A 57,026-nucleotide genomic window follows, 5' to 3' on the forward strand; every position below is an offset into this window, starting at 1 on the left:
GGGTTTGGCAGTGCTTAGGCCGATAAGGGTTGAAGAAAGTGTGCAAATCCATAAGGTGCTTGAAAAGTTCCAGCGCGGCTGCAAGCATCCTATCATCATCTTGAAAAACGGCAAGGAACGGGGATCCCTCGATGAGAACGAAATTTTGCATGCCTATTTTTCTGATAAACTGACAAATGTGAAAATCGGCGACCTATTATATTCATATTAACTGTGGTATCCTTTCTTCAAACAAAGGCGGCAAGTTCCAGCCTGTTTAAGAAGGGATTTTTTATGAAGAAGGTTATTGTCAACATGTCGACAAGAGAGAAAAGATATGCGGTCACTGATAATGGAAAATTGGTCAAGCTTGAAATGATGACGCCGAATCAGCAAAGTCTCGTCGGGAATATCTATCTAGGGAAAGTGACAAAGGTGCTGCCAGGCATGGATGCCGTATTCATCGATTTTGGCCAGGAAAAAAACGGCTTCCTGCATCGCGACCAGCTGCCATCCTATCAGCGTTCCAAACCGGATCCTTCTGCAACGATCGGCAAGTTTGTCCGTCAGGGGGAAAAGCTGCTCGTGCAGGTGACCCGCGACGAAACCGGCACAAAGGGAGCGAAATTGACCGGATTAATTGAACTTTCGACGGAATACATCGTTTACATACACGGAATCGATTATGTAGGGGTTTCCAGGAAATTCGCGGATCCCCATTCACAGCGAAAATGGCGCACAGCCGCCTTCGAAAGCAAGCGGGCTGATGAAGGACTGATTATCCGGACATCGATGGAAACGCAGGATCTCGCGATGTTTCAAAAGCAGTTAAGTGCCTTGCGTGAACAATATGCTGAAATTCATAATAAGGCGGCCGCCTTAAAATCAACTGGACTGCTCTATGCCGAAGATACGTTTCTCGACAGTATCCAGCGAGAGATAAACGCAGAAGAAGCCGGAGAAGTAATCATCGACAATTTCGCGGGTTTTAAAGAGCTGGAAGAACGGTTATCCCTGCAGTCAGGCGCATGGAAAGCCGTTTACTATAAAGAAAAGCAAAATATCTTTTCCGGGGAAAAAGTCGAGCCGCAGCTGGAGCGGGCATTAAAAAAAATTGTCTGGCTTGACAATGGCGGCTATCTTATCATTGAAGAGACCGAAGCCCTCACCGTGATCGATGTGAATACTGGGAAATATACCGGAAAAGCTGAAAAAGAACAGACGATTTTCGAGACCAACCTTCAGGCTGCAAGCGCTGCTGCCAGTCAGATAAGGCTGCGAAATATCGGCGGGATGATCCTCATTGATTTTATTAATATGGAAGATACGGATCACAGACGAAAGATTATTGAAATATTGAAAGACGAAAGCCGCCGGGATGAAATGCGCAGCACAATCGTCGGTTTTACCGAACTGGGGATTCTTCAATTAACAAGGAAAAAAACCTCGCCGTCCTTGAGTGAAAAGGTTACAGAGGTATGTCCATGCTGCCGCGGTACTGGTAAAATAGAAAGTGCGGAAACGATTGCTTTCCGGCTGGAGCGCGAATTGATGGAACATAGGCATCAGGACGAGGAAGCAGTCTGGGTGGAGATAAGCGAAAAAGCAGCAAAAGCGCTGCTTGGTGATAGAGAAGCCTACCGACCCACCCTTGAAGCTAATCTCGGAATGAAATTATACATTACAAACCTGGAGGGCCTTCACAACAGCTATGTCATTAAAAGATTCGGAAGCATAGCGGGAATCGAAATAGCGGTGAAGACGGCAGAGCGGTAAACTGGATAACGGGTTTCAGGATAAACATATTGACAGTATTTCTTGTTTTATGATAGTATTTTACTGTTATGTTTGTAGCACCCGTGCTACAACCGCACAGATCAGGCCTTAAAGCTTTGCCGACGCGCAGACGCCTGTGATTGGCGAGTCTGAGTTAATTAAGGAGGTGCAGAGTATGTACGCAATTATCGAAACTGGCGGTAAGCAAGTGAAAGTAGCAGCAGGTGATGTGGTTTACGTGGAGAAGTTAGACGTAGAAGCAGGCGAAACTGTTACATTTGACAAGGTTTTATTCGTTGGCGGTGAAGACGCGAAAGTAGGTTCTCCATTAGTGGCAGACGTTACTGTAACTGGTAAAGTCGAAAAACACGGACGCCAAAAGAAAATCATCGTATTCAAATACAAAGCGAAGAAAAATAACCGTAAGAAACAAGGCCATCGCCAGCCATACACAAAAGTGGTCATTGATGCAATCAATGCATAAGGCTGAATTATGATTAAAGTAATCATAGATTATGCTCCGCAGGAACGGATTGTTTCGTTCACCATAAGCGGACATGCTGATTTTGCTGAAAAAGGTTCAGATCTCGTTTGCGCAGGTGTATCCGCCATCTCATTCGGGGCTGTGAATGCCATGATGTCATTGACTGATGCAGCTCTTGAGATTGAGCAGGGCGGCGATGGCGGCTATCTCCGCTGTGCAATTCCGGAAGATATATCCGCGGAAGCACAGGAGAAGGTCCAACTGCTGTTAGCCGGCATGCTTATATCACTGCAAACGATTGAACTGGATTATGGAAAATACATTAAGATTACGCTAAATAAATAGGAGGTGGAACATATGTTAAGATTGGATCTTCAGTTCTTCGCTTCCAAAAAGGGAGTAGGTTCTACAAGAAACGGCCGTGACTCAATTTCCAAGCGTCTTGGCGCCAAGCGTGCCGATGGTCAATTGGTATCAGGCGGTTCTATCCTTTATCGCCAGCGCGGTACGAAAATCTATGCTGGTGAAAACGTAGGACGCGGCGGAGATGACACTTTATTCGCAAAAGTTGACGGCGTAGTACGTTTTGAACGTCTCGGGCGTGACCGCAAGAAAGTAAGCGTATATCCAGTTGCACAAGAAGCATAATAGCATCTTTGAATAGAGGCTGGCTCAAAAAGGGTCTGACTCCTTCTATTGTACACAATATATCGCGTCAGCTATATATCGTGATGAAGGCGTCCGGCCCTTTTCTTGTCTTTTAAAAGAAAGAAAGTATAACTTTTTCAAGGTGTACTGATGTCTAGCGCAAGCAGCCTAGCCCCGACGCACAGGGCGTGCTAGTGCCGACGAAGACATAAGGACGTGGCGGTTCTTAGTCGGCCTCGAGGTCATAAGCCAATCATCTGATAGGGAGAAAACCACTCCCCATACAGATGCTCGTCTTATGCTTGTCGGACTTGCGCAGGGATGCGCTGATGTCAACGTTCGCCACAGGACGTGGCGGCTTTTAGTCGACGTTCCTTTTTACAAGGCGCTTGCGCTTTTCTTATTGTTAGGGAGATTATAAAATTATTTTATGTGGATAATTTAATCTAGGTTATCTGCATCCAGCTCCAGCGCCTAGCCCCGACGCACAGGACGTGCTAGTGCCGACGAAGACATAAGGACGTGGCGGTTCTTAGTCGGCCTCGAGGTCATAAGCCAATCATCTGATAGGGAGAAAACCACTCCCCATACAGATGCTCGTCTTATGCTTGTCGGACAGGGATGCGCTGATGTCAACGTTCGCCACAGGACGTGGCGGCTTTTAGTCGACGTTCCTTTTTACAAGGCGCTTGCGCTTTTGTTCGGAACCTGAAAACCATCAGAATTCTTCGCTCTGCCATCGTCCAAAGCATTCGCCAGCCCTAGCCGAATATTTTGGACGGCGGTTTTTCATGTAAGAATACCGGAGACCATATCAGCATTGCCAAAAAACATGATGGAGCATTAAAAATTTGTAGGAGCTTGCAAATGAGTAAAGATTGGAAAACAGTGGAGATTTTAAGCCACACAAGACATGATTGGCTGAATAGACTTCAATTGATCAAAGGCAATATCGAACTGGATAAAATAGACCGTGTTAAAGCAATCATTGACGAAATTATCATAGAAACCCAGCACGAATCGAGGCTTTCTAACCTGAATATGCCCAATTTCGTAGAAACGCTTTTGACAGCAAACTGGCGCACATTGCCTTTGCGCATTGAGCTTGAAGTAGTAAGCCTTCAGCATGGCTGCCGCGATATGGACGATTTCATGGCCTCGTGGATTGAAGACCTGTTTTTGGTTCTCAAAGAGTCGGTAGATGACTATGACGAGAATGTGCTGGCAGTTTCGATAGATGAAAATAAGGAACGAAAAATTCGGTTGTCCTTTGATTTGCAGGGTACGATAAAAAAAGAAACCATTTTGCGTGATTTTTTAATTAAGCCGCTAAATGAAAATATGGCAGCGGCAGTCTGCAAGATCAGCAGCAACGAAACTTTATTCTACATTGAGATAGATTATGACGATATTAGTGATTAATTCGTACAGCTTTAGAATACATACAGAGGAAGTGATTACATGTTTGTCGATCAGGTCAAAGTGTTTGTAAAAGGCGGAGACGGCGGAAATGGCATAGTTGCCTACCGCAGGGAAAAATACGTGCCAAAAGGCGGCCCGGCTGGCGGAGACGGCGGTAACGGAGCCAACGTCATCCTTGAAGTCGAAGAAGGACTAAGGACGCTTATGGACTTCCGTTATCAGCGCCATTTTAAAGCGCCGCGCGGAGAGCATGGCATGTCCAAAAACCAGCATGGGAAAAATTCAGCTGACATGGTGGTCAAGGTTCCGCCTGGTACGGTTGTCATTGACGATGATACGAAAGAAGTGCTCGCTGATTTAGTAGAGCATGGGCAGCGCGCCGTCATTGCAAAAGGCGGCAGGGGCGGAAGAGGGAATTCCCGCTTCGCCACGGCGGCAAATCCCGCTCCTGAGATTGCTGAAAATGGTGAACCCGGGCAGGAGCGTAATATCGTACTTGAATTGAAGGTATTGGCGGATGTTGGTCTTGTCGGCTTTCCAAGTGTCGGAAAATCGACGCTTTTATCTGTCGTGTCTGCAGCGAAGCCGAAAATTGCTGAATATCATTTTACAACGATCGTTCCTAATCTTGGTGTGGTTGAAACGGAAGACGGACGCAGCTTTGTTATGGCCGACTTGCCGGGATTGATTGAAGGGGCTTCAGAAGGCATCGGGCTCGGCCATCAGTTTTTGCGCCATATTGAAAGGACGCGTGTCATTGTCCATGTAGTCGATATGTCAAGTTTGGAAGGCCGAGATCCGTATGAGGATTACCTGACGATCAATAATGAGCTTAAGGAATATAATTTACGGCTGACCGAACGCCCGCAGATCATTGTCGCCAATAAAATGGACATGCCTGATGCGGAAGCGAACCTAGAAGTCTTTAAGGGAAAAATGACGGGGGACTATCCGGTATTCTCCATTTCAGCAGTTACCAGGGAAGGGATTCGCGACCTGTTATATACAATTGCTGATAAGATTGAGGAAACCCCTGAATTTCCACTGGAGCATCAGGAAGAGGAAACAGGCGTCCATCGTGTCCTTTATAAACATGAATCATCCAGGGACGAATTCGCGATTACCCGCGATCCTGATGGCAGCTTTGTCGTTTCCGGATTTAAGGTGGAAAGATTGTTCAAGATGACCGATTTCACCCGTGAAGAGTCGGTGCGCCGCTTTGCAAGACAGCTTCGTTCCTTCGGTGTCGATGATGTGTTGAGAGAAAAAGGAGCAAAAGACGGTGACACGGTAAGGCTCCTTGAATATGAATTCGAATTTGTAGAATGATTATTATTGCAGCTGGGGAAGGGAAAGCCGCATTCTCTTCTCGGGCTGTTTGGATACTATCGCTCTGTTAGAGCTGGCAAAGAGGTGCATGGATATTGAACAAGACCGATAAGAAATTTTATTTGGTTCGTGAAGATGTCCTCCCTGAAGCAATGCAAAAAACGCTGGATGCAAAAGAGCTGATTGAACGGGGGAAAGCAGAGTCGGTTTGGGAAGCTGTCCAAAGAGTGGATTTAAGCAGAAGCGCATTCTACAAATACAGGGACACAGTCTTCCCATTTCACACGGTAGTTAAAGAAAAGCTGATTACTTTGTTCTTTTATCTTGAAGACCGCTCCGGTACGTTATCACAGCTTTTGAGCACTGTAGCATCATCTGGTTGCAATATCATGACCATCCACCAGACGATTCCGCTGCAGGGGAGGGCGAACGTAACACTGTCGCTGAATACAAGCGGGATTACCATGGAAATAGAGGAGCTGTTATCGAGATTTAGAAAGATGGAATTTGTGGAAAAAGTGGAAGTGCTGGGTTCAGGAGCTTAATATTTGGAGGATGCCGTATATTATTTTGTACGGCTTTTAAAATGGGTAAAAAGAGGAATGCCAGTTTTCAAGCCTGACTATTGTAATAAATCCGAAAATGGCATAAGATAGATAGTAAATTTTCTTAAAAAAGAGGGAGTACAGAATGTCACAAAGTATCGCTTTTCTCGGGCCGAAAGCTACATTTACCGATCTGGCCGTTTCGCGCTTATTTCCTGATGACACAAAAATAGCGATGTCCACCATCCCGGAATGCCTGGATGCAGTGAGTGAAGGGCAAACCGACCTTGCCGTCGTGCCAATCGAAAATGCATTGGAGGGCTCGGTGAATATCACACTGGATTATCTGGTGCATGAAGTGGACCTTCCGATCAGGGGGGAGATCATTACACCGATCCAGCAGCATATCATGGTGCATCCGGATAATGATAGTCCCGCTTTTTTGCCAGAAACCATTTATTCACATTCACATGCTATCGCGCAATGCCACAAATTTTTACATAAAGAGCTAAGTGGAATTAGATGTGAAAATACGACCTCCACTGCAGCCGCCGCAAAAATAGTGAAAGAAAATCCTGAGAGAAAAATTGCGGCAATCGCCAATGAAATGGCAGCGCAGGAATATGGCTTACAGATAACCAAGCACAATATTCATGACTTCAGTCACAACCATACGAAGTTTGTCGTCCTTTCAAAGTCTGAAGTACAGTATAAAAATACGACCGCTGTTCCACAGGGCTATAAAACAACGCTGATGGTCATGCTTCCGGCTGATCATTCAGGAGCGCTGCATCAGGTGCTGTCAGCTTTTGCCTGGAGGAAGCTCAATCTCTCAAAAATCGAATCGCGTCCGATGAAAACCGGGCTAGGGAATTACATTTTTATCATCGATCTTGAAATGAAGATGGATGATGTGCTGGTTCCAGGTGCAATCTCAGAATTAGAAGCGCTCGGCTGTAAAGTGTCACTGCTCGGCAGCTATCCAAGCTTCATGGTCGAAGAGGCAGCTGACCAAGCGGAAGTTAGTCTGAAAACGAGATAAGGAAAAAGCAGAAGCCAGGTTAGGAGCTTCTGCTTTTTTTCTCTTTTTAAGAAATGTTCGGTGTTTTGTTGTAAACGCCTAAATTTTATGGAGAATGGTCAGTTTCGGGATGCTATTCCACCAATAAATTTGCTTTTCTTAAAGCTTCCTCAGCTTCCTCCAGCAGTTCTTCAGATAAGGCTATCAGCGTGTGGAGATGAATTCCTTCGGTAAGTTCGGATAAAAAGGCGGCTTTCGTCTCCGCGATTTTCTCAAGGAATTGTTGGACTTCCTTTCGGCTGCTTACCATAATCGAAGCCGTTAAATCACCGTATACTGGGTGTTCGATTGTGACGTCTTTGACTGTGATGCCAAAGTCGACGAGTAAATTCAGTTCTTCTTCCGTTCGTGTCGGGCCATGCAGGCAGGCGACGATTTTTTCAAAGCTTTGCTGCAGCGGTGGATTGGCAAAGTACATATACCCCTGTGCCGTGGCGACAATCGGCTCTTGCTTTGCCTTTAGCAGAGTAATATCCCCGACAATCACCTGGCGGCTTACATGGGCGATCCGCGCCAATTCGGTGCCGGTAACAGGCTTTTCACTTGTTTTCAAAATGTGCAAAAGCTTAGCCCTTCTATCTTCACCTAATAACTTTTTCTTTACTGTCATGTTACCTCTCCTTATTCCGGCAAACGTACAACCATTTTAGCATAAGTTGCAGCCAAGGTCATAAGTCGGGTTTATTGGATGATGCTGGCGATTGTTTGGCTAAGGCCGATGATATGTTCTTCAGTAGTATCTTTACCAAGAGAAATACGGATAAGCCCTTTGGCCTCTTCATCACTTTTGCTGATGGCTTTCATTGTTTTCGATGGCTCCTGTTTGCCGATCGTGCAGGCGCTCCCGGTTGAAACGGCATATCCGGCACGATTTAATTCGAGCATGAGGAATTGTCCCTGAAAGCCAGGGAATATCAGCCCGATAATAGAGGGCAGCTGTTCTGTATCCGACTGGATTACTTCAAAAGAAACCTGCTTTTTCCTTAGTTTCCCGATTAGCAATGTCCGCAAAGCCTTCGTTTTCTCCCACTCGGCTTGCCTATTTTGATGAACTTTTTTACAGGCGGTAACGAACGATGCAATCGCGGGAACGTTAACGGTACCGGCACGGAAGCCATTTTCATGGGAAGTTCCGGGGACGGGCGGTTTTAACCGATGGATATTCGGAAAAATGACGGCCCCGGCACCCTTAGGGCCATAAACCTTATGGCTAGAGATTGATAGGCTGTCAGCGGCGGAACAAATCGATATCAGATCAAGCTTGCCAAATGACTGGACGCAGTCGGCGTGAAGGAATATCTCACGGTTGCCGATTATTTCCCTGATTTTATCCAGCGGCTGGATACAGCCAATTTCCGAATTGGCATGCGCGACAACGATCATGCATGTTGACTGTCTAATCGCACTCAACAGATCTATTAAATTGACGATTCCATCTTGTTTATGTTTCAGGTAAGTAATTTCATATCCTTCCTGCCCAAGCTTCGATAAATAATTTGCAATCGATGAATGCTCCGTTTTTGAAGCGATAATATGATTTTTCCCTGGTTTGCGTGATGAGAGGAATGTTTCCAGGGCAACAAGATTGCTTTCTGTGCCTCCGCTTGTAAAAACGACTCCTTCTTTATCCACATCCAGAAGCGAAGCAAGCTCCTGGCGTGAAAAGTCGAGAAGTCGATTTGCCGCTGATCCGATATCATGAAGACTGCTTGAATTGCCGTAAAATCTTTTCGATGCCTCGATAAAAATATCCAAAGCTTCCTCGTCAATTGGCGCCGTTGCTGCGTAATCCAAATAGATCATTGTAGTCACATCCCGCTTTCAGATAATTAAAAAACTCTTGTAAATAGTTTAATAATATGTAAATATAGTTGTCAAGACACCTGTTAAATCAGGAGGGAATAAAATGAGATCTTCAGAGGTTATTGTGGTTGGAAGTGGAATTGCCGCACTCCAAACCGCATTAGGAGCTGCTATAACGAAAAATGTGATTATTTTCACAAAAGATAAGCTAAGAAGCAGCAATTCCTATCTGGCACAGGGCGGGATTGCCGCCGCCATTTCCGCGGAAGACAGCACAGACAAACATGCTCAGGACACGCTCCTTGCCGGGAGAAATTATAACAACCCCGATGCGGTCTTGAAATTGGTGCAAGAAGCTCCTGCGGTGATGAACTCACTGATATTATCCGGCATGGAATTTGATCGGGAACGCGGTGGAAAGGTATCGCTTGGGATGGAAGGGGCACATAGTGAAAGGCGGATCATGCACCGTGATGGTGATGCCACGGGAAAATACTTGATCGAACATTATCTTTCACAGCTCGAGAAATCTTCGATAAAAGTCATGGAAGAAAAAGAAGTGATCGAGCTGATTATCGGTGAAGACGATTCCTGCATCGGTGTAAAGACGCTGGACCCGGAAGGCCGCAAAGAGTCGTATTATGGAAACCATATCGTCCTCGCCACCGGGGGCTGCGGCGCACTTTATCGTTTTACTTCGAATTCGCCGGGAGTAACGGGTGACGGCATTGCGATGGCGTTGAAAGCAGGGGCGCGGATAAAGGATATGGAGTTCATTCAATTTCACCCTACATTATTGTTTATAAATGGGAAAACACACGGCCTTGTATCGGAAGCTGTTCGGGGAGAAGGAGCGAAGCTGGTTACCGAATCCGACAAAAAAGTGATGGAAGGCGTCCATCCGCTAAACGACCTTGCACCGCGGCATATTGTCGCCCAGACGATTTATGCTTATCTCCAGCAGGGAGAAAGAGTCTACCTCGATATCTCAATGATTCCTGCATTTAAGAAGCGTTTCCCGACGATTTCCCTTCTTTGTGAACGCAATGGAATTGATAACAGTTCAGGGAAAATTCCGGTGGCACCTGGGAATCACTTTCTGATGGGAGGCATTGAAACCGATAACGTTGGCAGGACATCTGTCCGTGGATTGTATGCCGTCGGTGAGGCAGCCTGTTCGGGGGTGCATGGAGCAAACCGGCTTGCAAGTAATTCCTTGCTGGAAGGGATTGTTTTTGGCAAAGCCGTCGGTAGCTTCATTGCCAGTGAACCAGAACGGGAACTGCCAAATCAAAGATTCGAACCAACTAATAGGAGTCATATCCCGACCCTTCCTTCCTTAAGCGAGCTGAGCGAGAAGTTGATGCGATATGCAGGGATTATCAGGAATGAGACAGGGCTTGAAACTCTGCTGGATTGGCTTGGAAGTTTCGATCTGGCGGAGGTGTTGGAGGGTTCAGGCAGCGGGTTAACCAAGGAGCAAATACGTGCGGCCAACGGAATCCTGGTGGCATGGCTGATCGCCGAATCGGCTTTGTGCCGAAAAGAAAGCCGCGGCGGGCATTTTCGCAGTGATTATCCGGTGGAAAATGATAAAGATTGGCTGAAGCAATCCGTTGTAATCGATAAAAATAAGATGGAAAAAAGATTGAAAGGGCGGAGATACCATGAACAAATTAAAGTTAAAGCAACTACTTGAACAGTTTTTCATCGAAGATATCGGTGACCGTGATGTCACGAGCGATTTATTATTTACCGAACAAGAGCAGGGAACGCTAACATTCATTGCAAAGGAAGGCGGGGTTTTTTCAGGATGTGACGTTATTCAGAGCGGTTTTTTCCTACTGGATGAGAAAGCTAGTGTTCAACTATTTGTGAAGGACGGTGACTCCTTCTATGCTGGCGGAGAACTTGCCAGGATCACCGGTGACATGGCCGCCCTGCTTAAAGCGGAACGGGTCGTTCTCAATCTAGTCCAACGAATGAGTGCGATTGCCACGCAGGCTCAAAAGGCAGTGCAAATCCTCGATGGAACGAAAACGAAACCGTGTGATACGAGAAAAACAACACCAGGGCTCAGGATGCTTGAAAAATATGCCGTCCGCTGCGGCGGAGCGTCTAACCATCGGTATGGCCTCTACGATTCGGTGATGATCAAGGATAATCATATCTCATTCGCTGGATCGATTTCAAAGGCAGTCATGCTCGCTAAGTCCAAAGTCGGCCTTGCGGTGAAAATTGAAGTGGAGACCGAGTCAGCAGAACAGGTCAGGGAAGCAGTCGAAGCAGGAGCTGATATCATCATGTTCGATAACCGGACACCAGAGCAGATTAAACAGCTCATTCCACTTGTGCCTGTGCCTATCATTACCGAAGCTTCCGGAGGCATCAATCTTGAAAATTTATCGTTATACCGCGATTGCGGTGTGGATTATATTTCACTTGGCAGCCTGACACATAGCGTAAAGGCACTGGACATTAGCGCAAAGGTCAAAATGCTCATGCTGCAGGAAAGGTAAGGTGGAGATCACATGAATATTTTAGAAATGGCGAATGCGCCGGGAATGATGCTTCCCGATCAATATAAAAGGATGAGTACAGTGGAAATGGAAGACAGGGTAAGAGGCATCAAGCAAAGACTGGGACGTTCTCTGTTCATTCCGGGACATCATTATCAGCGCGAAGAAGTGATTCAATTTGCCGATGTAACCGGTGATTCATTGCAGCTTGCAAAGCTTTCCGGAAGTAACCGGGACGCCCGGCATATTGTCTTTTGCGGAGTTCATTTTATGGCAGAGACGGCGGATATCCTTACCTCAAACGATCAGACCGTTCTGCTGCCCGATATGCGTGCGGGCTGCTCGATGGCGGATATGGCGGATATCCATCAAACGGAAAGAGCCTGGGAAAAGCTCCAGAATATATTCGGCGATACTATTTTGCCTTTAACGTATGTCAACTCGACCGCAAATATAAAGGCCTTTGTCGGCAGAAATGGCGGAGCGACGGTCACTTCCTCCAACGCTAAGAAAATGCTTCAATGGGCATTCACCCAAAAAGAACGGATCCTCTTCCTGCCAGACCAGCACTTAGGACGCAATACAGCTTTTGATTTAGGGATCCCATTAGAACAAATGGCTGTTTGGGATCCTCACCGTGATGAATTGATCTATGATGGTGACATACAAGAAATTAAAGTCCTGCTCTGGAAAGGGCACTGTTCCGTTCATGAAAACTTTACCGTCGCCAATATTGAAGCGGTCCGGGCAGAATACCCGAATATGAAAATCCTTGTTCACCCGGAATGCAGAAGGGAAGTCGTCGAGCTGTCAGACTACAACGGGTCGACCTCTTATATCATCAACATGCTTGAAAAGGCTGCAACAGGCAGCGAGTGGGCAATCGGTACGGAAAGCAACCTTGTAAAACGGTTGAGACAAGCGCATCAGGATAAAAAAATCATCTCGCTCAATCCAAATATGTGTCCGTGCCTGACGATGAATCGAATCGATTTGCCTCATTTATTATGGTCACTGGAATCGATTGAAGCAGACAATATTGTGAATCCGATTAGGGTGGAAGCTGAAATAGCCGCAGATGCCGTTCTGGCCCTAGAAAGAATGCTGCAACGGGCATAACAATTTTTTATATGGCTGTACCGGAAATCCCTATATAATGCCGGGAACAGCTTTTTTGGCTTTTATGTAATAGCTAAAATGTTTTCAAATCCTTCTCGCTAATGTTCTCTTCTTATGTTTTCCAGCATAAAATTTTTCTTTTACGCATAAGTTTTGATGAAAATGTTAGCAATTTGCCCATCGCTTCATAGTATAGAGGGACATAGGCATAGGAGGGATTTACAGCGTGAAAATTCATATTGTCCAAAAAGGGGATACGCTTTGGAAGCTTTCGAAGAAGTACGGCGTTAGTTTCGAAGAGCTCAAGCAGGCCAATTCCCAACTAAGCAACCCGGACATGATAATGCCGGGCATGAAATTGAAAATACCAGGCTCATCAGGCAACGTAAAAAAAGAAATGCCGATACCGGGAGCACAGCCTAATTATGTAAAAGAAGCTCCAATCCAACAGCCTGTTCAGTATGCACAACCGATGCAACAACAGCCAGTTCAATATGCACAGCCGATGAAAGAACAGCCATACGTACCGCAACAACCTTTTGTTAAAGAACAGATCAAAATGAAGGAAAAACCGATTGTAAAAGAAAAGCCGATCATTAAAGAAATTATCAAAGAAAAGCCGGTGCCACAGCCAGTCTCACCGGAAATAGACATGGAAATAGATATCAATAATTATTATACGGTGAACATGGCTAACATGTCCGTGCAAAAGCCCCCTGCACCTCCTGTAATGCCAAAACCAGTGATCATGGAAGAGGAAAGTCAGGAGATGGTTCAGCCTGCAGAATATGTGCAGCCGGCTGCGCCAGATTGCATCCCTGCTACACCTATCATGCCTGGTACTGGATTTTGCCTGCCACATCAGCCATGGACCTCTCCACAGGTAATGGGTACTGGCATGGAGCCATATGGAGCTGATTGCGAGTCGGCAGATATGCACTATATGCATCATCAGGCCGGAGTACCGTCAGAAATGATGCAGTCCTCTTATGGAGCGGGGACTTATCCCGCACCTGGGGCCCATCATGCCCATCATCATCAGTATGAATCATCATCATTTGAGCCGGGAAACCAAAGCCCTAGTTCCGTCATGCCATCATATGGGTCGCATCATGGAGGACCGATGCATAATCCAGGTCAGCAGGGCGTCATGGGTCAATCATATCCAGTACCTAAGCAAAGTTACGAGCCATCTACAGAATCATCAAGCTTTTTTATGAATCAGCCCGGCCAATCGCCGTACCAGCACCAGAAGGGACCGTTGCAAGGCGGATTCGGCAGTTCAGATGAGTCATCGTCCGAATCACACCACATGTATCATCAGCCATACGCAGCACCACAGTATCAGCATCAGCAACCGCAATATCAACAGCATCAGCCATACCCATACCATCCACAACAGGCACCACTGCAAGCAGTAGCCATGGCCAAAAGCAAGGGTTGTGGATGTGTCGGTCCGGGAGAGCCATCGTCTGGATCACATCACATGCATTATCAGAGGTACGAAGAGCAAATTGCACCGCAGCAACAACAGATGTCTCCACAATACCAGCAACCATATCCAACACAACTTCAGCAACAAATGCAGCCAGGGATGGAGCAAATGCAGCCAGGAATGCACCAAATGCAGCCAGAGATAGGGCAAATGCAGCCAGGAATGGGGCAAATGCAGCCGGGAATGCACCAAATGCAGCCAGGGATGCAACAGATGCAGCATCCACAGCAGTTTGGACCGAATTTCCACCAACATGGGCAGGAACAATATGATCAACAGCAGCAAGGAGGATATAGCCAGCCTTTCATGCCGCCGCGATACCCTATTCCGCATAATCCAAATGGGCCGGTTGGGCAGGTTTTTTTCGATGACCAGCAACAACCGCAGCAGCCGTTCCATATGCCAGAGTTCGCGGATGAGAGCGGTGAATTTTAAACAAAAGGGAGACAGTGATTTTTTCAGCTGTCTCCTCTCTTATTTAAATAAGCATCAGCTGGAACTGAAAAACATTGTAACCATGCGGAGCAATGTTTACTTACTTAAGTTAAACAATAATCAATTTTATGTTCTAAAAGGATTTTCTGGTTGGGAAAAATGGAGTCGGCAAATGAAACTGACTGCGTTTTTAAAGGAAACTGGATTTACAAAGACCTATGAATTTTGCTCGTTAATTCCGCCGTTTCTATATAAAAACCGTTTGTTTTCTCTAATCGAGTATATAAAACCTCATAAGGAAAAATTTCATTTTTTTAATGAGGGAAATCGAGAAGAAGGACTTGGACTGCTTTCACAATTCCATTCGGCATCGCATGAAATGGCGGTTGAACTCTATGGAGAGGTTCCCACCTTTAACCAGATTTACAAGTGGGAAGAGAGGCTGCGGTTATTCGAAAGCAGCATTCCCATCATCAGCATATATGTTTCAGATTTTATTTTGAAAGAATTAATTTCCTGGGCATCATGGTCTTTGAATGGCATGAGGTTGTTTAAAAGATTATTCCGGGAAGAAAAAAACACGATTATTCACGGGGATGTCGCCCATCATAATTTCCTGAGAAGCTTTGACGGAACCCTCTGCCTGATCGATTTTGATTTAATCGCTGTTGCGCCTGCGGCGATGGATTATCTGCAATATGCAAACCGAATTCTGCCTTCAGTGAATTATGATCATAACGCCCTGTGGAACTACAAAGAATTATCATTCTATAAGACCAACCCGGCTTTTTTATATGCCCTTGCCTTTCCGACCGATATTTTCAGGGAATGGAACAGGCTTATCAAAGAAAACCGGATGGGGAACCAATCGTATCTTCATGAAGTCTGGAAACTAACTGTTGAAGATTTTAATGACCGGATGGTTTTTTACAGTAACATGGCCGGGATGGTGGAGAATTCGAGTCAATAATGCCTTTTTAGTTCCTCCAATATTTTAGATTATTGGCCTTATCTTACAGGTTAAAAAATCCCTTTGTTATGAATGCTAACAAAGAGTAGGTTATGTATCTCTACTCATCCAATTCAGCAAGGGGGTTTTGTTGTTGAGGAAATTTGTTTTGGCACTTCCGCTCTGTACCATTATCACTGCTGGGCTGTTCGGATGCGGCGTCAATGATGACGGCGGCGACCGTAATCAAGCCGCGAATCCTGCTGGGTATTACTCCACTGAGAAGGACGATTTGGTAAGCCGAATCAATTATCAGGCGCCTGTCCCGCATATGTACAAAGATATGAGTGCGGTGGAGAGAAGACAGGAAGCAATCGAGCGAAGAGGCGGGAACCCAACTGTACCGCTTTCCAACTATGGGAATGGATATTTTTATCAAGATAGTGACTACAGTACAAAGGATGCAAACTACCATGGACACTTAAGCAAACCACAAACGGCTCATTCATCTTATTACACAGCTTACGAAGGCAGACTTGTTGATAAAATCAGGACCAGGGCCAACGATGTAAACCATGTAAATGATTCTCGGGCAGTCGTCTACAAAGGTGATGTTCTTGTAACGACTTTACTTGACGATTACAATGACCATCAAGCTGTAAGGGATGCGATAGAGAAAAAAGTGCGCCCGCTGACCGGAAACTTAAAGCTACATGTTACGACGGACCAGGGGGTCTATTATCGATCAATCGCGCTTGATAATAGCCTGCGCGCTGGCGGTCCAAAAGACATATTTAACCTCGATGCGGCCGATATGTTCAAAAATATCGGGATCCATGAAAATCACTCGCAGTAATCAAAAGCAAAGCTTAGGCTTTGCTTTTTCAATGAAAAGAATGTTGACATGAAACCAAAGGGTTTTATATAATTTGATATGAAACCAAAAGGTTTTATATTTTTTAGAGCAGAAAGAGGAGAATTTATTATGAAAGAAAATACCCTGCATGATATCAAGCAGACCGTTATTTACCAAGCCCCCATTCAAAAAGTATGGGAGGCAGTATCTACTTCTGAAGGAATTGCATCATGGTTCATGCCTAATGATTTTCAGCCGGAACTAGGATATGAGTTCCATTTGCAATCACCATTCGGTCCATCTCCATGCAAAGTCATGGAATTGGATCCTCCTAATAAGCTTACTTTTTCATGGGATAAAGATGGTTGGTTTGTTTCTTTTATCTTAAAAGAGGTAGATGATAAGACTGAATTTACGCTTATACATGGAGGATGGAAAAACCCTGACAATATTATTGGGAAAGCAGGCGAGAAAAGTTCTGTTATTCGTGACAGAATGGATCATGGCTGGACATCGATTGTTGAAAAATTAGGAAAGGTTGTTGAAAAATAGTGTCTACATCAGCACAAAAGCATGATGTATTTCAAGCTATTGCTGATCCAACTCGCAGAGAAGTACTTAGATTGCTTGCTGAAAAAGAATTGCCTATATCAGAACTAACCAGTCATTTCCCCATCAGCCGGACGGCCATTGCAAAGCATCTGCACATCCTTTCTGAAGCAGAACTCGTCAGCGGACGAAAGGTAGGAAGAGAAAAGCGGTACCGGCTCCAGACTGAACCCTTAACAGAATTAAAACAATTTTACGAACAATTCTGGAATAACAAACTCTCGATGCTCAAATATATTGTTGAAGACCAGGAGGATAATGGCCTAGAAGTTATTAAACCAGATCTTGATAAACATAAGAGTTAAATAAGGTCTGCCTGATAAATGATAAATGATAAATTAAATGATTAAATCTCCAGAATCCGGCCAAACTATAGAAAACAGAAGTACCCTTCTTACGGAGAGGTGATGGAAATGAAAGGCCGGCTAGCTTTCTTGACATTGTTGGTCAGTGTGACGTTAGCATCAATCTTCTGGACTGTAACCGTTTCAGGAGAGGAAAAGCAGGAAAAGACGCAGCAGATAACTGGGCCTCTTGAACGCAAGGTGATTCTGCAGAGGGTATATGTAGACGGTGAGATGAGTGAAGAAACAGTGGTTGAGAAGATACAGGCAATGGAAGATTTTTGGGCAAGTTATCGCGACTGGCAGCTCATTGACCAGAACGAGGAGCGGATCATCTTTCAAAAAACCGAAAATGATATTTCTCCATTGCTGAAGGCAAATGGGTTTTTCGGCTTAACGGAGGATGGGACCCTTTCTATTTTTAACGGCAAACCGGATCATTCACAAATCATTCAATCCTTTTTCCAAATAGACGTCAGAAAGCTGGAATCGTATAAACAGAAGGAATTGCAAAAAGGAATCCCGATCTTAAATCGAAATCGGTATCAACAAATGATCGAGGCCTATAAACCCTATTCGCTTCGGGAGAGCTATAAATAAGAGGAACGGGACACTTCGATGTCCCGTTTTTTATGATTTCATCGGATAATAAATCCTGGCCTTCTTTTCACCTTCAGACGGCAAGTCTAAAGAATGAAGAATCCTTTTGGCAGTATGCCGGGAGGGAACATGAAGAAAGTCCCGAAACTCAGTATTTGTAATAGAAGACTTAATAAGCAGGAAATAATCAAGGAGAGCATCAATGTGGGCATCCTTAGATTGAGAGCGGCAAGATGGACAAAACCAGTACCCTTTTTTTCTGGAAATTGGAAGAAAGAAGCATTCCGGACAATGAACGCCGGTGAGCAAGTCTTGCTTAGGGATTGTATATGTTTTTAGAATATTGGTGTTGTGAGGGGAGTGTTCCTTTAATAATAAACGGCTTAGTTTTTTGATTTCTTTAGGAGAAATAAATTCTTTATGATGTTTTTGTTCGAACTCTTTTATTTTATCCAATAGATGTTCAGAGTGACATATTTTTTCGTATTCACGGACGTACCCGGATTTCAGTTTAATGACGGTGGAGGGATTGCTTATGACGACTAAATACTCTGCCGGAATAGGTGGGAGATTTCGGTTCTCCATCCAGGACTGGAATTCCCGTTGCTGTCGCCTTGCCTGCGAAATCGGATCTCGAAATCCTTGTTCTTTGTCGTTGAAGGTTCTGACAAGCTGGTTGAAAGTGCGGTCAAAATGCAAGGTGCCGGAGATATTTTTAACTTCAATAAGAAGCGCAAATGAAGTGGAAAGCAGGAGAGTGTCTATTTGGAAGTTGTATTTCCCATTGCTCAAAGCTAAGTCATGAAAGATAAAATACTTATTTTCAGAAAGTTCGTCTAAATGGATGTCGAGTGATTCCTCTCCATGGTAACCGGCCTTTCTTTTCGTTAAATCCCGGTAAATTTGCTGCTGCCTTGGATGGTTAGGTGGAAGGCGTCTCAATAATGCCTCCAGTTTTTGAACGGTTAATGGTATTTCCCGATTTTTTGCAATCAAAATGTAGCCTCCTTCTTTTTTATTTATGGAGAAATTCTTTCCTTACAAGCATTAATCCTGCATGATTCAAAAAAATTTTGTATTTTACCTACAAGCTTAACTATAAGAGCGATTATCGGAATATATGAGCGATGATCAAGATATATGAGCGATTAGCCAAGTTTGTGGGCGATGAGTGGTTTTCAATAGAGTTTTTTGAAAAATGTAAAGTGATTTAAGAAGATATTTTCCGTGTTTGTCTTCGTTTCAGCATGTAAAGAGCGATGAATGAAATTTAAGAGCGATTACCGAAATATAAGAGCGATTATCAGAATATATGAGCGATTAGCCAAGTTTGTGGGCGATGAGTGGTTTTCAATAGAGTTTTTTGAAAAATGTCAAGTGGTTTAAGAAGATATTTTCCGTGTTTGTCTTCATTTCAGCATGTAAAGAGCGATGAATGAAATTTAAGAGCGATTACCGAAATATAAGAGCGATTATCAGAATATATGAGCGATTAGCCAAATTTGAGGGCGATGAGTGGTTTTCAATAGAGTTTTTTGAAAAATGTCAAGTGGTTTAAGAAGATATTTTCCGTGTTTGTCTTCGTTTCAGCATGTAAAGAGCGATGAATGAAATTTAAGAGCGATTACCGAAATATAAGAGCGATTATCAGAATATATGAGCGATTAGCCAAATTTGTGGGCGATGAGTGGTTTTCAATAGAGTTTTTTGAAAAATGTAAAGTGGTTTAAGAAGATATTTCCCGTGTTTGTCTTCGTTTCAGCTTGTAAAGAGCGATGAATGAAATTTAAGAGCCATTACCGGAATATAAGAGCGATGATCAGAATATATGAGCGATTAGCCAAATTTGTGGGCGATGAGTGGTTTTCAATAGAGTTTTTTGAAAAATGTAAAGTGGTTTAAGAAGATATTTTCCGTGTTTGTCTTCGTTTCAGCTTGTAAAGAGCCATTACCGAAATATAAGAGCGATGATCAGAATATATGAGCGATTAGCCGAATTTGTGGGCGATGAGTGGTTTCAATAGAGTTGTTGTAAAATATGGAGTGGTTTAAGAAGATATTTTTCCGTGTTTATCCTCACTTTAAGATGATAAGGGCTATTATCAAGATATATGAGCGGCCAGGGCAAGTTTATGAGCGATGAGCCCTTTCAACGGGTAAATGCTGTACAGCTTCTTTATTCCTTATCTCGTGAATATGCATCATTCGAGCGATAAACACTCTACTTGCAGCATTTTCTATGGTACAATGAGAGGTAAAGCAAAATCAGGGAGCGAAGAGATTTGTATGATTATATAAAAGGAGCCATTGAGTTTGTCGGGCCCGAATACATAGTTGTCGAAAATGGGGGAATCGGATATCAGGTGATGACGCCGAATCCTTTTATGTTTTCTGCTAAAATAAAGGAACAGGTTCAAATATTTCTGTATCATCATGTTCGTGAAGACATTTTCGCATTATACGGTTTTCAAACAAGAGAGGAAAAGGCGTTGTTCACAAAACTGCTGAACGTTACGGGAATCGGTCCTAAAGGGGCACTTGCAATTTTGGCTTCCGGACAGGTCGATCAAGTGGTGCAGGCGATTGAAAATGAAGATGAAACATTTCTCGTCAAATTCCCGGGTGTAGGAAAAAAAACCGCCCGCCAGATGATTCTCGACTTGAAAGGAAAGCTTGAGAACATAGTCCCGGACTATTTCCCGAACTTGTTCCATGACGGCAACCAGAACATAGCGAGGACAGGCGGTTACACAGAAGAGCTGGACGAAGCGATTCAAGCATTGAAGGCGCTTGGATATTCTGAAAAAGAAGTCCAAAAAGTAGCTAAAGTGCTTCAAAAAGAGGAACTTACGACTGAGCAACATATCAAAAAAGCATTGCAATTGATGTTAAGATAAGGGGTGGCGATATGGAGGAGAGAATTGTAGGCGGGGAAGCTGACCTGAACGAACTGTCCTTTGAGCAAAGCCTTAGACCACAATACTTAAAGCAATATATCGGCCAGGATAAAGTGAAGGCAAACCTCCAGGTGTTCATCGAAGCAGCTAAAATGCGCGAGGAAACGCTCGACCATGTCTTGTTATACGGACCGCCCGGGCTAGGGAAAACGACGCTGGCCGTGATCATTGCCAATGAAATGGGCGTCAATGTAAGGACAACATCAGGACCTGCGATCGAAAGGCCGGGAGATCTGGCCGCGATATTAAGCGCATTGGAGCCGGGTGATGTGCTGTTCATTGATGAAATCCACAGGCTCCCTCGTACGGTGGAAGAAGTCCTGTATCCTTCCATGGAGGATTTTTGCCTTGATATCGTGATCGGCAAGGGGCCTGGGGCGCGTGCGGTCCGCATCGATTTGCCTCCGTTTACGCTTGTCGGCGCTACAACCAGGGCCGGCTCTTTGTCTGCCCCTCTCAGGGATCGTTTTGGTGTCTTGAGCCGCCTTGAATATTATACAGAAGAGCAGCTAAAACAAATTGTTGTCCGCACTGCGGAAATCATGAATGTCGAGATGGACATCCAGGCGGCAGCGGAGATTGCAAGAAGATCGAGGGGGACACCGCGGATTGCAAATCGGCTATTGCGCCGGGTCAGGGATTTTGCCCAGGTCAGGGGAGATGGCACGATTACCATCGAGCTTGCAGACTATGCGCTGGAATTAATGCAGGTTGACCGTTTAGGACTTGATCATATTGACCATAAATTACTTAAAGGCATTATCGAGAAATTCCGTGGGGGACCGGTTGGCTTGGAGACGATAGCGGCAACGATCGGCGAAGAAGCCCATACCATCGAGGATGTGTATGAACCGTATTTACTGCAAATCGGTTTTTTGCAGCGTACGCCGCGAGGAAGATTGGTGACAGAGCATGTCTACCACCATTTCCAGTTGGAGGTGCCTGCTGAATGACGGGTTTGCCGAAGTTATTGATGACAATCGGCGTAATTATTTTCATCATCGGATTTGCCATGAAATTTATCAATCTGGGGAAACTGCCAGGTGATATTTTTATCAAAAAAGGAAACACGACGTTTTACTTTCCGGTTGTTACCTCAATTGTAATCAGCATTGTTTTATCGGCTGTCCTTTATCTTATCAGCCGTTTTCGGTAAAAAGTGATGTACTCCATCCTAAAAAACTATGCATGTTAGGAAGTGGGACAAAATGAAGGTGGAGTTGTTTGATTTTCATTTGCCAGAGGAATTGATTGCCCAGGTACCATTGGAGCATAGGGAACAAAGCAGGCTGATGGTGCTGGATAAGGAAACTGGGGCGATCCAGCACGAAATCTTTAAAGACATTACGGAATATTTACAGCCCGGGGATTGTCTGGTGTTGAACGATACAAGGGTGCTTCCAGCCAGATTGTATGGCAGTAAAGAAGACACCGGGGCAAATGTAGAAGTGCTCTTGCTGAAGCAGGAGGAGGGGGATGCATGGGAAACCCTTGTCAAACCTGCGAAGCGGATTAAAGAAGGCACGAAAATTGTTTTTGGCGACGGAAAATTGACCGCAACATGTACGGATGTACTCGACCATGGAGGCCGCGTTTTGGCTTTCGCTTATGAAGGCATTTTTTACGAAGTACTGGAGGAGCTTGGCAGCATGCCGCTGCCGCCTTACATAAAGGAGCAGCTAGAGGATAAGGAGCGCTATCAGACCGTTTATGCGAAAGAACGGGGATCGGCGGCCGCGCCGACTGCAGGTCTTCATTTCACGGAGCAGCTCCTTGAGGGAATCAAGGAAAAGGGCGTCCATATCGCGTTCATCACGCTTCATGTCGGATTGGGGACATTCCGCCCCGTAAGTGCTGATGATGTCGATGACCATGAAATGCATGCAGAATTCTATCAAATGACCGAGGGTACGGCGCGTTTATTAAATGAGGTAAAAGCAAACGGGGGCAGGATCATCACTGTCGGGACGACTTCAACAAGAACACTTGAAACGATTGCTTCCAAACACGATGGCCTCTTCAAGGAGGAAAGCGGCTGGACAAGCATCTTTATTTTTCCAGGCTACCAGTTCAAGGGCATCGATGCGATGATCACGAATTTTCATTTGCCAAAATCAACGCTGATTATGCTGATAAGCACACTAGCAGGGCGTGAGCATGTCCTGCATGCCTATGAAACGGCAGTAAAAGAAAAATACCGCTTCTTCAGCTTTGGCGACGCGATGCTGATTAAGTAATGCAATATCACTTGAAGTATAACGACGAAATTTGAGGATATGTCATCGAAGTTTGAGATATATCACCAAAAATTTGGATATATCTGGAACTTGAGTTTTATCATCGACTTAAGGATATATCACCGAATTTCAAAACTATCAACAAAACTTGAGTAACACCCTAATTTGCGCTGCTCGAAAGGAGTTACCTTAGTGACGGCAATTCGATATGAACATATTAAAACCGATAAACAAACAGGGGCAAGGCTTGGCATTGTCCATACACCGCATGGTTCGTTCGAGACGCCTGCGTTTATGCCGGTCGGAACGCTGGCAACGGTCAAAACGATGTCTCCGGAAGACTTAAAGACACTGGGTGCCGGCATCATCCTCAGCAATACGTACCATCTCTGGCTGCGGCCGGGGCACGACATTATCAAAGAAGCGGGCGGGTTGCATAAATTCATGAACTGGGACCGTGCGATTTTGACGGATTCCGGCGGTTTCCAGGTTTTCTCTTTAAGTGAATTCCGCAAGATTGAAGAAGAGGGGGTTCATTTCAGGAACCATCTGAATGGGGATAAGCTGTTTTTGTCTCCGGAAAAAGCGATGGAGATCCAGAATGCACTCGGGTCCGACATTATGATGGCGTTTGATGAGTGTCCGCCTTTCCCGGCCACTTTTGAATATATGAAAAAGTCAGTAGAGCGGACTTCGCGCTGGGCGGAAAGATGTTTGGCCGCACACAAGCGTCCTGAAGACCAGGGGCTTTTCGGTATCATCCAAGGCGGGGAATTCGAAGAACTGCGTAAACAAAGTGCAAAGGATTTAGTGTCGCTTGATTTCTCTGGCTATGCAGTCGGCGGGCTATCTGTCGGGGAACCTAAAGATGTCATGAACAAGGTTCTTGAATTCACGACACCATTGCTTCCGGCTGACAAGCCGCGTTATTTAATGGGCGTCGGTTCACCGGATTCATTGATTGATGGGGCGATCCGGGGAATCGATATGTTCGACTGCGTGCTTCCAACGAGAATTGCCCGCAACGGTACGCTCATGACTTCAACAGGCCGTTTAGTAGTGAAAAACGCGAAATATGCGCGGGATTTTGGCCCATTGGATGAAAATTGTGATTGTTATGTTTGCAAGAATTACAGCCGGGCATATATCCGCCACTTAATTCGTTGTGAAGAAACGTTCGGAATTCGTCTTACGACTTACCATAACCTTCATTTTCTGTTAAACTTAATGGAGCAAGTCAGACAAGCGATTCGCGAAGACCGACTTGGAGATTTCAGGGAAGAATTCTTTGAACGATACGGCTTCAATAAGCCCGGTGCGAAGAACTTCTAATTGACTATAAAGAAAGGAGTGATATAGATGCAAGGTTACGGTGGTATTTTGTCACTGGTACTGATGTTCGTTTTGTTTTATTTCCTATTGATCCGTCCTCAGCAAAAGCGTCAAAAACAGACACAAAGCATGCAGACTGGATTGAAGAAAGGTGATAAGATCGTAACGATCGGCGGCCTTCACGGAATCATTGATTCTATTGATGAATCCAAGATCGTCATCAAATGCGGCGATGGCAGCAGGCTTACATACGATAGATCAGCAATCCGAGAAGTTACGGAAAGCGCTCCTGAGCTGACATAAAAACAAGCATGCAAAAAAAACGGTATCCCATTTTGGGATACCGTTTTTTTTTACTCTACAAGACAGCTGCGCTCTTCTAAATTCAGGCATTGCGCGATGAATTCATATTTACCCCAAGGATTCCACCCATCATCGCTGTTACTACAAAACAGCCCTGCTGAATCCATTGCTTTAATGAAAATAAGGAATCGTGTCCGAGATACTGAAATAACAATACGATCAGCATATACAAAATCCCAGTGCCTCCGCCGAGCATCCAGCCCTGCTTTTTTCCTTTTCCACCTGAAATGAAACCACCGATAAAAAGCGAAATGAACGATACAGCCATGATGACATAGGTAAGCGAGGATTCATTTATGCTGGTAAACCGGAGCAGTATCGAAAAGATAAAGCTTGCAACAATGGCAAGGGCAAAAGCGGCACCTACTCCGTATAAAATAGCCATACCTAAATTCTTAGATTCGATGGTCATTCTCTCCCTTCGCAGTTTCCTGCCGGAAATAGTATTTAGTCTTTGTACAAGCATATTCACATCTTTTTCTTTTAGACCAAGGATCGGCACAGAAACGTCAAAAATGGCAATGAAAAGCGGATTAATTGCCAGCATGACGGTCATCCTACTAATATCTATGCAAAGAGGAGGGGCATCTGTGAATGACGTTACCGTAATCTTATTGAGATCTGTGTTTCTGTATTTTTCGCTTTTGCTGCTTTTCCGGCTGATCGGAAAAAGAGAAATCGGCGAATTAAGCATCCTTGATTTAGTCGGAATTATCATGATCGGAGACATCGCTGTATTGGTCATTGAAAATCCTGGAAAACCGCTGATGCATTCACTGCTCCCGATTCTTGCAATCGCACTGATTCAGATTATGCTTGCCCTGCTGTCGCTTAGAAGCCAAAAATTCAGGGAAGTGATCGAAGGAAAGCCAACCATTATCATCAATAAAGGAAAAATCGATGAAAAAATGATGAGAAAGCAGCGCTATAATTTCGATGACCTGCTCATTCAGCTCCGTCAAAATAACATTATCCATATTGAAGAGGTAGAGTATGCAATCTTAGAGCCATCCGGCCAGCTTTCCATCATAGAGAAAAAAGATGTACAGAACCAGGAGGACAATTTACCGTTTCCATTGGTCGTAGACGGCGTGGCCCAGGAAGATAGCCTATCACAAATGGGCAAGAACCATTTATGGCTGCGGCAACAGTTGAAAGAGAGAGGCTATCAGGACATAAAGAGCATTTCGATTTGCACATATGATGACGGCGTTTTTTACATTGATGAAAAATAACCCGCCATACCCAGGGAGCTAGGCCAGGTTATCGGATTATCGAAAGGCGAATTTAGACAAAAACATGCCGATATAAGGAATACGCTTGATTTCCGCCTTTCTTATTACACCGGTTAACAATGAAATAGCCAAGAAGACGGCAGAAATGACAGTAGCCGAAAGCAACAGCTGACTTAACGGGGCAAGGCTTGAAAATAAGGAATAATACGCATAGTGACCGGACCCGCCCGCAATTACCGCAATCGCAATCGGAGAAAGATATGTCCTGATTTTCAACGTAAACGGGATCACTTTTAAAATTGTGCTGAAATGAAGAAATGTTACCAGAATGGTTCCTGACGCGATTCCGATCGCAGCTCCCATAATCCCGAAGCTTTCTTTGGAAGCGAGCAGCCAGATGATCACAATTTTTACAACCGCGCCGATAAAGCTGTTGATCATCGCTGCTTTTGCGAGATTAAGCGCCTGGAGCATTGATTGCAAAGGCAATTGACAATAAAATAATATGAAAAATGGCGCTAAGAATTTAATAAAGATGGCGGCGTTTGAAGAGTGGTACATAACTTCAAGAACAGGCTCGGCAAGGACGAACAAAATGACCATCGCAAGGGAACCGGTGATAAAGGTGATTCGCAATGTTTGCTGCAGCCTTCGCTCAATCAGGCTGTAATCCCCCAACGATTTCGCTTCACTGACGGCCGGTACCAGGGACGTTGCAAGTGACGTCGTAACAAAGGAAGGCAGCATCAATAACGGCAAGGCATAACCAGTCAGTTCCCCGTATTGTCTCGTGGCAATAGCGGTAGACACCCCAGCGATCGCCAGGCTTTGCGCAACGACAATCGGTTCAAAAAACCACGATATATTCCCGATTAACCTGCTGCCGGTAGTTGGGAGCCCGATGCCCATCAACTCTATAAATGTCCCTTTGCTCGACTTCGCCATGGAAAAAAAGTTCTTTCTAACTCGAAAATGTTTTTTCAGCTTAAAGGTGGTCATTAAATACACTAATGACACAAGCTCACCGATGACCGAAGCAAACATCGCTCCCATGGCCGCATATTCAATTCCGTATGGCAGAAAGGCTTTCGTCAGCACGGCAATGAAGGTAATCCGCGCAATCTGTTCGATAACCTGTGAAAGAGCGTATGGCTTCATATTTTGCCTTCCCTGGAAGTAACCTCTTAAAACAGAAGAGATCGCCACGATGGGAACGATCGGGGCTATTGCCATCAAAGGCCAGATCGTCCGGTCATCCGTAAATAATGTTTCCGCAAGCATCGGCGCCAAAAGCAGCATCGCCGGTGTGAAGATCAGCGACAAACCGAATGTACAGGTCAGTGCCACGACCAGGATCTTCTTTACTTTTTTATCATCACCCCTTGCATCTGCCTCGGCGACAAACTTTGAAATCGCGACAGGCAATCCGAGCTGGGTAATGGTTATGACAAGAAATAGAGTCGGCAAAGCCATCATATATAACCCTACGCCCTCTTCCCCGATAAAACGAGCGATGACGATCCGATTTATAAAACCCAGAATACGCGTTATTAAAGTGGCTATTAAAAGAATGAACGTTCCTCTTAAGAATTTGGACATCCTTAGTAATCCCTGCCTTCTCAAATATGCTGATATCATATACAATTATCTATATGCAAGGACTTGGACAAAGCATGACAGGCTCTCGTAAAATAATCAGATGAACCTGAAAAGCGAATGAATGTGCAAGGTGTATTTTTATAAAAAATATGGGGGAAGTATCGATGGCAAACCAGCATCTCTACCAACGTTTTTATCCAGCACTGAAGCCTGCATTAAAAAGCAAAGCAGAAGAATTGAACCTGCTCGGCCTCGGAGCTGTAAAAGAAGTGGAAATCTGGATGTATCTGACCCGGAAAAAATGGAAGCGTCCGCAGGAAAAAATTCATTTATATGAACTGGTCAATGATATCCTTACGATAAACAGCAGCCAGTTTATGACGTTTGTGACAATTGAAGCTTACAAGGCGCCAAATATATGGAATGACCTATCATCCGAGGATTTGAAAGAACTGTTAAAAGATTAATCTTAAATTGACAGTAGTTTCTATTTCAATCATAATAATGTTGTTGCTTTTATCACATAACATATAGGTATATTCAATTTTTTTATGTTATACCCAATATTGAAAATAAAGGCCGGAGCTCGAAAACCAACTCCATGATAGGCGTTTAAAGAAAGAAAGGGGCCTACTACATAATGGTAAAAAGAAGCAGAATCGTTGTGTTTTTTATAATTGTAATTGCCATTTTCGCAGCGATTAGTACATCTTCTAAAGGGATCCTGGGCAATATTAAGCTTGGTCTTGATTTGCAGGGCGGTTTTGAAGTTTTATATGAAGTGAAACCGGAAAACGGCGGGAAGGTTACCCAGGAAATGCTCAACAGCACTGCTGAAGCATTGGACAGGCGTGTCAACGTATTGGGCGTCAGCGAGCCTAATATACAAATTGAGGGTGATGACAGGATCCGCGTTCAGCTTGCCGGGGTAACAGACCAGAATAACGCCCGTGAAATCCTTTCCACTCAGGCGAAACTGAGTTTCCATGACTTTAACGACAAAGAAATGATGACCGGATCAGACTTGGCGGAGGGCGGAGCTCAGCAGACCTTCGATGAAAATAACCAGCCTGTTGTCGAAGTAACCTTGAAGGACCCGCAGAAATTCAAAGAGATCACCGAGCAAATTTCAGTAATGCCGCCGCCAACAAACATTCTCGCAATCTGGCTTGATTTTGAAGAAGGAAAAGACAGCATACAAAAACCTGAGACCCAGGATAATATGATTTCCAACCCTCAAGTCAGTGAGATATTCGATACGAACAAAGTATTAATTACCGGACAGTTTACGCTAGAGGAAGCGAAAGAATTGGCAGATCTTTTGAATGCAGGGGCACTTCCGGTAGAACTTACAGAAGAATACTCTACGTCCGTTGGGGCGAAATTCGGGGAACAGGCGTTAAATGAGACAATCTTTGCCGGCATCATCGGGATCGCGCTGGTGTTCGCCTTTATGATTTTCTATTACCGTTTCCCTGGTTTTATCGCCGTTGTTACACTAATCATCTATCTCTATCTGACGTTATTGGTGTTTGACTGGATGAATGCCGTCTTAACACTTCCAGGGGTCGCTGCCTTAATCCTTGGGGTTGGTATGGCCGTCGATGCCAATATCATCACATACGAACGGATTAAAGATGAACTGAAACTGGGCCGTTCCGTTCCATCCGCCTATGCGGCAGGAAATAAAAACTCGCTGGCTACGATTACCGATGCGAACTTAACGACCCTTTTGGCAGCTGCGGTCCTATTCTTTTACGGGACAAGTTCGGTCAAAGGCTTTGCGACTACTTTGATTATCAGTATCTTAATGAGTTTCATCACCGCTGTTTATGGCACCCGTTTATTCATGAGCCTCTGGATCAACAGCAGAATCTTTAATAAACGGCCATCATGGCTTGGAGTTAATAAAAAAGATATTCATGAGCTTTCGGAAACAAGAGATGTTACCGAGCTCCCTACCCGATTTGATAAATGGGATTTTGTTAAACGAAGAAAAGTGTTCTATGGGATTTCCATCGGCATCACCATAATAGGGATCATATTTCTGTTTGTCTTTAAGATGAATCTCGGAATCGATTTTACAAGCGGAACCAGAATGGACTTTACTGCCAATAAACCGCTGACGACTGAGGAAGTACAAGGTCATTTAAAAGCATTGGATTTACCTGATGAAGATATTGTGATTTCAGGAAGCAATAATGAAATCGGCACCGTCCGTTTTATAGGGGTACTGGATAAGAATGAAATCGCCGAAGTCAAGGACTATTTCAATGAGGAAGTCGGTGCCGAGCCGAATATCAGTACCGTATCGCCTACAATCGGCAGAGAATTGGCTCAAAACGCGATTATTGCCGTACTGATTTCTTCAATCGGAATCATCCTGTACGCGACAATTCGCTTTGAATGGCGAATGGCGCTTCCTGCCGTTATTGCCCTGTTACACGATGCGTTCTTTATTATCACAGTCTTCAGCTTGCTGCGCCTGGAAGTCGATTTGACCTTTATCGCTGCAATCTTGACGATTGTCGGGTATTCGATCAATGATACGATTGTTACCTTTGACCGGATCCGCGAAAATATGCGTAAGAAAAGAAAAATCAAGACAGTCGCCGAACTTGAAGAGATTGTCAATGTAAGTATCAGACAAACCTTGACCCGCTCCTTCAACACGGTATTCATGGTAATCATAACCGTTGCAGCGTTAATGATTTTCGGAAGCCCGTCAATCGGTAATTTCTCGATCGCGTTGCTAGTCGGATTGATTTGCGGTGTCTACTCATCCCTTTATATCGCCTCGCAACTATGGCTCGACCTAAAGGCGAAAGAATTGAAGAAAAAAGGTACACTGATCACATATAAAGAAAAGAAACCGAGCCAGGAAGCTCAGGTGTAACAGGAAAAAGACCAATTCGCATTTTACATGCGGATTGGTCTTTTTCCGTTTGGCGGCAATACTGGAAAGGTTGGGACGAGGTTTTGATTAGCAAAAAAAACAGAAGTTCTGTTATGCTCCATAAAGGAAGACTTTAAAAGAACATTTTTCTAATAAAGTGACAAATTATAAAGCCAGATATTACTAGTGCTGCTGCCCTAACTTATACAACAACTGTCCAATTGAATTTTCTAACATCATTTTCCAATTCGTGCGAAAAACTTGAAACTGGCAATAAAGGGCGCATAATGGATATTAACGGAAGATCAGTAAACGGCTGGTGCAGAATTCACTATATAGGCAAACCAGGCTATGTAAGCAGCCGGTATATGAATGCATCTAAGTCTATTGCTCCGAGTAAGAAAAAGTCTGTTCAGGTCGTTTCAAATCCTGAGAGTACTACTGTGATTGTAAATAAACAAAATAAACTCCCTGATGGTTACATTGCCAAGGATCTAGTTTATGCATCAATCCCGTTTATTTCTAATGAGAAAACGGAAAAGAGCATATGGAAAAGAAGCGATTACGGGTTATCAGTATGAACCATGGCATCTTAGATATGTAGGCACACCAATCGCTGAAGAAATTATGAATCGTGGAATTACTCTTGAAGAGTACTTTCATGTAAAACCGGTTCACAAGTAAAACGGCTGGGAAACTGGAATTCTATTTCGATTAGATTCCACCAAAAACTACATTTGATTTAAAAAATACGAGCAGGCAGGTGGCTTTACCAATGTGCGGGTTTGTTGGCTGTTTACAAGCGGAAGCTAAAGAAAAAAATGAAAAACTAGAACAGAAAATAATCGAAATGAACTCGATTATTACTCACAGAGGCCCCGATGATGAAGGGTTTTACCATGATGAGTTCGTGTATTTTGGTTTTAAAAGGTTGAGTATTATAGATTTAGAGAGTGGGCATCAGCCCCTCTCCTATGAAAATGATCGATATTGGATTATTTTTAACGGAGAAATATATAACCATATTGAACTTCGCCGTGAGTTAATAGCGAAAGGGCATGAATTTTCTACTGATTCTGATACAGAAGTCATCCTCGCCCTTTATAGTGACATGAAAGAGCGGGCCGTGGAAAAGTTAAGAGGGATGTTTGGCTTTGTTATTTGGGACAAGATTGAAAAAGAATTATTTGGGGCACGGGATCATTTCGGCATAAAGCCCTTTTTCTACCTGGAACAAGATGACTTGACGTATTTTGCTTCTGAGAAAAAAAGTATTCTGTTAGCCCAGGAAGATGAATTGAATGCTGATTCGCTACAGCATTATCTGAGCTTCCAGTACGTTCCTGAACCTGACACGATGACAAGGCATATCAAAAAACTATCGCCCGGTCATTATTTTACGAAAAAGCCGGGACAAGCCATGAAAATCAAATCTTATTGGCGGCCAAATTTCCTGCCGGTACAGTCATCTGAATCCCAAATAATGAAAGAGATCCAGGATGTTTTAACGGATTCAGTACGTGTGCATATGCGCAGCGATGTACCGGTAGGCGCTTTTTTGTCCGGGGGTATCGATTCCTCCTTGATTGTTTCCTTAGCCAGACAGGTGAATCCAAATATAAAAACATTCTCAGTCGGTTTCGAACGGGACGGTTTCAGTGAAGTAAATGTTGCGCAGGAAACAGCTAAAGCCCTTCATTTAGAAAATATCAATCATGTCATTACAGCTAATGAATTTGTAAAAGCCCTTCCTAAAATTATCTGGCATATGGACGATCCGCTCGCCGATCCAGCAGCTGTACCCTTGTATTTTGTGGCACGTGAAGCGAAAAAACATGTAAAAGTTGTCTTATCCGGAGAAGGAGCAGATGAGCTCTTCGGCGGTTATAATATCTATCGGGAGCCACATTCCCTGCGAATGTTTAATTATCTTCATGATCCCGTGAAAGAACTTTTAAAAACATTCAGCCGCATCTTACCAGATGGATTTAAGGGGAAAAACTTTATCAAACGGGGTGCTACACCGTTAGAAGAAAGATATATTGGAAATGCAAAAATGTTTGAAGAACAGGAAAAGGAGTCATTGCTTTCATCCTATAAGCATAACCTGGCCTATACAAATATCACAAAGCCGATTTATAACGATTCAATGAGGTATGATACGGTGACAAAAATGCAGAATATCGATATCCATACGTGGTTAAGAGGCGATATTCTACTGAAGGCCGATAAAATGACGATGGCCCATTCTCTTGAGCTCCGCGTTCCGTTTCTGGATAAAGATGTTTTCGATGTGGCCTCTAAGATTATGACAGATCAAAAAATAAAAAATAATACAACCAAATATGTCCTTCGAAAAGCGGCAGAGGGTATTGTTCCAGACCATGTCGTGAATCGAAAAAAGTTAGGCTTTCCCGTCCCGATTCGCCATTGGCTGAAAGCTGAATTATATGGTTGGGCCATTGACTTAATCCAGGCCAGCCAAACTGGTTACATTTTTAATAAACAAGAAGTTTTTCAGTTGCTTGAGGAGCACGTTACGAATAAAAAGGATAACAGTCGGAAACTCTGGACCATTTTTGTCTTTATGATCTGGCATCAAATCTATGTAGAAAAGTCCAGTGTGTTTCATCCATTACATGAAGATCGCGTATACCAGCAAAGAGAAAAAGTCCTCACTTCTTAACGAAGTTACGTCAAGTGCGGCTACATACTAAGGTAGTACAGAATCAATTTGATTGTCCAATAAAAAGACTAGCTCCAGGAATTAAGGTCATCCAACTGCAGGGAAATCCAAAAATCAGTCTATATCGGCTTGACTTTTATCCGCAACATATCGGACTGGAAAAGAAAATGGCTTCTTCACAGCTTGCAAATCAATTGAAAATGGGAGAAAAAATACCCATTTCAGAGGGCTGGAACGAGTATTATGTTCCCTTGAATCATTTGCCATCTATATATTGGAAGCAAAAGAATGGAAGCGATTATGAGGTTATATCCCTATATACAGAAGACAACTCAATCAGCAAAAAAAGCGAATTAGTCGAGATGATGAAGACAATGTTTAACGAATAAGCAACAAAAGAACCTTTCCTGCGGAAAGGTTCTTTTGTATTTTGAAAATTCTATCATCACTTTTCCATCTGTTTGACAGCTATACCATACTTATCATGCCATTTTTCCCATTCACCTTTTGGAAATTCCATATAACGGCCTTCCAATAAAGCGGAAAGCATATCCAGGCATACATGCCATCCTGATAAATCCTTTGATGTATGATCTGTTAATGTGCCAATAAACTCTTTCAATACTAAGAGGCAGCCGTCAGGTTTTGGGTATAACTCAAAGCGGACACGGTCTTCGCCCCATTCGAATTCCAACACGGAATATTCTTGGAAATCTAAAATCTTCATATCAATAAATGTCCCGGAACCGTCCTTCATATCAAATTTTATGGTTCCTCCTTTTCGAAGGTCCTCTACTTGAAGGTTTGACATCCATTTTGCCAGCTTATCATTCTGAGTTAAAGCAGCCCACACTTTTTCTACTGAGTGTTTTAATGGACGATCATACCGGGCGACATAGCCGCCACCCTCCCTTTTTTCAATTACGGCTAACATTTCTATTCCTCCTCATCTAAAAATTCTTCGAGTGCATCAAGCCTGTCCGACCAGTACTGGCGGTAAGGCTCCAGCCAATGATCAATTTCTTTTAGTGGTTCTGCACGTAAATGGTATATATGCTTCTGTGATTCCTTACTGGTCGTGACTAAGCCAGCTTCCCGCAATATTCGAAGGTGCTTCGAAACACCTGGTTGGCTTAATTGAGAACGTTCAACTATTTCCCCAACTGATCTTGGACGTGTTCGTAGAAGGTCGATAATGTGTCTCCGGTTTGTTTCAGCAATTATTTCGAATAGATTAGTGGGTTTCCTTTGGTTTTGCATGTCATCACAGTCCTAATTATCCATTTTTATTACCACTCTGTTATATTACCAAATAGTTATATGTCATTCAAGTTATATAACTCCAATGTCTAAACGCAGCCTTGCCAAATTAGGAGGTAATTATTTGCCGTACCTTGATGGGCATGGGGTAAGACCTGCTCAGTAACAAATCGAAATAGATGTTTGATACAAGCTTGTAAAAGGGTAAGATATGGTACTACGACAAAGATATAAGGAGGTACACATGAAATTTCAATGGATATTCCTGCTGGGAATCCTTTTTGCAATCGTAATTTCTATTTTTGCTGTTATTAATGTAGATTCTGTGAGTGTAAATTATTTATTCGGTCAAGCGGAGTGGCCTTTAATCCTGGTGATCCTTGGATCCGTTTTAATGGGGGGATTCATCGTATTTTCGATTAACATGGTCAAGATCTATTCGCTACGAAGAAAAATCAAGCAGCTTGAAAAAGTTATCAGTGATTTCGATTCAAAGCCCACACACGAGACAGCCAGTGATGTGGAGCGGGTTCCGGAAATCGAACCTAAATAATTAAATTGAAACCCCTCCACTCCTTCTGTATAATAGATGAGTTGAGGGGTGAATTTATGTTAAAGCCAAAAACTCGGTGGCGATTGCAGGCTGCCGATGAAAAAGTTGTCCAGGTATTCGTAGACGAGCTTCAAATAACACCTCTGGTAGCAAGGCTATTAGCCAATCGCGGGATTCAAACCATTGAAGAAGCGCAATCTTTTTTATTTATAAATGAACAGGCTTTCCATGATCCATTTTTGCTGAAAGATATGGATAAAGCCGTGCAAAGAATCAAGCAAGCCATCGAAGCAGGCGAGAAAATACGCATCTTTGGTGACTATGATGCGGATGGTGTCAGCAGCACGTCTGTGATGATGATAGCGCTTACGCAAATGGGGGCCAATGTTGACTTTTATATTCCAAACCGTTTTACGGAAGGGTATGGTCCCAATGAAAAAGCATTCCAATTTGCCGCAGAAGCTGGTGTGAAGCTACTGATTACCGTTGATACAGGGATTTCTGCTATCCATGAAGCAAAGGTCGCAAGAGAGCTCGGTCTCGACTATATTGTAACCGATCACCACGAACCCGGCCCCGTACTGCCTGAAGCGCTGGCGATCATCCATCCAAAGCTTGAGGATCATACATACCCATTTAAAGAACTGGCCGGAGTCGGGGTCGCCTTTAAACTGGCCCATGCGCTGCTTGGGCATCTGCCGGAGGATTTATTGGAGATTGCCGCGATAGGGACGATTGCCGATCTTGTGCCGTTGCATGGGGAAAACCGCTTGATTGCAGCAAGGGGCATTCATCAGCTGCGCCACACAAAACGGCCGGGACTGCTTTCGTTAATAAAAAAAGCGGGCATCCAGCTCGACTCGTTAAATGAAGAATCGATCGGCTTCGGTATGGCTCCAAGAATCAACGCTGCAGGAAGGCTCGGCGCCGCAGACCCGACCGTTGATCTGATCATGGCTCCCGACTTCGAAACAGCAGAAGAGCTTGCAACCGAAATTGATTCGCTAAACAAAGAACGGCAGGGGCTTGTGGCTGAGATTGCCGCAGAAGCAATTCGCGAAGTGGAAGAAAATTATCCGCCGGAGGAAAACGGGGTCCTTGTTGTCGGCAAGGAAGGCTGGAATTCCGGCATTATCGGAATTGTCGCCTCCAAGCTGGTGGACCGTTTCTATAGGCCGGCGATCGTATTTAGCTATGACCGGGAAAAAGGACTGGCGAAGGGCTCAGCGCGCAGCATTGAAGATTTTGATATGTTTAGAAATCTTTCGCAGTGCGGGGATATCTTGCCCCACTTCGGCGGGCATCCGATGGCTGCCGGTATGACTCTGAAAATGGCTGACGTCGATGAGCTGCGCCGCCGTTTGAACAGCCTGGCGCACGAGCAGCTAACGGAAGAGGATTTTACGCCAGTGACCAAGCTTGACAGCGTGATAGCAATCGAGGATATTACGTTGCAATCTGTCGAGGAATTGGACTTGCTTGCTCCATTCGGAATGAGTAATCCGAAGCCGAAAATTTTGATAGAGTCAGCAAACATTACCGGAATCAGGAAAATCGGTACCAATCAAAATCACTTAAAGCTGCAGCTTGGGAATAGCAATATCTCCCTTGATGGAGTCGGTTTCGGGCTCGGTTATTTGTATGAGCAGATTTCTCCGATTTCAAGCGTTTCGGTGATCGGGGAGCTTTCGATCAATGAATGGAATAACATCAGAAAACCGCAGATTTTTTTAAAGGATGTTGCTGTGAACAGCTGGCAGCTTTTCGACTATCGAGGAATTAACCGCGTTGAGAAGTGGCTCGCTGATATCCCGCAGGAGAATCGTAAAGTGATTGTTTTTTCCGAAGAAACATTGAAACAACTCCCTTTCATCAAAGAAATCGAAACTTTGGTTCATATTACAACAGAAAAAGAAGCTAAAGACATTCAAATAGATGGCTGCACTATCGTTTTACTGGACATGCCGTCATCACAAGAAATGCTGGAGCATATATTAAGGAAGAAACAGCCACATCGGATATATGTCCATTTCCAGCATCAACAGGATCATTTTTTCAGCACGATGCCAACACGCGAACATTTTAAATGGTTCTATGCCTTCCTGGCAAAAAAAGGGCCTCTCGATGTAAGGCGTTATGGAGATGAACTTGCGAAGTACCGCGGCTGGTCGCGTGATACGATCGATTTCATCTCACAAGTGTTTTTGGAACTGGATTTTGTTACAATAGAGAATGGCTTCATCTCACTCAAGAAACATGCAAATAAACGCGACTTGGGCGATGCGCCTTCTTTTAAGAGAAAGCAAGAACAATATGAGCTTGAAAAAGAGCTTGTTTATTCTTCTTATCAGCAATTATATGATTGGTTCAATACATTAGTACATGAGGCAACAGACCTCAAGGAGGAAACGAAGCAATGGATTTAAAGCAGTTTATTACAATCGTGCCCGATTGGCCGAAACCCGGGGTCAAATTTAAAGATATCTCTACATTGATGAATAATGGAGAGGCATATCGCTATGCTACTGATCAAATGGTAGAATACGCACGTGAAAAACAAATTGATCTTGTGGTGGGTCCTGAAGCGCGGGGTTTTATTATCGGTTGTCCTGTCGCTTACTCTTTGGGTGTCGGCTTCGCTCCGGTAAGAAAAGATGGAAAGCTTCCACGCGAAACGGTAAAAGTCGATTACGGCCTCGAATACGGCAAAGACGTCCTGGCCATCCATAAAGATGCGATTAGACCGGGCCAGCGCGTTTTGATCACGGATGATCTTCTAGCCACAGGCGGCACCATCGAAGCGACTATCAAGCTTGTCGAGGAGCTAGGCGGCGTCGTAGCCGGAATTGCCTTCCTGATCGAACTTTCTTATTTGGACGGCAGAGACAAACTGGATGGATATGATGTAATGACATTAATGTCATTTTAGGTTTTTGGGGGCACTCTAGCTTAGCTGGGTGCTCTTTTACAATGTTTGGTTTTCATCGGAAAGATCCAGGTCCCATCGTTCTTCCACTAATTTGGTTCCGGTCCATTCTTCATTTGGTTTTTCTTCTGTTAATGTAAAATTATATTTTTGATAAAGATAGCGAGCCGTGTCTAAAATGCTCACAGTCCATAAGAAAACTTGCTGGTAGCTTTGTTTTTTACAGAAATGGATGGCAGTCTCCATAAGTTTCTTCCCTATGCCCAACCCTTGGTAATTTTCATCCAAAACAAACCATCTTAGCTGCGCTACTGTATCATTGGATTTAGTAATCGCAATTGAACCAACGATTTTACCATTCACTTCAGCAACCCATAGATCTCCTCCATCGGTATTGATCATAAATTCTGTTAAACCCTTCATAACGTAATATTCAAACATCCGTCCAAACTTATACGTTTTCTCGTAAAGCTTTCCATGAAGGTGTGCAACATACCCAACATCCCCGGATCTAAACGATCGAATGGACAATTCTGACTGGGAAGAATGTTCTTTTGAAAATATGGATTCGACCGTTTCCATGGATGTTATCAGCTTGGACAGATCACGTTTCGATATGGCTTGAATCATTTTGCCTACTTCACGATTTGCATTTTCAACTAAGCCATTAAAAACTTCTTTACCATAATCCGTTAGATAGAGTAAGTACTGACGTTTGTCGTCTGTTGATTGTTTTTTAATGACTATTTTTTCTTCTTCAAACCGCTGGACAATCCTGCTCATATAACCTCGGTCAATTCCAAGGGTTTCTCTAACTTCCGTCGCAGTACATCCATTTCTAAAATTGATTTCAGTTATAACGCGGGCCTCTGTTAGAGGGAAAGGTTGATTATAGATTTCTTGATCGATTTTACCTAGAACATTTGCATAATACCTGTTGAATTCCCGGATTTTTTCTACATATTGAAGCGATGCCATTAATGGTCCTCCTTAACTTTAGAAAATGTAAACTACCAATATTATAAGATTTTTAGTTGACTTAGGCAACTATATAGTAATGATTTTTATCAGGCGTGTTGATTAACCAGTTTTATACAATAAAATAATACAAAAAAAGACCCTTTTCTTGTAGAATGGATGCCCCCTCCACTTTTATATTCCTCAAACCATTTTAAGCAGAATGGCTTGTACCATAGCTGAAAGCTAAAAAATAAAAAAACAGTCTCGAATTCGAGAACTGTCCTTTTATATATTTTGAACTTAACAATTACAGGTTCTAGGGAAGGCTTATGAAGGACATTTTAAAGGCGAACTGACTCGTTTTCGTCCTTCATAGCACTTATGAAGGACACTTCCCGGGCCAACAGACTCGTTTTTGTCCTTTATAGCCCTTATGAAGGACATTTCCCGGGCCAACTAAATCGTTTTTGTCCTTCAGAGGCATTATGAATACGACTCTTTTGCCTGGAAGTCCTTCATACAACCTGCTGATGCAGAATCTAACCCTAAAACCAATTTAAGAAGTTTCATGTATGTAAGATTTAAGTTCAATCTATATAGGAAGGAGTATTTTTAAAAATAGATCAATAGTATCTTGGAAAAAGGAGCAACTGTACACCGATCTGTGCTTCATTCTTACGCGGCTTTTCTGCTTATTGCTCCCTCTTGTCTTGTTTCAGGGAAAGTAGCTACCATAAAGATGTAAATACTTGAAACAAATTTTTATAAAGGGAAGGCCAGCGGCGAATTGGTGAACCCATTCCTGCTGCTTCTTCTCCGATATAATGGGAAACAAGACTCCTCCCAACTATACTAATACCTGCATGATTCCGTCGATCAATGACTAAGCACATACCAAGTAGTTTATAAGCGAGCAAGGAGCTGTTTCACTTGAAGATTTATGTAATTCGATGCCGAGATACTCAAACACGAGGGAATGGATGCGGCGTATATTGAGTTCCCATATTCAGTGGAATCTTGCTGAATATTGCCGCAAGATGGCAATCCAACTTGCAGATGAAGATCCGATCACACGGCAGGGAATTCTTAAGTATTTGAAAATCCTAAAGGATGCTGGATTAGCAACTGTCCACCAGGAGGGACGCGATAAACGCTACTCCTCTGAGAAAAAGCCGTCTTTTCGATTCTTGTTAAAATAAAGCATAATAAAGAGAAAAAGTATTTATCAAATTCGTGTCTGCATCACCTTGTCGAGATGCTCAAGCACAAACGGCCAGGCGTGTTCTGCCTGGTTCCTTGACTCCTCATCTGGAAACCCTGCCTGTGTAAGGCGTAAACGAGTGCCGTTGCCGTGAGGTTCGAGTTCAACCGTGACAACTGTCTCAGCTCCCTTTGTTCCCTCTGCCCCGGTAATCCACGTTAATTCGACGAGACGATCGGGTTCCAGCTTCAAAAATCGACCATAATGGGGATGACGCTGTGCCTCGCTTTGCGCCTCAAATTTGTAGATGGTCTCAAAAAAGAAGACCGTGTTGACTTCTCCTTCCATTAACACTGACCCTGGAGCTGCAAACCAGCGGTCGAACTGCTTTGTCCACGCAAGAAACAGTATGTCAGGTGCTGAATCCATTATACGCTCAACCGTCAAATGAAACGGTCTTTGTGAAAGATCAGGCTTAGAAATAGGCTGTGTCATCTAATTATTACTCCTTTCGGAAAAAAGAGGCGAATGGTTGGGTAAAAAAGAGCCACAAGGCACTCTTACCCATAAAGTTATTTAACTAATGCTGCTCTCAAATTAACACCATATTCCAAATAACCCTTTAAACAGGTCAACATATACACCCAACCTTCTTTATTGTCTATCAATTGACTTATTAACTCATCATCATTTTCATTAAAACCTTCCTCGTTAACTTCAATGATTGTACTCGAATTATCCAACTCTTTTAGTAAAATCGTAACAATATGTCCTTCCCCATCCTGGAACACGATTTTTCTATTTACCTCTATTTCCAATACTTTTATATCCCCTTGGGCATCGTATTCGTCATATCTCAATGTAGCTGTCTTGCCTTGTTCCCATCTTTCAGAACTCGATGAGAACCAAAAGTTCCCGATTTTTGCAGGGTCTACGAAGGCTTCAAATACTTCATTGGCTGGCTTTACTATTTTAAATTTCGTAAGGTTATTCATACTAAATCAACTCTCTTCCAATGTAATTAATAATTCCCGTTAACGCTTTGCCTTGTGAAGCCGCCGCTAGTAAGAGCTTCCCATAGCTTTTCTGGAGTGGTTGCGATGTAAGTAACATAAACAAATGTTGTGTCAGTCATTTCTTTCCTCCTCAAGTTTATTTTTAAGGTCACGCAATGCTTCGATTCGATGCCGTTCATATTTCCCAATCCAGCGGTCGTATATCTCTCCGATAGGAGCGGCATTCAGGTAATGAATTTTATTTCGTCCCTGCCATTCAACAACAATTAGATTCGCCTCTTCCAGAATCACAAGGTGTTTTGTAACCGATTGGCGGGTCATTTCAAGGTGGTCACACAGCTCACTTAATGTCTGGCCATTGTTTTTAAAGAGCTGGTCAAGTAGTTGCCTTCGACTGGAATCAGCAAGAGCCTTAAATATCTTATCCATGATGATATTATATGCAACCATTTGTATGCGTGTCAAATTTCAATCAATCCATTCAAGGCATATTGTATTATCCTGCTCATTAGTTGAAAATGTAAAAGACACGGGTTACTCTCTTACTGTTTGGAAAATGCAATTGATGACGGGTCTATGAAACGACCTTATCAGTCGTTTAGAAACCCGGGGGTATCTACATAACTTTGGAATTGGGGTTTGAGAAATGCGATATGAAGAAAAGACTCCTCTAGATGTGCTTGATAAAATACAACTTGTAACGAAACGAATGAAGGCGGAAAAAGGAATGATAACAAAAATAGCAACGGTTGCTGTCTATGTGGAAGATCAGCAAAAGGCAAAGGAATTTTGGACAAACAAAGTGGGATTTGAAATCAAGGCAGAACATCAAATGACACCAAATGCAAATTGGCTTGAAGTTGGCCCAGAAGGTGCAGAATCTCATTTGGTTATCTATCCAAAATCCATGATGCAAGGTCATGAGAATATGAAAGCATCCATCGTTTTTATGTGTGACGACATTATGGGCACATATGAAAAGTTAAAAGCAAATGGGGTCGAACTAGCGGGGGAACCCAATAAAATGCAATGGGGCACTTTTGTGCAATTCCGCGATGAGGATGGCAACGAGTTTCTCTTAAAAGGATAATATCAATAAAGTTATTTAATTTTAAAGCCTCAAACACGCATAACCCCGTTCTGAGTAAGGATGGGGTTAGAATAAAGTTGTTTAGTTTTTCTTAAAATAAATGTCTCTTCACCATTGTTTGTGATTTCTACATAATTCTGGCAATTAAGTTAGCTAGATTGGAGCCACTCAAAATGCCGATAGCCTTGGCAACAAAGGTGCAAATAAAGTTTTCCCTTTACATCTCATCCTTTTTTCCCGATAATAGAAACAATAATGTCTTTTTCGACATTTTCAACCAATAGAGCAGGATAAAAAAGGTGATTGAATGGCTAATGATCAAATCATGACCTCTGAACAGGTCGTTGAGAAGGCAAGGAATTATCTTCAGCAGGAGGATGCTGAATTTATTTATAAAGCATACAAATTTGCTGAGCATGCCCACCGCGAACAGTTCCGTAAATCAGGCGAACCTTATATTATCCATCCGATCCAGGTTGCCGGGATCCTCGCAGATTTGGAAATGGATCCTTCTACCGTCGCAGCCGGTTTCCTCCATGATGTAGTAGAGGATACCGAGGTTACGCTTGCGGACATTGAAGAAAATTTCAGTGAAGAAGTAGCGATGCTTGTTGACGGTGTAACCAAGCTTGGAAAAATTAAATATAAATCAAAGGAAGAACAGCAGGCTGAAAACCACCGGAAAATGTTTGTGGCGATGGCGCAGGATATCCGGGTCATTTTGATAAAACTGGCGGACAGGCTGCATAATATGAGAACGCTGAAGCACCTTCCGCACGAAAAACAGCACAGAATTTCCAACGAAACGCTTGAGATTTTTGCTCCGCTTGCGCACCGCCTCGGGATTAGCAAGATAAAATGGGAGCTTGAGGATACAGCTCTCCGTTATTTGAACCCGCAGCAATATTACCGCATCGTTAACCTCATGAAAAAAAAGCGCGCCGAGCGTGAGCAGTACCTTGATAAAGTCATCGATGCAGTACGGGATCATGTGAACGAGGTAAACATAAAAGCTGATATTTCAGGGCGCCCGAAACACATCTACAGCATTTACCGCAAAATGGCACTGCAAAATAAGCAATTCAACGAGATCTATGATTTGCTGGCTGTGCGTATCGTCGTCAACAGCATCAAGGATTGCTACGCAGTCCTGGGGATTATCCATACGTGCTGGAAGCCGATGCCCGGCCGTTTTAAAGATTATATTGCGATGCCAAAGCCGAATATGTATCAATCTCTGCACACGACGGTGATCGGGCCTAAAGGCGACCCGCTTGAAGTCCAGATCCGCACAACCGAAATGCATCGGATTGCGGAATTCGGGATTGCCGCACACTGGGCTTATAAAGAAGGCCAAGAAGTAAATGAAAATTCGTATTTAGAAGATAAATTAACCTGGTTCAGGGAAATTCTCGAGTTTCAGGATGATGCTCGGGATGCAGAAGAATTCATGGAATCGCTAAAAATCGATTTGTTCTCGGACATGGTGTTCATTTTTACGCCAAAAGGAGATGTCATCGAACTCCCAGCCGGCTCCAATCCCATTGACTTTGCCTACCGCATTCACTCCGAAATTGGCAACAAAACGATCGGTGCCAAGGTGAATGGCAAAATGGTTACGCTTGACTATAAGCTAAAAACCGGCGATATCATTGAAATCCTCACTTCGAAGCATTCGTACGGGCCAAGCCAGGACTGGCTGAAGATGACACAGACATCACAGGCGAAAAACAAAATCCGCCAATTTTTCAAGAAACAGCGCCGTGAAGAAAACATCGAAAAAGGCAGGGAATGGGTCGAAAAAGAAATCAAAAACATGGATTTTGATTTGAAAGAAATTTTGACTGCCGAAAATCTAAAACGGGTCAGCGAGAAATTCAACTTCTCCAATGAAGAGGATATGTATGCGGCTGTAGGCTACAACGGCATCACCGCAGCGCAAATCGCCAACCGTTTGACAGAAAAGCAACGCAAACAGAAAGAAAAGGAACAGGAACCGACCCTTTCAGGAGCTGTCTCTGAATTAAAGTCCTTCCATAAGGTTAAAAAAAGAGAGTCCGGAGTTCGCGTCCAGGGCATCGATAACCTGTTAATCCGCTTATCGAGATGCTGCAACCCGGTCCCCGGAGATGATATTGTCGGCTTTATCACTAAGGGCAGAGGCGTTTCCGTCCACCGCGTGGATTGTCCGAATGTCGAAGGAAATGAAACCGAAAACCGCCTTATCCCAGTTGAATGGGAAAGCAGCTTGAATGAACGTAAAGAGTATAACGTCGACATTGAGATTACCGGCTTCGACCGCCGCGGCCTGCTGAACGAAGTCTTACAGGCCGTCAATGAAACGAAGACTAACATTTCTGCTGTATCGGGAAAATCCGACAGAAATAAAATGGCGACGATCAACATGTCGATTTCGATCCACAATATCAGCGACCTGAAAAAAGTAGTTGATCGCATTAAGCAAATTGCCGACATCTATTCAGTCAGAAGGATCATGAACTGATGCGTGTCGTAGTGCAACGATCTAAAGAAGCCAGAGTACTTGTAAACGGAGAAACAGTCGGGGAAATCGGGCACGGCCTGGTGCTGCTTGTCGGCGTAACACATGGCGACCAGGCTGAGGACGCGGTCTATGTCGCTGATAAAATCGCCAATCTGCGGATTTTCGAGGACGATGACGAGAAAATGAACTTCTCCCTGCTTGACGCGGGCGGCTCGATCCTCTCGATCTCTCAATTCACACTGTACGGTGATGTCCGCAAAGGCAGAAGGCCCAACTTCATGGAAGCCGCCAGACCGGAACAAGCAAACCCGGTCTATGAAATGCTGAATGAAGAATTCCGCAAAAAAGGAATCAACGTCCAAACAGGCATTTTTGGTGCGATGATGCAGGTACAGCTTAGCAATGATGGCCCGGTCACCCTTATTGTAGAAAGCAAAATGAAGTGAAAAAAAATCCTTGTCCGCTTGATAGCGGCAAGGATTTTTTGATTAGGATTTTGGCACCTGGTTGCGGCTTTCAATCAAGTTTGAGGGATGCTTCGGCAGCGAAAGCAACAGCTTTCCTGAAGAAGTCTATTTAAAATCGCCCTCTCGTATTTCTGATGATCAAACTGACGATAAAAACGACAACAATTGCACCTAATAGAGCGGGGACAAGGTAAAACCCTCCCGTAACCGGTCCAATAGGTCCTAAAATCTCTGAACCAAGCCATGCTCCTATAAAGCCTGCAACAATATTACCAATAATTCCGCCTGGCATATCACGTCCAATAATCAGGCTGCCCAACCAACCAATAATACCTCCAACAATTAACATCCAAAGCAATCCCAAAGTTTCTCCTCCTTCCGGTTCATTTATCTGTTTTTATTTCAGTGAAACCGATAAAAATGAAGAATGAATGGAGTACAGGATTATGTCAGGAATGATTGGCAGGAGAATGGGTGAACGTTTCTTCACTCGGATAAGCTATATTCCATTCCCTATATTCCTATTCTGTAGGACAAAGTTTATTCCGAGTTTCAGGTAAAAGCACATGTGGAAGTATTAGGAATACCTGTTACAAAAAGTATAAAATTTTTTTATATAATAGATGAGTGAATCCCTAAAAGAAGATTGGGATAATGACGCATACAATGAGCTATAAGAAATAGGACATTATAAATTGATGTTTTTTGGTGTTTTTAAATAGTAAAACTGGCGATAAACAGTCGCCAGTTTTTGGTATGGATTTATTCTACATACAAGCCCAGTCCGCTATTGCAGAATGGACCTGAGCCTTTGGGTTAACATGCACCGCTCTTAATCGCTCTTATCATCTAACAAGGCTCATAATGCAGAATTCACTCAATCATAAGCAATTATTGATTGCAGAAAAGCATCTTTTTTCACTGAAAATACTTTTCCAGCCCCATAAAAATCGCCTCCGACACAGCTTCCTGATACTGGTTGGAAGTCACGTGGCTTTCTTCCGCAGCGTTGCTTAAATACCCTAATTCAACAAGCGCGGCAGCCTGCTCGTTCTCCCTGATTACATGAAAATCGCCAAATCGGTAGCCACGGTTGACCACCTGTAACGAGGAGCCGAGAGATTGATTGAGGCTTGCGGCCAGGGATTTTTGATAAGCATGATAATAATAGGTTGTCACACCGCTGACCAGGTGATTTTTCGCATGATCATAATGCAGGCTTATAAAGGCATCGGCGTTGTGATTGTTAGAAATACCGGCACGGGACGGAAGAGCTAAATAGTAATCGGTATTTCGCGTTAAGATGACGGCAGCCCCTGCTGCTTCCAGCTTGTCCTGCAAAAGCAAGGCCGTCTGTAATGTCAAATTCTTTTCCAAAGTACCATTTATTCCTTTTGTGCCGCGATCTCTGCCGCCGTGTCCAGGGTCGATGACAATCAATTTATCGGAAAGGTATTGTTCCGCTCCCTGCTTTTTCATTTGCGGGGCATCTCCTGCGGGCGTTACCACCCAGCCTGCTACATATGCTGTTCCGCCGCTTTCGAGCCGGATCTTGTACCAGTCATCAGCGGCGGCGATGATCGAAAATCTTTCGCCCACATAAGTCCTTGAAACGATCACTGACTGGACATCGGGTCGGCTCCTGAGATTTGTGCCATTCTGTTTGATGACAACCTCGCCTTTCATCGGTTTTTCGGTAATCGGTGTCTCTGATTCTTTTTGTCCAGAGGAAAAACGGAGATAGTCTTTATTGATCCAGCCGTATGCCGACTTATAGGAGACCTTCATCCAATCTCCTTCCACCGTGATAATCTTTACCTTGCTGCCTTTGGCGATTTTCCCGAGCACTTCTCCTTGAAGTGAAGCATGAGTCCGTACATTTACCGTGTCAGCAAGCACCGCATGAGCTGGAACTTCTGTTTTTTCAGTCCCTGTAATCGATTCTTGGCTGATGAATTTTTCTGCTATCCAGCCGGTTACTTTTTTGGTTTGTATGTATGCCCAAGTTCCTTGCTGCTCTAGAATTTCAACTTTGCTTCCCTTTTTTAGAGAACCTGCGAGGTTATAGGAAGTGTCGGGCCCGGTTCGTACGCGGACATCCCCGGAAATGATGCGGCCCTTTCCGATAGTCCGTTTTTTACCGCTGTTTTCTTCGCCTGTCAGCCATTTGGCAACCCAGCCTTCCTTCCCTGTTCCTGTTTTAACTTTAATCCATTCGTCATCCTCTTTCAGGATCGGATAAGACTTGTCCTGCAACAATACATCCACAACCGGTGAACTGATATCGGGACCCTTCCGGACATTCAAAACCTTCCCTTTAACGGTTAGCTCGTCTTTTCCCGCTCCTTTTGCATCACCCAGTGGATGAAGCGCGCCAACAAGAAGCAAAGAAGTGAGGAATAAACTTCCTTTTTGATAAAAACGCATGAACATCTCCCCTTTAAAAAAACGACCCCTTTTCTGTGAGCTATATAACTTCTATCTTTTTTTAAAAAACCCTCCTCGTTCATGAAAATAAATCGCCGATTAGGAAAGAATAGGTATGGAGACGCATGTTACTGTCAGTTAACAGGAACTTATCAAAGACTTTTACAGGGAGGGTGCCAAATGAAATTCAGTGAAAAAGGACAGACGAGCCTTAATGGAGAAAATCAGCTCTTAGGCGTAGACTTTCATGACTTCATCCAAAGAGAACAGGGCGCAAGCGATATCGAACTGGCTTCGGAATTCGGCCTTAGTGTGAAGGATGTCAAAAAACTGAAGAAGCGATTGGGCCGATCATAAACCTTTAGGGAATTTGCCTGAATGGTCTTGACATTTTAAAGAACCGTCCGTATGATTATATAAATATCATACATACTGACTGATAACCATTGATGGAGAAGAGTAATTAAGAACCACATGAAAAGAGAGGAAATGCCGCCCGGCTGAAAGCATTTCCGCATGCTGCCTTAATGAAAGAACACTTCGTAGGCTTCGCTCTGAAACTTTAGTAGGAGATGGACGTATACAGGCGTTAACTGTATTGAGCGGAAGCATGCTCGCGTCATGCTTCAATTAGGGTGGCACCACGGGAATATAACTCTCGTCCCTTGTAACAGAAAAGTTACAGGGGACCGGGAGTTTTTTTGTTTGGTTTATCCAATCATATATCGATTGAAAAGTGTTTCGCTTAAATCAAAGCTACAGACATAAATTAAGGGAGGAAAAAACCAATGTCGATTCAAATGCCGCGTGGAACCCAGGATATCCTTCCTGGCCAGACGGAAATTTGGCAGTACATCGAAAATGCTGCCCGGGATCTATGCAGAAGATATCAATATAAAGAAATACGGACGCCAATATTTGAACATACAGAACTATTCCTTCGCGGTGTCGGTGATACGACCGATATCGTCCAGAAAGAAATGTATTCGTTCCAGGATCGAGGCGGCCGCGATATCACGCTTCGACCGGAAGGAACGGCTTCTGTTGTCAGGTCGTATATTGAGCATAAAATGTTTGGCTGGGCGAATCAGCCGGTAAAACTTTTCTACTTTGGGCCGATGTTCCGTTACGAACGTCCGCAGGCAGGCCGTTTCCGCCAGTTTGTACAATTCGGCATCGAGGCTCTGGGCAGCGCAGATCCGGCGATCGATGCAGAGGTACTTTCGCTGGTGCTGGGCTTATATCAACAGCTTGGTTTGAAAAAGCTGAAGCTTGTGATTAATAGCCTTGGCGACAAGGAAAGCAGGACAAACCACCGGAACGCCTTGATCAACCACTTCGAACCGCGGATCGGAGAATTCTGCAGCGATTGCCAGAACCGGCTTAAGAAAAATCCGCTGCGCATTCTTGATTGTAAAAAAGACCGGGATCACGAGCTAATGAAAACTGCTCCATCGATTATTGACTATTTAAATGATGAGTCGAAAGCTTATTTTGAAAAAGTGCAAAAGTATTTAACCGATTTGAAGATTGAATTTGTCGTTGACCCGACCCTTGTGCGCGGCCTGGACTATTACAACCACACCGCTTTTGAAGTGATGAGCGATGCGGAAGGCTTTGGGGCGATTACAACGCTTTGCGGCGGCGGACGCTACAACGGACTTGCCGAAGAACTCGGCGGTCCGGAAACACCGGGAATCGGCTTTGCATTAAGCGTTGAAAGATTGGTTGCCGCACTCGAGGCAGAAAAGGTCGAACTTCCAATCGAACAGGGCATCGATTGTTACCTGGTTTCCCTGGGAGAGGCGGCAAAGGATTACACCGTCAAGCTCGCCTATGAGCTGAGAAATGCCGGGTTTACCGTCGAAAAGGACTATCAGGACCGAAAAGCAAAGGCACAATTTAAATCAGCGGACCGGCTTCAGGCAAAATTTGTTGCCATTCTCGGGGATGACGAATTAGCAAGCAATAAAATAAACGTGAAAAATATGGAGACGGGCAACCAGATAGAAATGGACCTTGCTTCATTTGTCGATAATTTTAAAAAGCTGAAGGCTTAAGGAGGAAAACGGTATGTTTGGCAGATCATATTTCTGTGGGGAAGTAACCGAAACAGCTATCGGGGAAAAAGTGACCTTAAAAGGGTGGGTCCAAAAACGAAGGGATCTCGGCGGTTTGATTTTTATCGACTTTAGGGACAGAACAGGCATCGTCCAGGTTGTATTTAACCCGGATGTATCAAAAGAATCGCTGCAAACAGCCGAAAAGGTCCGCAGTGAGTACGTTCTCGATATCGAAGGAACAGTCATTCTCCGCGACGAATCAAATGTGAACAAAAACATCTCCACCGGAAAAATCGAAATATTGGCAGAGTCTGTTTCCATTGTGAATGAAGCAAAGACTCCTCCATTTACCATCGCCGACAAAACGGAAGTATCAGAAGATCTCCGTTTGAAATACCGTTACCTGGATTTGAGGCGCCCGGTTATGTTTGACACACTGAAAATGCGCCACAAGACAACCAAGGCAGTCCGTGATTATCTCGACGGTGAAGGCTTTCTCGATATTGAAACGCCGATTCTGACGAAAAGCACACCTGAGGGGGCGCGTGACTATTTAGTGCCAAGCCGTGTGCATGATGGTGAATTCTATGCCCTGCCGCAATCACCGCAACTTTTTAAACAGATGTTGATGGTGTCCGGGGTTGAACGTTATTACCAGATTGCCCGCTGCTTCCGCGATGAAGATTTGCGCGCAGACAGGCAGCCTGAATTTACCCAGATCGATATTGAAACAAGCTTCATGAGCCAGGAAGATATCATCTCGTTGACCGAAGAAATGATGGCTAAAGTCATGAAGGAAGTCAAAGGCCGCGACGTTACCTTCCCGTTTCCAAGAATGACCTATGACGAAGCAATGAGCCGTTATGGCTCTGATAAGCCCGACACGCGCTTTGCGATGGAACTGATCAATGTTTCCGAACTGGTCGCAGACAGCGGCTTTAAAGTGTTCTCCGGCGCTGTTGCAAACGGCGGCGAAGTAAAAGCGCTGAACGTAAAGGGGGGCGCTGCCGATTATTCCCGCAAAGATATCGATGCTTTAGGAGAGTTCGCCGCAGTTTACGGTGCTAAAGGCCTGGCTTGGGTAAAAATCGAAGCAGACGGAGTAAAAGGACCGATTGCGAAATTCTTTAACGAAGATGATCAGCAGAAACTGAGCCAGGCGACAGAGGCAGCAGAAGGAGATCTTTTGCTGTTTGTCGCTGATAAGAAGAGTGTGGTCGCAGATTCCCTTGGCGCTCTCCGTTTAAAGCTCGGAAAAGAAAGACAGCTGATTGACCAGGAATTATTCAACTTACTCTGGGTCGTTGATTGGCCGTTATTGGAATACGATGAAGAAGCAGGCCGCTATTTCGCAGCGCATCATCCGTTCACGATGCCGGTAAGAGAAGACCTCGAGAAGCTTGAAACCGACCCTGCGAATGTCCGTGCCCAGGCTTATGACCTTGTATTGAACGGCTATGAGCTCGGCGGAGGCTCGCTGCGTATTTTCGAACGTGATATCCAGGAAAAAATGTTTGAAGTACTCGGCTTTACGCCGGAAGAGGCGAACGAGCAGTTCGGTTTCCTCATGGAAGCATTTGAATATGGAACTCCTCCGCATGGCGGAATCGCACTCGGCCTCGACCGCCTGGTCATGCTCCTTGCAGGACGTACAAACCTCCGGGATACGATTGCCTTCCCAAAAACGGCAAGCGCGAGCGATTTGTTGACCGATGCTCCTGGAACCGTCAGCGAGGCCCAGCTTGAGGAGCTTCATCTTTCACTGGTAGAAAAGAGAAGTAAGCAGCCCGCTACAAATGCTGAGGCTGTCGGACAAGGTAGTTTAAAAAAACAGTAACATTTTCCCACTCCTGTTCGCTTGAAACGAAAACAGCGGATATGATATGATAATTTCAAGTTAGTAAGAGTCCTGATGTGTACGTTCTTTAACCTATAAGTTTTGACCGAACACTTATAGTTACGGGAGCCCAAGTTTCCGGGCAGCGTAAATGCCTCCATAAGAGAGGACTTACAAACGTGCGGAACAGTGCACCCACCTGCGGAGAGCGGGTTCAAAACAAAGGCATAAACGGCACGATTGGGACTCTTACGCCCATACATAGGCAATAAATCAATATATATCATAAGTAAAAACCCAAATGGTAAGCTCCTTTTTCCAGGTGCTTGGGATTTGGGTTTTTGCATTGTCCATACTGCGAAAAAGATTTATAAAAGCATACTACAAATTGGAGTAGTTGGCCTATTGAAAAAGTAATATCATTTTTGTATCCATATATTAGCAGTATGCTATAATGTAGTTGTACAGCTATATAGCAGGGTGGGCAGTGGCCACTCCTTCAAAGGAGGAAGGTGTGCCACTTATGACGATATTTGAAGCGCTAATGGTTGCAATTAATTTTTCAGCCTTAATCGTATCAGTATTCGTTGTAGTTATTTCTTTACACCAAAAAAAGAAATAACCCACCCTGCACCAACCAAAGTTCGGGGATAGGTTATTTCTTTTCTCAATCTTAGGGCTGCTGCTCTTCTTGCAGTTAGCTGTATGTCAGGGATACCAGTTAGCAGCTGGTGTCCCTTTCTTAATGTAAGCTGTATATCCTTATTATATGTATATCCATTATAATTGTAAAGTAAACGACGAATTATTAGGAAACATTAGGATTGTTTGGCAATCTTCGAAGGGTTGTTAATTTTGTATCGTATATCTTTATTGAATTTTTTATCAACGATCTTCGCGTCAAATGTGATCGAGTTGCCTATTGCAAGCTCCTGTTTTTTCAGGGTATTGCTGTAGCCGCACCACGCTTCTCCAACCTCTAATGGATTTTCTCCAGTGATTTTAACGTGTTCCAATATCAGGATTTCATCTTCGCTTTCATTGAAGTGGTTGTATTTCGTTGCAAACTCTTTTACCACCGCTTCAAACGACACTTTTTCTCCCGGTAGTTCAAGTACGGCTTTTGACGTTTTTTCTTTGGGTTCTTTCTTTTTTTTCTTCAACTGCTTATCTTGAGCCGGCTCTCCAGCTTCAGGCAATTCTCCAGAGGAGGTTGCTTCTTGTGAATTAAGTACAGATTCTTTGCCAAAAGAAGCGCTCTGCATTTCCTTTAAATAAGCGGGATGGACACAGTGAAGGGCTTCGTTGGAAAAGGAGACGACCGCTGTCTCATGAGTCCCATCGGTTTCATACCCCTTAATGGTAACGGTGTATGTCGTGTTTTCCCGTTTGTACATAAATTCCTTTTTTGGAGCCCTGGCTGAGGCAGACAACAGACCCCAGGATTTGGTCTTGTGCATATATTCATTCTCATCGGTGAATTTAAGATATTCGCCTTTTGGCGGGATCGTGGTGAACATGCTGGGTTCCTCCTTTTACTCGTCGTTTAAAAAGCTTCATCGGCCGTGCCGCTATTTACAGGTACGCTATCGGCAATAGATTCAATATTTTTCGCGACTTTTGTACTGTAGGTAAAATCTCCGTAACAGTATGGGTAGCGGAAATTATTTTTATTCCCCCCGCAATTGTAGACTTTCGGTTTTTTGTTTACCTGGAGCAGGGAGAACTTCTTAGCTAGCTCCTCGGTATGCTTGCCGCCATGCTGCGCGGCATAGTCAATATAACCGATTCCCATGTTATAGGCCTGGATAATCGTTGGAAAATCGACTTTCTTTTGATTTCCATATGTTACAGCGCGCTGAAAATGATTGACACCCTGTTTGATGCTTTGCTTTGGATCCTTAATGGTATTTGGCGCTAATCCCGCTGATTCAGAAGCCTGCATAGGATCGCCGCCTTTGCCCCTGCTCTCTTGCTGCATTAATGCTAGAAGGACTGTTGTGTATTCTTCAAGATGATACTTTTCTAATTCATCGCGAATAATCGGACTATATTTTTTTGCATCTTCAAATGGATCGTTGCTGATAATAGAAGACGATTCTTCAATAATTGAAACCTGCATCACTTGCTTTATCATTATAAAAATGAAAAAAAGAATAAGCAATACGAAAATGGTTTTACCTTTCTTCCGTTTTCGTTTTTTCATGAATTTCTCTCCTATATTCAGTTTCTACTAGGATATTATAATATAAGGCAGCATTGCGGGTAAAAATAAATGACTAGATTTCGTTTATAGTAGTAAATAAAAGATCGCGGCAAGCTAAATATAAAAAAGAATGGAAACGGTAATGATAGCCCAAAAACTTCAGCAAGAGCTCATAAACTTCAGCAAAAGCTCATAAATCTGAGTAATCGCTCATAAATTCTGATAATAGCTCTTAAACTTCAAAATCGCTCATGGTGTGTTGCACAATTTAAAGTTCTGTTGTAAATCTGGGAAAGTGACCGTGTTGTAGCCAACTGACCCAGCATTGGCACTATTTCATACTGGATCACTTGTTTTAAACAATGTTTATGTTATATTCGTCTTTGGGAATTGTAATAGTAAAGAGATTTGGTTTGGAGCTGGTATTCAAATGTTGCATCAATTTTCGCGTAATGAGTTGGCGATTGGCAAGGAAGGGCTTGAGTTAGTAAAGAATACATCTGTGGCGATCCTCGGGATTGGCGGCGTAGGGACGTTCGCGGTTGAGGCGCTTGCGCGTTCCGGAGTGGGACGGCTGATTTTGGTGGATAAGGATGATGTGGACATCACGAATGTGAATCGGCAGCTGCATGCTTTATTATCCACTGTCGGTATGTTCAAAGCGGATTTGATGAAGGAGCGGATCAAGGATATTAATCCGGAGTGTGAAGTCATTTCGTTAAAAATGTTTTATACCGAAGAAACGTATGAAGAGTTTTTCAGCTATGGATTAGACTATGTCATAGATGCATCAGATACAATCGTTTATAAAATCCATTTGATGAAAGAATGCCTCAAGCGCAATATTCCGCTGATTTCAAGTATGGGGGCAGCGAATAAAATGGACCCGACCCGGTTCCGGATTGCGGATATTTCTAAAACGCATACTGATCCGATTGCAAAGGTGATCCGCAAGAAACTGAGCAAGGAAGGAATTAAAGGCGGCGTGCCGGTTATTTTCTCTGATGAAAGCCCAATCGTTATCAGGGAGGATGTCCGCAAAGAAGTAGGGAACGATGCCGCAAAGATCCGCAAAGCGCAGATGCCCCCTTCTTCTAACGCTTTTGTTCCTTCGGCGGCCGGCTTGATTGCGGCCAGCTGGGTTGTCAGGGAAATTGTAAAAGATATCCCGATCAAACGGGTAAATGACGAAAAATAATTAAATTTTTATACCGCGAAGACCCAGGCTGAGCAACAGTCTGGGTCTTTTAGCATAATAAAGTATAACTTTTCCAAGATAATTAGTGGATGATAGGGATTTAGCAGGGCAGTGCATCCAGACATGTGTGTGTCTGCCAACGGGACACGAACGCTTTTCTTTTCTTATTTCAATAGAATAATATTTTCCTGGATTATTATAGCAATCATCTGAAAAAAGCATAGATTTTACTACAGTGTCAGTAGTTTTGTGAAAAAATATTTAAGAATAGTATCTAGACGTATTGGCTAGAATAGGATAAAATACTTTCAGAATATTACTTTTATTAGCAATCTTGATTATTTTGTTAATCTTGCATATTTTCTAGGGTTGAATCACAGAATTTAGAGAATGTGCAAAAATTAAAAACAGGGGGAAACATGAATGAAAAAAAGAAAAGTAGGCGGCGTCATGCTTTCGCTGTCATTAAGTGCCGGACTTCTTCTGGCTGGCTGCGGCGGTGCTGAAGAGAGCGGCGGATCTGGCGGAGGAAAAGAAATCAAGATCGGGGCTAACGTTGAATTGTCGGGCGGAGTTGCTTCTTATGGACAATCTGCATCGCAAGGCTTACAGCTTGCAGTTGATGAGATCAACAAAGAAGGCATTGACGGCAAGAAGTTGAAAATCGTCAAAGTCGATAATAAGTCTGATGCGGCAGAAGCTACCAACGGTGCATTGAAACTGGCAACCCAGGATAAGGTTGCTGCGATTGTCGGTGCTGCGACCAGTACAAACACATTGGCCCAGGTACAGATTGCCACAGATAACAAGATTCCTTTGATCACGCCGACAGGAACAAATCCTGACATTACCAACAAAGACGGCAAAGTAAACGAATATGTGTTTAGAACGTGCTTTATCGATCCATTCCAGGGCACAGTAGCTGCCAACTATGCGAAAGATGAGTTCCAATCCAAAAATGCTGCTGTGTTTATTGACAGTGCCAGTGATTATTCCAAAGGTCTGGCAAAAGCGTTTACAGATTCTTATACAAAAGCGGGCGGCAAAATCGTCGCCAAGGAAGCTTATGTGGCGAAGGATACAGATTTCCGTGCGACACTTACACGTATCAAATCTGCTAAACCGGACTTCATCTTCCTGCCTGGTTATTATGAAGAAGTAGGCTTAATTGTGAAACAAGCCCGCGAAGCTGGAATCGATGTACCGATCATGGGCGGAGACGGCTGGGATTCTCCGAAGCTAGTTGAAATTGCCGGTAATGAAGCATTGAACAATACGTTTATCACAAACCACTATTCTGCAGCTGACCCTGACGAAAAGATCCAGGAATTCGTAAAAGCATATAAAGCTAAGTACAAGGACACTCCGGACGGCTTCGCTGCCCTTGGATATGACACTGGCTATATGCTAGCGGATGCAATCAAACGTGCTGGAGATGCAAGCCCTGAGAAAATCAAGGAAGCTCTTGCTAAAACAAAGGATCTAGCGCTGGTTTCAGGAAATGTGACCTTGAATGAAAACCACGATCCAATTAAATCAGCATCCATTCTAAAGTATGAAAATGGAGAACAAAAATTTGCAACAAAAGTTGATCCGGAATAAAAAAACATCAGCTCCCGGCGAAAGCTGGAAGCCCGCGTTAAAAGGCAGGACAGGTTCATCTAAGAATAGGGGCCTGTCCCCCTATTTATGTTTAACTCTTTAAACCAAGGGGAGTCGGAAATGGAACTCATACAACAGCTTATAAACGGAATATCCCTCGGCAGTATCTATGCCCTGATCGCTCTCGGTTACACAATGGTATATGGAATTGTTAAGCTCATTAATTTTGCTCATGGTGATGTCTTTATGGTAGGAGCCTTCGTGGGCTTTTATTCAATCACGCTCTTGGATTTGTCTTTTTTCCCGGCCTTGCTGTTAACGATGGCAGTGACGGCTATCTTCGGTGTCATTATTGAGCGAATCGCATACAAGCCTTTGCGCAACGCGACAAGAATCGCGGCGTTGATCACGGCAATCGG

General features: G+C 43.8%; 60 protein-coding genes, 1 other RNA gene and 2 other annotated features (2 of these 63 cut by a window edge). Of the genes, 46 read left to right on the forward strand and 15 right to left on the reverse strand.

Annotated elements, in window-relative coordinates; genetic code table 11:
* The 9 genes from ELQ35_RS14565 to pheA form a co-directional block, all read left to right on the forward strand.
* Window positions 1–211, forward strand: the 3' portion of a protein-coding gene (locus ELQ35_RS14565; protein WP_126865551.1) for a M50 family metallopeptidase. It extends 656 nt beyond the left edge of the window; 211 of the gene's 867 nt are visible here — the last part of the coding sequence; its start codon lies off the left edge, out of view; it ends in the stop codon at window positions 209–211.
* Window positions 212–273: 62 nt separating this feature from the next.
* Complete coding sequence (locus tag ELQ35_RS14570) at window positions 274–1,755, forward strand: Rne/Rng family ribonuclease (RefSeq protein ID WP_126865552.1); 1,482 nt, start codon at window positions 274–276, stop codon at window positions 1,753–1,755.
* 80 nt (window positions 1,756–1,835) lie between these two features.
* Window positions 1,836–1,916, forward strand: a sequence feature (ribosomal protein L21 leader region).
* A gap of 14 nt (window positions 1,917–1,930) precedes the next feature.
* Window positions 1,931–2,239: a 50S ribosomal protein L21 gene (gene rplU / locus ELQ35_RS14575; protein ID WP_126865553.1), complete on the forward strand. Its 309-nt coding sequence runs from the start codon at window positions 1,931–1,933 to the stop codon at window positions 2,237–2,239.
* Between the two features lie 9 nt (window positions 2,240–2,248).
* Complete coding sequence (locus ELQ35_RS14580; protein WP_126865554.1) at window positions 2,249–2,584, forward strand: ribosomal-processing cysteine protease Prp; 336 nt, start codon at window positions 2,249–2,251, stop codon at window positions 2,582–2,584.
* Window positions 2,585–2,596: 12 nt separating this feature from the next.
* Window positions 2,597–2,887, forward strand: coding sequence for a 50S ribosomal protein L27 (gene rpmA / locus ELQ35_RS14585; RefSeq protein WP_126865555.1), 291 nt, complete (start codon window positions 2,597–2,599; stop codon window positions 2,885–2,887).
* An 867-nt stretch (window positions 2,888–3,754) separates the two neighbouring features.
* Window positions 3,755–4,309: a Spo0B C-terminal domain-containing protein gene (locus ELQ35_RS14590; RefSeq protein ID WP_126865556.1), complete on the forward strand. Its 555-nt coding sequence runs from the start codon at window positions 3,755–3,757 to the stop codon at window positions 4,307–4,309.
* Window positions 4,310–4,348: 39 nt separating this feature from the next.
* Window positions 4,349–5,638, forward strand: a complete 1,290-nt coding sequence (gene obgE / locus ELQ35_RS14595; RefSeq protein WP_126865557.1) for a GTPase ObgE — start codon at window positions 4,349–4,351, stop codon at window positions 5,636–5,638.
* Between the two features lie 95 nt (window positions 5,639–5,733).
* On the forward strand, window positions 5,734–6,183 hold the full coding sequence (locus tag ELQ35_RS14600; RefSeq protein ID WP_126865558.1) for an ACT domain-containing protein: 450 nt from the start codon (window positions 5,734–5,736) through the stop codon (window positions 6,181–6,183).
* A gap of 145 nt (window positions 6,184–6,328) precedes the next feature.
* Complete coding sequence (gene pheA, locus ELQ35_RS14605; RefSeq protein ID WP_126865559.1) at window positions 6,329–7,225, forward strand: prephenate dehydratase; 897 nt, start codon at window positions 6,329–6,331, stop codon at window positions 7,223–7,225.
* A gap of 112 nt (window positions 7,226–7,337) precedes the next feature.
* On the opposite strand, the gene ELQ35_RS14610 is transcribed toward pheA, so the two are convergent.
* Both ELQ35_RS14610 and ELQ35_RS14615 read right to left on the reverse strand, forming a co-directional pair.
* Complete coding sequence (locus tag ELQ35_RS14610; protein ID WP_126865560.1) at window positions 7,338–7,874, reverse strand: transcription repressor NadR; 537 nt, start codon at window positions 7,872–7,874, stop codon at window positions 7,338–7,340.
* Between the two features lie 71 nt (window positions 7,875–7,945).
* Complete coding sequence (locus ELQ35_RS14615) at window positions 7,946–9,067, reverse strand: IscS subfamily cysteine desulfurase (RefSeq protein WP_126865561.1); 1,122 nt, start codon at window positions 9,065–9,067, stop codon at window positions 7,946–7,948.
* A 103-nt stretch (window positions 9,068–9,170) separates the two neighbouring features.
* On the opposite strand from ELQ35_RS14615, the gene nadB reads away from it, so the two are divergent.
* The 9 genes from nadB (at window position 9,171) to ELQ35_RS14660 (ending at window position 17,993) form a co-directional block, all read left to right on the forward strand.
* Complete coding sequence (gene nadB / locus ELQ35_RS14620; protein ID WP_126865562.1) at window positions 9,171–10,766, forward strand: L-aspartate oxidase; 1,596 nt, start codon at window positions 9,171–9,173, stop codon at window positions 10,764–10,766.
* Window positions 10,735–11,586 (forward strand): carboxylating nicotinate-nucleotide diphosphorylase, encoded by an 852-nt coding sequence (gene nadC / locus ELQ35_RS14625; RefSeq protein ID WP_126865563.1) that lies wholly within the window; start codon window positions 10,735–10,737, stop codon window positions 11,584–11,586. The genes nadB and nadC overlap by 32 nt, the downstream gene beginning before the upstream one ends.
* A 12-nt stretch (window positions 11,587–11,598) precedes the next feature.
* Window positions 11,599–12,705: a quinolinate synthase NadA gene (gene nadA / locus ELQ35_RS14630; protein ID WP_126865564.1), complete on the forward strand. Its 1,107-nt coding sequence runs from the start codon at window positions 11,599–11,601 to the stop codon at window positions 12,703–12,705.
* 226 nt (window positions 12,706–12,931) lie between these two features.
* Window positions 12,932–14,635: a SafA/ExsA family spore coat assembly protein gene (gene safA / locus ELQ35_RS14635; protein ID WP_185861778.1), complete on the forward strand. Its 1,704-nt coding sequence runs from the start codon at window positions 12,932–12,934 to the stop codon at window positions 14,633–14,635.
* A 172-nt stretch (window positions 14,636–14,807) separates the two neighbouring features.
* Window positions 14,808–15,605 carry a phosphotransferase gene (locus ELQ35_RS14640; protein ID WP_126865566.1) on the forward strand — a complete coding sequence of 266 codons (798 nt, stop codon included), beginning with the start codon at window positions 14,808–14,810 and terminating at the stop codon, window positions 15,603–15,605.
* 133 nt (window positions 15,606–15,738) lie between these two features.
* Window positions 15,739–16,440 (forward strand): YhcN/YlaJ family sporulation lipoprotein, encoded by a 702-nt coding sequence (locus ELQ35_RS14645; protein WP_185861779.1) that lies wholly within the window; start codon window positions 15,739–15,741, stop codon window positions 16,438–16,440.
* A gap of 126 nt (window positions 16,441–16,566) precedes the next feature.
* Window positions 16,567–16,992 (forward strand): SRPBCC family protein, encoded by a 426-nt coding sequence (locus tag ELQ35_RS14650; RefSeq protein WP_126865680.1) that lies wholly within the window; start codon window positions 16,567–16,569, stop codon window positions 16,990–16,992.
* On the forward strand, window positions 16,992–17,354 hold the full coding sequence (locus ELQ35_RS14655) for an ArsR/SmtB family transcription factor (protein WP_126865568.1): 363 nt from the start codon (window positions 16,992–16,994) through the stop codon (window positions 17,352–17,354). Before ELQ35_RS14650 ends, ELQ35_RS14655 begins: the two co-directional genes overlap by 1 nt.
* Before the next feature lie 108 nt (window positions 17,355–17,462).
* Complete coding sequence (locus ELQ35_RS14660; RefSeq protein WP_126865569.1) at window positions 17,463–17,993, forward strand: intercompartmental signaling factor BofC; 531 nt, start codon at window positions 17,463–17,465, stop codon at window positions 17,991–17,993.
* A gap of 30 nt (window positions 17,994–18,023) precedes the next feature.
* Here ELQ35_RS14660 and ELQ35_RS14665 read toward each other — a convergent pair whose 3' ends face one another.
* Entirely contained in the window at window positions 18,024–18,989 is a 966-nt protein-coding gene (locus ELQ35_RS14665) for a nuclease-related domain-containing protein (RefSeq protein ID WP_126865570.1), read from the reverse strand.
* 1,286 nt (window positions 18,990–20,275) lie between these two features.
* Here ELQ35_RS14665 and ruvA point away from each other — a divergent pair.
* The 6 genes from ruvA (at window position 20,276) to yajC (ending at window position 24,822) form a co-directional block, all read left to right on the forward strand.
* Window positions 20,276–20,890, forward strand: a complete 615-nt coding sequence (gene ruvA, locus ELQ35_RS14670; RefSeq protein WP_126865571.1) for a Holliday junction branch migration protein RuvA — start codon at window positions 20,276–20,278, stop codon at window positions 20,888–20,890.
* Window positions 20,891–20,901: 11 nt separating this feature from the next.
* Window positions 20,902–21,903 carry a Holliday junction branch migration DNA helicase RuvB gene (ruvB, locus tag ELQ35_RS14675; protein WP_126865572.1) on the forward strand — a complete coding sequence of 334 codons (1,002 nt, stop codon included), beginning with the start codon at window positions 20,902–20,904 and terminating at the stop codon, window positions 21,901–21,903.
* The gene (locus ELQ35_RS14680; protein ID WP_126865573.1) at window positions 21,900–22,106 is read left to right on the forward strand and encodes a DUF2905 domain-containing protein; all 207 of its coding nucleotides are present in this window, start codon (window positions 21,900–21,902) and stop codon (window positions 22,104–22,106) included. Before ruvB ends, ELQ35_RS14680 begins: the two co-directional genes overlap by 4 nt.
* Before the next feature lie 52 nt (window positions 22,107–22,158).
* Window positions 22,159–23,187, forward strand: a complete 1,029-nt coding sequence (queA, locus tag ELQ35_RS14685) for a tRNA preQ1(34) S-adenosylmethionine ribosyltransferase-isomerase QueA (protein WP_126865574.1) — start codon at window positions 22,159–22,161, stop codon at window positions 23,185–23,187.
* Between the two features lie 192 nt (window positions 23,188–23,379).
* Complete coding sequence (gene tgt, locus ELQ35_RS14690) at window positions 23,380–24,519, forward strand: tRNA guanosine(34) transglycosylase Tgt (protein ID WP_126865575.1); 1,140 nt, start codon at window positions 23,380–23,382, stop codon at window positions 24,517–24,519.
* Between the two features lie 27 nt (window positions 24,520–24,546).
* On the forward strand, window positions 24,547–24,822 hold the full coding sequence (gene yajC / locus ELQ35_RS14695) for a preprotein translocase subunit YajC (protein ID WP_126865576.1): 276 nt from the start codon (window positions 24,547–24,549) through the stop codon (window positions 24,820–24,822).
* 82 nt (window positions 24,823–24,904) lie between these two features.
* Here the strand turns inward: yajC and ELQ35_RS14700 are convergent, their stop codons facing one another.
* Complete coding sequence (locus ELQ35_RS14700; RefSeq protein ID WP_307365305.1) at window positions 24,905–25,429, reverse strand: TIGR04086 family membrane protein; 525 nt, start codon at window positions 25,427–25,429, stop codon at window positions 24,905–24,907.
* Window positions 25,430–25,472: 43 nt separating this feature from the next.
* On the opposite strand from ELQ35_RS14700, the gene ELQ35_RS14705 reads away from it, so the two are divergent.
* Entirely contained in the window at window positions 25,473–26,117 is a 645-nt protein-coding gene (locus tag ELQ35_RS14705; protein WP_126865577.1) for a DUF421 domain-containing protein, read from the forward strand.
* A 36-nt stretch (window positions 26,118–26,153) separates the two neighbouring features.
* Here ELQ35_RS14705 and spoVB read toward each other — a convergent pair whose 3' ends face one another.
* Window positions 26,154–27,716, reverse strand: a complete 1,563-nt coding sequence (gene spoVB, locus ELQ35_RS14710; RefSeq protein ID WP_126865578.1) for a stage V sporulation protein B — start codon at window positions 27,714–27,716, stop codon at window positions 26,154–26,156.
* Window positions 27,717–27,880: 164 nt separating this feature from the next.
* Between spoVB and ELQ35_RS14715 the strand changes: the two genes are divergently transcribed.
* From ELQ35_RS14715 to ELQ35_RS14735, 6 genes are all read left to right on the forward strand, one after another.
* Window positions 27,881–28,183: a post-transcriptional regulator gene (locus tag ELQ35_RS14715; RefSeq protein WP_126865579.1), complete on the forward strand. Its 303-nt coding sequence runs from the start codon at window positions 27,881–27,883 to the stop codon at window positions 28,181–28,183.
* A gap of 173 nt (window positions 28,184–28,356) precedes the next feature.
* Window positions 28,357–30,612, forward strand: coding sequence for a protein translocase subunit SecDF (secDF, locus tag ELQ35_RS14720; protein WP_126865580.1), 2,256 nt, complete (start codon window positions 28,357–28,359; stop codon window positions 30,610–30,612).
* A gap of 287 nt (window positions 30,613–30,899) precedes the next feature.
* Entirely contained in the window at window positions 30,900–31,193 is a 294-nt protein-coding gene (locus ELQ35_RS22650; protein ID WP_185861787.1) for an SH3 domain-containing protein, read from the forward strand.
* Window positions 31,138–31,296: a D-alanyl-D-alanine carboxypeptidase family protein gene (locus ELQ35_RS14725; RefSeq protein WP_281278129.1), complete on the forward strand. Its 159-nt coding sequence runs from the start codon at window positions 31,138–31,140 to the stop codon at window positions 31,294–31,296. Before ELQ35_RS22650 ends, ELQ35_RS14725 begins: the two co-directional genes overlap by 56 nt.
* 91 nt (window positions 31,297–31,387) lie before the next feature.
* Window positions 31,388–33,298, forward strand: coding sequence for an asparagine synthase (glutamine-hydrolyzing) (asnB, locus tag ELQ35_RS14730; protein ID WP_126865581.1), 1,911 nt, complete (start codon window positions 31,388–31,390; stop codon window positions 33,296–33,298).
* Between the two features lie 14 nt (window positions 33,299–33,312).
* A complete protein-coding gene (locus ELQ35_RS14735; protein WP_126865582.1) occupies window positions 33,313–33,687 on the forward strand; it encodes a hypothetical protein in 375 nt (124 codons plus the stop codon).
* 56 nt (window positions 33,688–33,743) lie between these two features.
* On the opposite strand, the gene ELQ35_RS14740 is transcribed toward ELQ35_RS14735, so the two are convergent.
* Window positions 33,744–34,232 (reverse strand): SRPBCC family protein, encoded by a 489-nt coding sequence (locus ELQ35_RS14740; RefSeq protein ID WP_126865583.1) that lies wholly within the window; start codon window positions 34,230–34,232, stop codon window positions 33,744–33,746.
* 2 nt (window positions 34,233–34,234) lie between these two features.
* The gene (locus ELQ35_RS14745; RefSeq protein ID WP_126865584.1) at window positions 34,235–34,558 is read right to left on the reverse strand and encodes an ArsR/SmtB family transcription factor; all 324 of its coding nucleotides are present in this window, start codon (window positions 34,556–34,558) and stop codon (window positions 34,235–34,237) included.
* 244 nt (window positions 34,559–34,802) lie between these two features.
* Here ELQ35_RS14745 and ELQ35_RS14750 point away from each other — a divergent pair, with 244 nt between their 5' ends.
* From ELQ35_RS14750 to ELQ35_RS14760, 3 genes are read left to right on the forward strand one after another with little or no spacing between them, the layout of a single operon-like run.
* On the forward strand, window positions 34,803–35,111 hold the full coding sequence (locus tag ELQ35_RS14750; protein WP_126865585.1) for a LapA family protein: 309 nt from the start codon (window positions 34,803–34,805) through the stop codon (window positions 35,109–35,111).
* Window positions 35,112–35,167: 56 nt separating this feature from the next.
* Window positions 35,168–37,537 carry a single-stranded-DNA-specific exonuclease RecJ gene (gene recJ, locus ELQ35_RS14755; protein WP_126865586.1) on the forward strand — a complete coding sequence of 790 codons (2,370 nt, stop codon included), beginning with the start codon at window positions 35,168–35,170 and terminating at the stop codon, window positions 37,535–37,537.
* Window positions 37,528–38,040, forward strand: a complete 513-nt coding sequence (locus tag ELQ35_RS14760; protein ID WP_126865587.1) for an adenine phosphoribosyltransferase — start codon at window positions 37,528–37,530, stop codon at window positions 38,038–38,040. Before recJ ends, ELQ35_RS14760 begins: the two co-directional genes overlap by 10 nt.
* Window positions 38,041–38,076: 36 nt before the next feature.
* On the opposite strand, the gene ELQ35_RS14765 is transcribed toward ELQ35_RS14760, so the two are convergent.
* A complete protein-coding gene (locus tag ELQ35_RS14765) occupies window positions 38,077–39,015 on the reverse strand; it encodes a bifunctional helix-turn-helix transcriptional regulator/GNAT family N-acetyltransferase (protein WP_126865588.1) in 939 nt (312 codons plus the stop codon).
* Window positions 39,016–39,989: 974 nt separating this feature from the next.
* Between ELQ35_RS14765 and ELQ35_RS14770 the strand changes: the two genes are divergently transcribed.
* Entirely contained in the window at window positions 39,990–40,196 is a 207-nt protein-coding gene (locus ELQ35_RS14770) for a helix-turn-helix domain-containing protein (protein ID WP_126865589.1), read from the forward strand.
* A gap of 26 nt (window positions 40,197–40,222) precedes the next feature.
* On the opposite strand, the gene ELQ35_RS14775 is transcribed toward ELQ35_RS14770, so the two are convergent.
* From ELQ35_RS14775 to ELQ35_RS14790, 3 genes are all read right to left on the reverse strand, one after another.
* Window positions 40,223–40,693, reverse strand: a complete 471-nt coding sequence (locus ELQ35_RS14775; RefSeq protein ID WP_126865590.1) for an SRPBCC family protein — start codon at window positions 40,691–40,693, stop codon at window positions 40,223–40,225.
* Between the two features lie 77 nt (window positions 40,694–40,770).
* Window positions 40,771–41,193, reverse strand: a complete 423-nt coding sequence (locus ELQ35_RS14780) for an SRPBCC family protein (protein WP_126865591.1) — start codon at window positions 41,191–41,193, stop codon at window positions 40,771–40,773.
* A 132-nt stretch (window positions 41,194–41,325) separates the two neighbouring features.
* Window positions 41,326–41,679 carry an ArsR/SmtB family transcription factor gene (locus ELQ35_RS14790; protein WP_246026083.1) on the reverse strand — a complete coding sequence of 118 codons (354 nt, stop codon included), beginning with the start codon at window positions 41,677–41,679 and terminating at the stop codon, window positions 41,326–41,328.
* Window positions 41,680–41,941: 262 nt separating this feature from the next.
* On the opposite strand from ELQ35_RS14790, the gene ELQ35_RS14795 reads away from it, so the two are divergent.
* The 3 genes from ELQ35_RS14795 to dtd all read left to right on the forward strand — a co-directional run bounded on the left by ELQ35_RS14795 (window position 41,942) and on the right by dtd (window position 45,253).
* Window positions 41,942–42,304: a VOC family protein gene (locus ELQ35_RS14795; protein ID WP_126865685.1), complete on the forward strand. Its 363-nt coding sequence runs from the start codon at window positions 41,942–41,944 to the stop codon at window positions 42,302–42,304.
* Between the two features lie 307 nt (window positions 42,305–42,611).
* Window positions 42,612–44,807 (forward strand): RelA/SpoT family protein, encoded by a 2,196-nt coding sequence (locus tag ELQ35_RS14800; protein WP_126865592.1) that lies wholly within the window; start codon window positions 42,612–42,614, stop codon window positions 44,805–44,807.
* A complete protein-coding gene (gene dtd / locus ELQ35_RS14805; protein ID WP_126865593.1) occupies window positions 44,807–45,253 on the forward strand; it encodes a D-aminoacyl-tRNA deacylase in 447 nt (148 codons plus the stop codon). The genes ELQ35_RS14800 and dtd overlap by 1 nt, the downstream gene beginning before the upstream one ends.
* A 130-nt stretch (window positions 45,254–45,383) precedes the next feature.
* Here the strand turns inward: dtd and ELQ35_RS14810 are convergent, their stop codons facing one another.
* Together ELQ35_RS14810 and ELQ35_RS14815 are read right to left on the reverse strand one after the other, a co-directional pair.
* Window positions 45,384–45,638, reverse strand: a complete 255-nt coding sequence (locus ELQ35_RS14810) for a GlsB/YeaQ/YmgE family stress response membrane protein (protein WP_126865594.1) — start codon at window positions 45,636–45,638, stop codon at window positions 45,384–45,386.
* Between the two features lie 554 nt (window positions 45,639–46,192).
* Window positions 46,193–47,701, reverse strand: a complete 1,509-nt coding sequence (locus tag ELQ35_RS14815) for an N-acetylmuramoyl-L-alanine amidase family protein (protein ID WP_185861780.1) — start codon at window positions 47,699–47,701, stop codon at window positions 46,193–46,195.
* 180 nt (window positions 47,702–47,881) lie between these two features.
* On the opposite strand from ELQ35_RS14815, the gene ELQ35_RS22655 reads away from it, so the two are divergent.
* The 5 genes from ELQ35_RS22655 (at window position 47,882) to ELQ35_RS23765 (ending at window position 52,223) form a co-directional block, all read left to right on the forward strand.
* Complete coding sequence (locus ELQ35_RS22655; RefSeq protein WP_185861781.1) at window positions 47,882–48,058, forward strand: hypothetical protein; 177 nt, start codon at window positions 47,882–47,884, stop codon at window positions 48,056–48,058.
* An 80-nt stretch (window positions 48,059–48,138) separates the two neighbouring features.
* Window positions 48,139–48,370, forward strand: a binding site (T-box leader).
* A gap of 119 nt (window positions 48,371–48,489) precedes the next feature.
* Window positions 48,490–49,761 carry a histidine--tRNA ligase gene (hisS, locus tag ELQ35_RS14820; protein WP_126865596.1) on the forward strand — a complete coding sequence of 424 codons (1,272 nt, stop codon included), beginning with the start codon at window positions 48,490–48,492 and terminating at the stop codon, window positions 49,759–49,761.
* A gap of 13 nt (window positions 49,762–49,774) precedes the next feature.
* On the forward strand, window positions 49,775–51,601 hold the full coding sequence (aspS, locus tag ELQ35_RS14825) for an aspartate--tRNA ligase (RefSeq protein WP_126865597.1): 1,827 nt from the start codon (window positions 49,775–49,777) through the stop codon (window positions 51,599–51,601).
* A 66-nt stretch (window positions 51,602–51,667) separates the two neighbouring features.
* A non-coding RNA gene (gene ssrS / locus ELQ35_RS14830) (6S RNA) lies at window positions 51,668–51,852 on the forward strand.
* Window positions 51,853–52,124: 272 nt separating this feature from the next.
* Entirely contained in the window at window positions 52,125–52,223 is a 99-nt protein-coding gene (locus tag ELQ35_RS23765; protein ID WP_370873460.1) for a putative holin-like toxin, read from the forward strand.
* A gap of 196 nt (window positions 52,224–52,419) precedes the next feature.
* On the opposite strand, the gene ELQ35_RS14835 is transcribed toward ELQ35_RS23765, so the two are convergent.
* Together ELQ35_RS14835 and ELQ35_RS14840 are read right to left on the reverse strand one after the other, a co-directional pair.
* Window positions 52,420–53,121, reverse strand: a complete 702-nt coding sequence (locus ELQ35_RS14835; protein ID WP_126865598.1) for a hypothetical protein — start codon at window positions 53,119–53,121, stop codon at window positions 52,420–52,422.
* 26 nt (window positions 53,122–53,147) lie between these two features.
* Complete coding sequence (locus tag ELQ35_RS14840) at window positions 53,148–53,807, reverse strand: lysozyme family protein (protein ID WP_126865599.1); 660 nt, start codon at window positions 53,805–53,807, stop codon at window positions 53,148–53,150.
* Between the two features lie 430 nt (window positions 53,808–54,237).
* On the opposite strand from ELQ35_RS14840, the gene ELQ35_RS14845 reads away from it, so the two are divergent.
* The 3 genes from ELQ35_RS14845 to ELQ35_RS14855 all read left to right on the forward strand — a co-directional run.
* Entirely contained in the window at window positions 54,238–55,005 is a 768-nt protein-coding gene (locus tag ELQ35_RS14845) for a tRNA threonylcarbamoyladenosine dehydratase (RefSeq protein ID WP_126865600.1), read from the forward strand.
* Window positions 55,006–55,428: 423 nt separating this feature from the next.
* Window positions 55,429–56,607 (forward strand): ABC transporter substrate-binding protein, encoded by a 1,179-nt coding sequence (locus tag ELQ35_RS14850; protein WP_126865601.1) that lies wholly within the window; start codon window positions 55,429–55,431, stop codon window positions 56,605–56,607.
* Window positions 56,608–56,727: 120 nt separating this feature from the next.
* A protein-coding gene (locus ELQ35_RS14855) for a branched-chain amino acid ABC transporter permease (RefSeq protein WP_126865602.1) crosses the window boundary here: on the forward strand, window positions 56,728–57,026 show its 5' end (the start). It continues 580 nt past the right edge of the window; only the first 299 of its 879 coding nucleotides appear in the window; its start codon is at window positions 56,728–56,730; the stop codon falls past the right edge of the window.

Origin of the sequence: Peribacillus cavernae, from assembly GCF_003989135.1 — a bacterium.
In the GTDB taxonomy this organism is placed as follows: Bacteria; Bacillota; Bacilli; order Bacillales; family DSM-1321; genus Peribacillus; species Peribacillus cavernae.

What these genes read in the sequence shown, in the direction of transcription:
- ELQ35_RS14570 (WP_126865552.1), top strand. Translation starts at nt 274, where the DNA reads ATGAAGAAGGTTATTGTCAACATGTCGACAAGAGAGAAAAGATATGCG.
- rplU (WP_126865553.1), top strand. Translation starts at nt 1,931, where the DNA reads ATGTACGCAATTATCGAAACTGGCGGTAAGCAAGTGAAAGTAGCAGCA.
- ELQ35_RS14580 (WP_126865554.1), top strand. Translation starts at nt 2,249, where the DNA reads ATGATTAAAGTAATCATAGATTATGCTCCGCAGGAACGGATTGTTTCG.
- rpmA (WP_126865555.1), top strand. Translation starts at nt 2,597, where the DNA reads ATGTTAAGATTGGATCTTCAGTTCTTCGCTTCCAAAAAGGGAGTAGGT.
- ELQ35_RS14590 (WP_126865556.1), top strand. Translation starts at nt 3,755, where the DNA reads ATGAGTAAAGATTGGAAAACAGTGGAGATTTTAAGCCACACAAGACAT.
- obgE (WP_126865557.1), top strand. Translation starts at nt 4,349, where the DNA reads ATGTTTGTCGATCAGGTCAAAGTGTTTGTAAAAGGCGGAGACGGCGGA.
- pheA (WP_126865559.1), top strand. Translation starts at nt 6,329, where the DNA reads ATGTCACAAAGTATCGCTTTTCTCGGGCCGAAAGCTACATTTACCGAT.
- ELQ35_RS14610 (WP_126865560.1), bottom strand. Translation starts at nt 7,874, where the DNA reads ATGACAGTAAAGAAAAAGTTATTAGGTGAAGATAGAAGGGCTAAGCTT.
- ELQ35_RS14615 (WP_126865561.1), bottom strand. Translation starts at nt 9,067, where the DNA reads ATGATCTATTTGGATTACGCAGCAACGGCGCCAATTGACGAGGAAGCT.
- nadB (WP_126865562.1), top strand. Translation starts at nt 9,171, where the DNA reads ATGAGATCTTCAGAGGTTATTGTGGTTGGAAGTGGAATTGCCGCACTC.
- nadC (WP_126865563.1), top strand. Translation starts at nt 10,735, where the DNA reads ATGAACAAATTAAAGTTAAAGCAACTACTTGAACAGTTTTTCATCGAA.
- nadA (WP_126865564.1), top strand. Translation starts at nt 11,599, where the DNA reads ATGAATATTTTAGAAATGGCGAATGCGCCGGGAATGATGCTTCCCGAT.
- ELQ35_RS14640 (WP_126865566.1), top strand. Translation starts at nt 14,808, where the DNA reads ATGAAACTGACTGCGTTTTTAAAGGAAACTGGATTTACAAAGACCTAT.
- ELQ35_RS14660 (WP_126865569.1), top strand. Translation starts at nt 17,463, where the DNA reads ATGAAAGGCCGGCTAGCTTTCTTGACATTGTTGGTCAGTGTGACGTTA.
- ruvB (WP_126865572.1), top strand. Translation starts at nt 20,902, where the DNA reads ATGGAGGAGAGAATTGTAGGCGGGGAAGCTGACCTGAACGAACTGTCC.
- ELQ35_RS14680 (WP_126865573.1), top strand. Translation starts at nt 21,900, where the DNA reads ATGACGGGTTTGCCGAAGTTATTGATGACAATCGGCGTAATTATTTTC.
- queA (WP_126865574.1), top strand. Translation starts at nt 22,159, where the DNA reads ATGAAGGTGGAGTTGTTTGATTTTCATTTGCCAGAGGAATTGATTGCC.
- yajC (WP_126865576.1), top strand. Translation starts at nt 24,547, where the DNA reads ATGCAAGGTTACGGTGGTATTTTGTCACTGGTACTGATGTTCGTTTTG.
- ELQ35_RS14700 (WP_307365305.1), bottom strand. Translation starts at nt 25,429, where the DNA reads ATGCTGGCAATTAATCCGCTTTTCATTGCCATTTTTGACGTTTCTGTG.
- spoVB (WP_126865578.1), bottom strand. Translation starts at nt 27,716, where the DNA reads ATGTCCAAATTCTTAAGAGGAACGTTCATTCTTTTAATAGCCACTTTA.
- ELQ35_RS14715 (WP_126865579.1), top strand. Translation starts at nt 27,881, where the DNA reads ATGGCAAACCAGCATCTCTACCAACGTTTTTATCCAGCACTGAAGCCT.
- secDF (WP_126865580.1), top strand. Translation starts at nt 28,357, where the DNA reads ATGGTAAAAAGAAGCAGAATCGTTGTGTTTTTTATAATTGTAATTGCC.
- ELQ35_RS22650 (WP_185861787.1), top strand. Translation starts at nt 30,900, where the DNA reads ATGGATATTAACGGAAGATCAGTAAACGGCTGGTGCAGAATTCACTAT.
- ELQ35_RS14725 (WP_281278129.1), top strand. Translation starts at nt 31,138, where the DNA reads ATGAGAAAACGGAAAAGAGCATATGGAAAAGAAGCGATTACGGGTTAT.
- asnB (WP_126865581.1), top strand. Translation starts at nt 31,388, where the DNA reads ATGTGCGGGTTTGTTGGCTGTTTACAAGCGGAAGCTAAAGAAAAAAAT.
- ELQ35_RS14740 (WP_126865583.1), bottom strand. Translation starts at nt 34,232, where the DNA reads ATGTTAGCCGTAATTGAAAAAAGGGAGGGTGGCGGCTATGTCGCCCGG.
- ELQ35_RS14745 (WP_126865584.1), bottom strand. Translation starts at nt 34,558, where the DNA reads ATGCAAAACCAAAGGAAACCCACTAATCTATTCGAAATAATTGCTGAA.
- ELQ35_RS14750 (WP_126865585.1), top strand. Translation starts at nt 34,803, where the DNA reads ATGAAATTTCAATGGATATTCCTGCTGGGAATCCTTTTTGCAATCGTA.
- recJ (WP_126865586.1), top strand. Translation starts at nt 35,168, where the DNA reads ATGTTAAAGCCAAAAACTCGGTGGCGATTGCAGGCTGCCGATGAAAAA.
- ELQ35_RS14760 (WP_126865587.1), top strand. Translation starts at nt 37,528, where the DNA reads ATGGATTTAAAGCAGTTTATTACAATCGTGCCCGATTGGCCGAAACCC.
- ELQ35_RS14765 (WP_126865588.1), bottom strand. Translation starts at nt 39,015, where the DNA reads ATGGCATCGCTTCAATATGTAGAAAAAATCCGGGAATTCAACAGGTAT.
- ELQ35_RS14775 (WP_126865590.1), bottom strand. Translation starts at nt 40,693, where the DNA reads ATGACACAGCCTATTTCTAAGCCTGATCTTTCACAAAGACCGTTTCAT.
- ELQ35_RS14780 (WP_126865591.1), bottom strand. Translation starts at nt 41,193, where the DNA reads ATGAATAACCTTACGAAATTTAAAATAGTAAAGCCAGCCAATGAAGTA.
- ELQ35_RS14795 (WP_126865685.1), top strand. Translation starts at nt 41,942, where the DNA reads ATGATAACAAAAATAGCAACGGTTGCTGTCTATGTGGAAGATCAGCAA.
- ELQ35_RS14800 (WP_126865592.1), top strand. Translation starts at nt 42,612, where the DNA reads ATGGCTAATGATCAAATCATGACCTCTGAACAGGTCGTTGAGAAGGCA.
- dtd (WP_126865593.1), top strand. Translation starts at nt 44,807, where the DNA reads ATGCGTGTCGTAGTGCAACGATCTAAAGAAGCCAGAGTACTTGTAAAC.
- ELQ35_RS14815 (WP_185861780.1), bottom strand. Translation starts at nt 47,701, where the DNA reads ATGCGTTTTTATCAAAAAGGAAGTTTATTCCTCACTTCTTTGCTTCTT.
- ELQ35_RS22655 (WP_185861781.1), top strand. Translation starts at nt 47,882, where the DNA reads ATGAAATTCAGTGAAAAAGGACAGACGAGCCTTAATGGAGAAAATCAG.
- hisS (WP_126865596.1), top strand. Translation starts at nt 48,490, where the DNA reads ATGTCGATTCAAATGCCGCGTGGAACCCAGGATATCCTTCCTGGCCAG.
- aspS (WP_126865597.1), top strand. Translation starts at nt 49,775, where the DNA reads ATGTTTGGCAGATCATATTTCTGTGGGGAAGTAACCGAAACAGCTATC.
- ELQ35_RS23765 (WP_370873460.1), top strand. Translation starts at nt 52,125, where the DNA reads ATGACGATATTTGAAGCGCTAATGGTTGCAATTAATTTTTCAGCCTTA.
- ELQ35_RS14835 (WP_126865598.1), bottom strand. Translation starts at nt 53,121, where the DNA reads ATGTTCACCACGATCCCGCCAAAAGGCGAATATCTTAAATTCACCGAT.
- ELQ35_RS14840 (WP_126865599.1), bottom strand. Translation starts at nt 53,807, where the DNA reads ATGAAAAAACGAAAACGGAAGAAAGGTAAAACCATTTTCGTATTGCTT.
- ELQ35_RS14845 (WP_126865600.1), top strand. Translation starts at nt 54,238, where the DNA reads ATGTTGCATCAATTTTCGCGTAATGAGTTGGCGATTGGCAAGGAAGGG.
- ELQ35_RS14850 (WP_126865601.1), top strand. Translation starts at nt 55,429, where the DNA reads ATGAAAAAAAGAAAAGTAGGCGGCGTCATGCTTTCGCTGTCATTAAGT.